The following is a 57671-nucleotide window of genomic DNA, read 5'->3' as shown; positions in this document are numbered from 1 at the left end:
ATACCGGTGAACTGCGTCCGCAGCTCCTCCCGGGCGTCCAGTTCCTCCTGGGTGACGGGTTGCAGGTAGCCGAGGATCTGTCCGGCGTGCGCGCCGTAGGGGTACTCGCGGACGGCGTGCGCCTGGGCGGTGACACCGGGGAAGTCGTCGGCGCTCTCCATGATCTGGAGGGCGATCGAGGGCTCCACGTCCTCGGCGAGCGTGACCGGCTGGTAGGGCGAGCCCGGCCAGCAGGGGCGCTCCACCTCGGGGCCGCACAGGCGCATGCGCTGCCGTAGCTCGTGCACCGGGACGTCGAGGACCCCGGACAGGTCGGTCAGGACCTTCTCGCCGGAGTCCTCCATGCCCATGAGCTCGTGGTAGTCGGCCGATACCACCAGCTCGGTCCGATTGTTGACCAGGGGCCTGCCGGTGGAGTCGAGGATCTGCCCCCGCGTCGCGGGGACGATCAGCTGCTGGTGGTGGTTGGCCACCGCGAGGTCGCGGTAGTGGTCGGACATGGGCACCTGGAGGTACCACAGGCGCGCGGTCAGCACGGCGAACAGGACCAGGACCAGGACCTGGGCGGTGATCAGACCGGCACGGCCGAGCCTGGGCCCCGGGAGCGTCGGGTCGAACGGCGGCTTGCGCACGGCTCACCACCCTCCCGGGGCCATGGGGCCCTGGACGGTGGCGAACTCGCTGTCCGCGAGTGTCTCGCGCACTCGCAGGACGGGGAGGGTGACCAGCGGTGCGACGAGCACCGTGAGGGCCGCGCCCACCCCGACGCCGGTCCCGACGGCCGCCGGGGTCATGTGCTGGTCGCCCATGAGGAGGCCGACTGCCGCGTACCCGGCCCCCACCCCCAGCGCGGTGGCGGCTGTGGCGCCGACGGCCGCCCAGCCGGAGGCGCGCGCGCCCACGGCGCCCGGGGCCCCGGTGTTGCGGCGCAGCAGGGCGATTAGGTAGGCGGCCAGGCACAGCACGAGGGCGTAGCGGCCGACGGCGTGCTCGGCGGGCGGCAGCAGGTCCATGGCCAGGCCCGCACCGAAACCGCACGCGGCCGCGGCGGCCGGGCTGGTGGTCAGGGCGACCGCGACGACGGCCGCGACCACCAGGTCGGGGCCGGGGCCCCACGCGAACGGGAGCCGGTTGACGATCGTGGCCTGGGCGAGGACGGCGGCGGCCACCATGACCAGGGTCGCTGCGGACCTCATCACTGCTCTCCCTCGGGCTTCTCGGACTTCTCGGGCTTCTTCGGCTTGGGCGGCAGCACCGAGTCCCGCGGGTCGTCGTCGGGACCCGCCACGACGACGCCCACCACGTCCAGGGACGCGAAGTCCACGGCCGGGGTGAGGCGGGCGATACGGCTGAGCGCTCCCGGCGCGACCTGCACCTCGTCGACGGTGCCGATGGGCACTCCGGGGACGAAGGGCGCGCCCTCGTGGGATCCGAGCGTCACGATCCGGTCGCCGGCCTCCACCGGCGCCTCCATGTCGAACAGCTCCAGGGTGAGGTCGGCCTCGGGACCGCCCGGGACGGAGCCGCCGTTGACCACGCCGATCTTGCGGGTGGACTCCAGGCGGGCCCCGACGGCCGACTTGACGTCGGTGGCGAGCATGACGGTGGCGGTGCGGGGGCCGGCCTCGACCACGCGCCCCACCAGGCCGGATCCGTTGACGACGGTCATGTCCGGGCGGACACCGGACTCCGTGCCGGTGTCGATGGTGACCGTGTGCGCGTAACCGCGTGCGGTGGACCGGGTCACCGCCTGGGCGGGAACCACCTCGTAGGCGCCGAGGCCGGACAGGTGCAGGAGGTCGTCGAGCTGGTCGGACCGGTTGTGGTCGAGGCGGGCGGCCTGGAGTTCGGCCTCCAGCGCGGCGTTGGCCTCCTCCAGCTCGGCGACGCGCGCGGCGGCCCGAGGCCCCTCGCGCAGGCCGTCGTAGAGGGTGACCGCGGGCGCGGCGGCCCAGCCGACCCCGGCCGCGGCGGGGGCGAACACGAGTTCGCCTCCCGCCCGGGCCACGGAGGTGACGGGGTCGGCGCCGGGCCGGGCGTCCAGGACGAGCAGGACCACGGCCGCCGCGACCAGCAGGGCGAGGACCAGCCGGGACCTCGGTGAGTCGCGGAGCATGTCATCGCCGCCGTTCCGGGACGAGGACCTGGTGCAGCCTCTCGTAGTTCTCGACGCAGGTGCCGGATCCGACCGCGACGGAGTCGAGCGCGTTCTCGGCGACGTGGATGGGCATGCCCGTCTCGTGCAGGAGCCGGTCGTCCAGGCCGCGCAGCAGTGCTCCGCCCCCGGTCACGGCCACGCCCCGGTCCATGATGTCGCCGGACAGCTCCGGGGGGCACTTGTCGAGGCTGGTGCGGACCGCGTCGACGATGGCGGTGACGGGTTCCTCGATGGCCTGGCGGACGTCGCCCTCGGAGAGCACGACGGTCTTGGGGAGCCCGCTGACGAGGTCGCGTCCGCGCACCTCGGCGTGGAGCTCCTCGGGTCCGGTCGGGTAGGCGGAGCCGATGGCGATCTTGAGCTCCTCGGCGGTGCGCTCCCCGATCATCAGGGAGTACTCCTTCTTGACGAAGGTCATGATCGCCTGGTCCAGCTCGTCCCCGCCGACGCGGATGGACTGCGAGGTGACGATGCCGCCCATGGAGATGACGGCCACCTCGGTGGTGCCGCCGCCGATGTCCACGATCATGTTGCCCGTGGGCTCGTGCACGGGGAGCCCGGCGCCGATGGCGGCGGCCATGGGCTCCTCGATGATGTAGACCCTGCGGGCGCCCGCCTGGTAGCCGGCCTCCTTGACGGCGCGGTGCTCGACCGAGGTGATGCCGCTGGGAACCGCGACGATGATGCGCGGTTTCGCGAAGTGGCGTCGCCGGTGGATCTTCTGGATGAAGTAGCGCAGCATCCGCTCGGTGATCTCGAAGTCGGCGATGACGCCGTCCTTGAGGGGGCGGATGGCGGTGATGTTGTTCGGCGTTCGGCCGATCATCTGCTTGGCCTCGATGCCGACCGCGACGATCTTTCCCGTGGACGTGTTGAGTGCGACCACCGATGGTTCGTTCAGAACGATGCCGCGTCCGCGCACGTACACGAGCGTGTTGGCGGTTCCCAGGTCGACGGCCATGTCCCGGCCGAGAAAAGCAAGGTTGTTCGGCATGTAACGTCCTCAGAGGCGCCGTGTCGGACGTGGTTGCACGGGGCGACCATACGTAGTCGTTCCGGCACGATAGGTATTCAGTCCCCCGCATCGTAACGGTCAGCACTTACTCCGTTACGCAAACACACCGAATTGATGCCTCGTCACCGGACGAACCATGAGAAGTCGACTACCGGGCCGCGGACCCCATGCCGTAGGGTCCGCGGCCGCCCGGCCCCTACAGGTCGGGGAAGAACAGCTTGATCTCGCGCTCCGCCGAGTAGGTGGAGTCCGAACCGTGCACGATGTTCTGCTGGACCTCCAGCGCGAAGTCGCCGCGGACGGTGCCGGGCGCGGCGGTCACCGGGTCGGTGGCGCCGGCCAGGGCCCGGAAGGCCTCCACGGCGCGCTCGCCCTCGACCACCAGGGCGACCAGGGGGCCGCCGGTGATGAACTCCACGAGAGAGCCGAAGAACGGGCGCTCCGCGTGCTCCTCGTAGTGCGTCCGGGCGGTCTCGGCGTCGAGCGTGCGCAGCTCCATCGCGGCGAGCTTCAGGCCCTTGCGCTCGATGCGCGAGATGACCTCGCCGACGATGCTGCGGCGGACGCCGTCCGGCTTGATGAGAACGAGAGTGCGCTCCACGTGCGTGTCAACTCCTCACTGGGACTCCGCGTGGCGCGTGGGCGATCGCCCACGGCGTAGGCCGCACGCGGAGGTTCGGGTGGTGGGTCACGGAAGCGGGGCCGCGAAGGGGGAGAACCCTCCCGAGGGGACCGGCCGCCTGTCCGGACGTGCGTCACACTATCGCGTTTGCCGCGGCGACGCGGTGGCCGCCGAACCCTCCCCGCCCCCGTCCCCGGAGGCGGCCGCCTCGGCCTCGGCGCGGGCCGCGTGCGCGGCCTTCATCTCGTCGGTGCGGCGGCCCATGACCACCCCGGTCACCCACAGGGACACGAACACGACCGCGATGAGCACCGCCCCGGACACCAGGAAGGAGGTGAACAGGAACGCGGCCTGCAGCGCCCAGGCGGCGTAGTGCGCCCACGTGCGCTTCTGGAGGCCGGAGAGCACCAGGGCGACGGCGGCCATGCCGCCCCACAGGCTCGCGGCGGCGGACGGCTCCATCCCCTCCAGGGAGATGGCGACGGGGATGAAGAGGCCGATCACGATGGCCTCGAACAGCAGGACGACGGCGCAGACTACGCGCACAGCGGGTTCCCTTCGTTGTGTGTCGCCCCGCCCGTCACTCGCCGGAACCGCGCAGCAGGTGGACGGTGTCACCGGCGGTGACGACCGACCCGGTGACCAGCACACCGGTGCCGCCGAGCTCTCCGCCCTCCTCGGCCAGGCCGACGGCCCGGTCGATGGCGTCGTCGAGTCGGGGAACCACGTGCACACGGTCGTCCCCGAAGACCTGTCGGGCGAGGGCGCCCAACTGCTCCGGTCCGAGGGAACGCGGTGAGGAGTTACGGGTGACGACGATCTCGTCAAGCAGTGGTTCGAGGGGGTCGAGGATCCCCTCGACGTCCTTGTCGGCCATGATCGCGACGACGCCCACCAGGCGGGAGAAGCTGAAGGCCTCCCCCACCGCGGCCGCGGTGGCGATCATCCCGGCGGGGTTGTGCGCCGCGTCGGCGATGACGGTCGGGCTGGTGCGCACGACCTCCATGCGCCCCGGGGAGTCCACTCCGGCCAGGGCCTCGGCGACCATCGCCGGATCGAGCCCCTCGGCGTCCTCCCCCGCGGACGCGAACGCCTCCACGGCGGCGACGGCCACGGCCGCGTTCCCCGCCTGGTGGGCGCCGAACAGGGGGAGGAACAGGTCCTCGTAGTCCCGGGTGAGGCCCTTGAGGGCGAGCTGCTGGCCGCCGACGGCCACCTCGCGGGAGGTGACGCCGAACTCCAGCCCCTCGCGGGCCACCTGGGCCCCCGCCTCGGCGGCGTTGCGGAGGAGGACCTCCGCCGCGGACACCGGCTGCTGGGCCAGGACCGCCACGGAGCCGGGCTTGATGATGCCGGACTTCTCCTCGGCGATGCCGTGCAGGGTGTCGGGCAGGTAGTCGGTGTGGTCGATGCCGATCGGGGTCACCACGGCCACGTCGCCGTCGACGACGTTGGTGGCGTCCCAGCGGCCGCCCATGCCCACCTCGACCACGGCGACGTCCACGGGGCTGTCCGCGAAGGCCGCGTAGGCCATCACGGTGAGGATCTCGAAGAACGACAGGGGCGCGTCGTTCATCTCGTCGGCCATGTCGATGTAGGGGCGGATGTCGTCGTAGGTCTCGACGAACCGCTCCTGGGAGACGGGCTCACCGTCGACGACGATGCGCTCGCGCACGGTGCGCAGGTGCGGGCTGGTGTAGCGGCCCACGCGCAGGCCCCTGGCGCGCATGAGCGCGTCGATCATGCGCGCGGTGGACGTCTTGCCGTTCGTCCCCGTGACGTGGATGACCCGGAAGTTGCGATGGGGGTCACCCAGCAGATCCAGCAGGGTGCGGACGCGGTCCAGGCGGGGATCGATGTCGGACTCGGGTGCGCGGGAGAGGATCTCGGCGGTCACCTCGGCGTAGCGCTGCTCGGCGCTCACGCCGCTCACGGTGTCTCAGTGGTCGGGGTGTACACCCGCGCCAGTGTACGCGCCCCCACCTGGGCCCGGACTCCGGGTGAGGGGTCCGGCGGCCGATGTCGCACAGACCATACTTGGGGTATGCCGAGCCCTGACCCCTTCTTCACCGAGTGGGCGGAACGCCGCCCCGGACAGACACGCAGCCTGGGACGCGCTTCGGCGCTCCTGGCCGCCCTCGGCCTGGACGCCGACCGCACCCCCGTGCTGGGGGTCGTCGGCTCCAAGGGCAAGGGCAGTACGGCGACGACGGCGGCGGCAGCCCTCTCGGCGGCCGGCCTGCGCACCGTCCTGGTGACGGGGCCGAGCTTCCGCTCCTACCGCGAACGCGTGCGGGTGGACGGGGCGTCGGTGGACGACGCGGTTCTGGACGCCCTGGGCGCGCGGATCGACGCCGCACGACGGGAGCTGCCGACGGTGGAGGAGTCGGGGGGCTACCTGGCGCCGAGCGGCCTCTTCCTGGTCGCCGGGCTCCTGCATGCGCGGGAGGCGGGCGCCGACGTGTGCGTCCTCGAGGCCGGGATGGGCGGGCGCCGCGACGAGCTGCGCCTGGCGGGCCCGGAGGTCGTCGCGCTCGGGAAGGTCTTCGCCGAGCACGTGGGCGTCCTCGGCGCCGACGTGGTCGAGATCGCCCGGGAGAAGACCCTGGTCGCCGGGGAGCGGACCCGGGCCCTGGTGCGCCTTCCGCAGACCCCCGAGGTGGCCGCCGAGGTCGACGCGGCGCTGGCCGACGCGACCGGTGGGAGGGTCGGGGCCGAGGTCGTCGATCCGGAGGCGGCGGGGACGGAGCCGCCGCCCGCGCTGCGGCCGCCGGGCCTGTCGGCGGCCTCCGGGGTCCTGGGCACGGCCGCCGCCGCGCGGATGCTGGAGCACCTCGGGATCCCGGCGCCGGACCGGCGGACCCTGCACGGCGTTCTGGCGACCGTCCGCCTCCCGGGGCGGCTGTCCCGGCACACGGTGCCGCTCCCGGCGGGGAGGGCGCCCGGCGGGGAGGCCCCGGACGCGGAGGTGGTGGTGGACTCGGCCATCGACCGCGTCGGCGTCGCGGCGGCCCTGGCCCACGCGCGCGGCCTGTGGGGCGGGGTGGACCACGTGCTGCTGTGCCTGCCGGACCACAAGGACGTCTCCGGCGCCGTGGAGGTCCTGGGCGGCCTTCCCGTGACGGCCGTGCGCCTGCCCGAGGCCCACTTGCGCTTCGAGCACGTCCTGCCCCCGCACTGGGGCCGCATGGACGCCGGGGACCTGACCGCGGCGGCCCTGGCGGCGCTCGGCCGCCGGGTCCTGGCCCTGGGCACGGTGTACTTCACCGGCCGCGTCCTGGAGGCGGTGGACGCCCCCACCGACCGGCTGTTCGGCTGACGCGTCCGGGGACCCCGCCGGGTCCCCGGACGCGGAGCGGGGGCGGCGCCGGGCACCGCCCCCGCCCGGGGAGCCTCCTCCCCGTCCGGGCCGGTCAGCCCCGCCCGGGCCTGTACTCGGGCTGGGACTGCGGGTTGAACTCGTCCATGCGCACGCGCTCGGCGGCCCGCAGGCGCGGGTCGTCCAGCTTCAGCACGTCGATGCCCCGCTCGATGTCGGAGGAGTAGACGTAGCCGTTGTAGTAGTACGCGGACCAGCTGTCGTTGTCCTGGACGCCGTCCTCGACACGGGAGTCGATGTCGAAGTAGCCGATCTCCTCGGGGTTCGCCGCGTCGTTGAAGTCGATGACCGAGACGCCGCCCGTGTACCAGGACTGCACGAAGAAGTCCTGCCCGGGCACCGGGATCAGCGAGCCGTTGTGGGCGACGCAGACCTCTCCGCCCTGGTGGCGGTCGATCTTGAAGTAGCTCTGGAACGACAGGTCGGCTTCGGCTCCGTCACCGTCGAGGGAGTAGACGGCGTCGGCGCCGCGCTCCGGGCCGATCTCCTCGGTGCAGGTGGGGGCCCCGCCTCCGCCGAGCTCGTCGGTGAAGACCACGTTCCTGCCGTCGTTGGTGAACGTCGCCGAGTGCCAGAACGCGAAGTTGGTGTCCTGCACGACCTCGGTCACGACCGGGGCGGCCGGGTCCGAGATGTCCATCAGGATGCCGTCGCCCATGCACGCGCCCGCGGCGATGTCCCTGCTCGGGAAGACCGTGATGTCGTGGCAGCCGGAGGTCCCGGTGTTGCCGCCGTCCGGGAACATGACCGGCGCGTCGACGAGCTCGGCCGAGGCCGGGTCGTCGACCGGCACCTCGATGATCGAGATCTTGTCGTGCGGCGGCTGGCAGTTGGGGAACTGCGAGGAGGGCGAGTACGACGACACGTAGATGTACTCGTGCTCGCCGTCCTTGCCGGGCACCAGCGTGTTGGTGTGCGAGCCGCAGTCGGTCGCCACGGCCGCCACGTACTGCGGGTTCGCCTTGTCCGAGATGTCGAAGATCCGGATGCCCTCGAACCCGTCCGGGTTCGTCGTGGGCACCGACGCCGCGCCGCACTCCGTACCGGCGCGCGGGTAGTCGACCGAGAAGTACAGCAGGTCACCGCTCACCGACACGTCGCCCTGCCCACCGGGGCAGAGCACCTCGGACACGATCTGCGGGTCCTCGGGCTCGGAGATGTCGTAGACGACGAACCCGTCGTAGTTGCCGCCGATGGCGTAGTCGCCGGTGAACGCCAGGTCCGAGTTGGTGCTGCGCACCGCGTCGGGCTTGGGCACGTGGGCGACATGGGTGACGTTGCTGCTGATCTCGTCGGCGGGCGCCTCGTCCGCGTACGCGGAGGCCGGGCTCAGCAGGCCGACGAGGAGCGTCCCCGCGGCGGCGGAGAGGGCGGCCGTACGCGCGAGGCGCCGGCCGGGGGTGGGTGGTGCGGGCATGGGGGTTCTCCTGTGCGCTAGGGGGTGGGCGGGGGCTTGTCCCGGGGCCGCGGCGCGCGCCGCGGCCCCGTCGTCCGTGCGCCGGACCCTCCCGGGGCCGGGAGGGTCGCGCGGCGCTGCCGGACCCGGGGGAGGGTCAGCGCCCCTCGCCCCGGCCGGGCCTGTACTCGGGCTGGGACTGCGGGTTGAACTCGTCCATGCGCACGCGCTCGGCGGCCCGCAGGCGCGGGTCGTCCAGCTTCAGCACGTCGAGTCCGCGGGAGATGTCGGAGGAGTAGACGTAGCCGTTGTAGTAGTACGCCGACCAGGAGCCGCCCAGGACGAGCCGGTCGTCGTCGATCGGGTCGCGGTCGAAGTGGCCGATCTCCCTCGGGTTCTCCGGGTCGTTGAAGTCGATGACCGAGACGCCGCCCTGGTACCAGGACTGCACGAAGAAGTCCTGCCCGGGCACCGGGATCAGCGAGCCGTTGTGGGCGACGCAGTTCTCGGTGGCGGTCTGGTGGCGGTCGATCTTGTAGTAGCTCTGGAATTCGAGCGCGTCGTCGCCGATGGCGTAGATGGCGTTCGCCCCCCGCTCGGGGCCGATGGCCTCGCTGCAGGTGGCCGCGCCCCCGCCGCCGAGCTCGTCGGTGAACGTGACCGTCTCGCCGTTGTTGGTGAACGTCGCCGAGTGCCAGAACGCGAAGTTGGTGTCGCGGACGACCTCGGTCACGACCGGGGCGGCCGGGTCCGAGATGTCCATCAGGATGCCGTCGCCCATGCACGCGCCGGCCGCGATGTCCTTGGACGGGTAGACGGTGATGTCGTGGCAGCCGGAGGTGTTGGTGTTGCCGCCGTCGGGGAAGAGCACGGGGGCGTCGACGAGCTCGGCCGAGGCCGGGTCGTCGACCGGCACCTCGATGATCGAGATCTTGTCGTGCGGCGGCTGGCAGTTGGGGAAGCGCTCGGAGGGCGAGTACGACGACACGTAGATGTACTCGTGCTCGCCGTCCTTGCCGGGGACGAGGGTGTTGGTGTGCGAGCCGCAGTCGGTGGGCACGGCCGCCACGTACTGCGGGTTCGCCTTGTCCGAGATGTCGAAGATCCGGATGCCCTCGAAACCCTCGGGGTCGGTCGTGGGCACCGACGCCGCGCCGCACTCCGTACCGGCACGGGGATAGTCCACCGAGAAGTACAGCAGGTCACCGCTCACCGACACGTCGCCCTGCCCGCCGGGGCAGAGCACCTCGGACACGATCTGCGGGTCCTCGGGCTCGGAGATGTCGTAGACGACGAAGCCGTTGTAGTTGCCGCCGATGGCGTAGTCGCCGGTGAACGCCAGGTCCGAGTTGAAGTCGCTCATCGACTCCGTCTTCGGGACGTTGGTCACATGAGTCACGTTGGAGCTGGTGTCGGCGTCGCTGACGAACGCGTCGTCGGCGGAGGCGGAGGCGGAGGCGGAGGCGGAGGCGGAGGCGGGACCGAGGAGTCCGGCCACGAGGGCGGCCGCTCCGGCCAGGGTGAGGCCGGTCAGCCCTCTTCGGGCCGAGGCGTATCTGGGGCGGGGGGTCGGGGGGGATGACGCCATACGAACTCCTGATTCTGATTGGAGCGAAACAGGAAGAACGTACACAGTTCAACATCAACATGTATAGGGGGATACAAAAGAAACATGGTTGTTAACACGGTGTCGGCCTGACCCGATCTGGCTGCACAACGCGACTAGCCGCAGGCGGCCGCGGGGCCCGCCAGGTGGACCCGGCGCGCCCCGCAGCCGTCCGTTCTGTCACCGCGGGGACGGAAAAGACGGTTGTGACTGCGGGTTGAACTCGTCCATCCGCACGTTCTCCGCCTCGGACAAACGCGGGTCCGTCAGTTTGAGCACGTCGAGGCCCCGTTGAATATCGGACGAGTAGACGTGGCCCCTGTAGTAGTACGCCGACCAGGAGCCGGCGGTGCTCAGCGTGTCCGGTTTCCAGGGGCCGCGGTCGAAGTGGCCGATCTCCACGGGCCGGTCGGGATCGGTCAGGTCGATGACCGAGACGCCGCCCTGGTACCAGGACTGCACGAAGAAGTCCTGCCCGGGCACGGGAATGAGCGAGCCGTTGTGCGCGACGCAGTTCTCGGTTTCGGTCTGATGGCGCGGCAATTTGTAGTAGCTCCTGAATCCGAGTTCGGGGGACGCGCCACCGAGGTCCAGCGAGTAGACGGCGTCGGCTCCCCTCTCGGGGCCGATCTCCTCCGTGCAGGTGGCCGCGCTTCCGCCGCCGAGCTCGTCGGCGAAGACCACGTTCCTGGCGTCGTTGGTGAACGTCGCCGAGTGCCAGAACGCGAAGTTCGGGTCCTGGACGCGGTCCACCACCCGCGGCTCGGCCGGGTCCGACGTGTCGAACAGCAGGCCGTCGCCCAGGCAGGCCGCCGCGGCGATGTCCCGTTCCGGGTAGACGGTGATGTCGTGGCAGCCCGTGGTCCTCCGGTGCCCGCCGTCCGGGAACAGTTCGGGCTCGCTGACCACCGCGGCAGCGGCGGGGTCGGCCAGCGGCACCTCGATGATCGAGATCTTGTCGTGCGGCTGCTGGCAGTTGGGGAAGCGCTCGGAGGGCGAGTAGGAGGAGACGTAGACGTACTCGTGTTCGCCGTCCTTGCCGGGGACGAGGGTGTTGGTGTGCGAGCCGCAGTCGGTGGGCACGGCCGCCACGTACTGCGGGTTCGCCTTGTCCGAGATGTCGAAGATCCGGATGCCCTCGAAACCCTCGGGGTCGGTCGTGGGCACCGACGCCGCGCCGCACTCCGTACCGGCGCGCGGGTAGTCGACCGAGAAGTACAGCAGGTCACCGCTCACCGACACGTCGCCCTGCCCGCCGGGGCACACGACGGTGGACACCCTCCGGGGCCGCTCCGGGACGGAGATGTCGTAGACGACGAACCCGTCGTAGTTGCCGCCGATGGCGTAGTCGCCGGTGAACGCCAGGTCCGAGTTGTAGGCGGCGTCGCTGTGCAGCCCTTCGGGCTTGGGCAGGTTGGCCAGGTGGACGACCCCGCCCCCCGTGCTCACGCCGTCGGCGGCGCGCGCCCCGGGGACGGCCAGCAGGCCGACGGCCACCAGGAACCCCGCCCCGGCCGCACCCCAGCGGACCCGGCCACCGCGTCCTCGTCCACGCACCACAGCCCACACCCCCACGAATTACACAAAGCTGCCAATTGACTACTTTGTGTTGTACTCCCCGAAGTCGCCACACTCCAGACGAAACGCCGAGGCCAGACATCTACTGACCGATCCACAGGAGGCCGCCACGGGTCCCGCCCGGCGCGAACTGGACGCGGACCACCCCGGACCGGACGCGTACCGAAGGAAACCCTGTCCCGTCGACACACCCTCAGGGCTGGACAAAGCACCCACCGAGTGAGTAGAAAACCCGCAGGACGTTGCCTCAGGGGCACCGGGCCCCACGACACCGCGGATCCGTCCGCACCACACCCCCATCGGAGGACACCTCGTGCGTCGCCTGGCACTCGCGACCGGAGCAGCTCTCGCGCTGCTCGGAGCCACAGCCTGTACCGGTGACGAGGACGGCCGGGAGTCGGCCAACGTCATCGCCCCCGGAGCGCCCGGCGAGTCCTCGTCGCCCGCGACCGCCGACCAGATCGCCGCCCTGGCCGAGGAGCAGGGGCACAACGAGGCCGACGTCACCTACCTGGTGATGATGATCGAGCACCACTCCCAGGCCCTGGAGATGACCGACCTGGTCCCGGAGCGCCACGAGCGCGACGGCATCGAGCGCATCGCCGACCGCATCTCCGCCGCCCAGGGGCCGGAGATCACCGCCATGGAGAGCTGGTTGGAGGAGAACGTCTTCGGCCCCGCCCGGGAGAACCCCGCGCACCAGAACTTCTGCGGCCTGGAGGGGGACGGCACCCACCACGGCGAGGACGCCGACGTGCCCGCGTGCGAGCTGGACGTCGACCACGCCGACATGCCGGGCATGGCCACGCCGGAGGAACTGGAGCAGCTGGCGGAGGCCGAGGGCGACGCTTTCGACCGGCTCTTCGTGGAACTGATGACCACCCACCACGAGGGCGCGGTCACCATGGCCGAGGACGCGATGGCCGAGGGCCGGGACCAGACCGTGCTCAGGATGGCCAACGACGTGATCGCGGAGCAGAACGCGGAGATCGGCCGCATGGCGGAGGTGCTGGAGGACGCGTGACGCGCACCCTCCGGGGCGGCTGTCCGGCGGCCCGTCCGAGGACGCGAGAGGGGCGCCCCCGGGCCGGGGGCGCCCCTCTCGCGTACCGCAGTCGGCCCCGGGGGCCGCACCGCGGCGGGATCAGGCGGACTTCTCCTGGTGGTCGGAGTCCAGCTGGGCCCGCGGCACGATCGTGGGGTTCACGTTGTCGATCACCGTCTCCCGACTGATGATCACCTGCCCCACATCCTCACGCGAAGGCACCTCGTACATCACCGACAACAACACCTCCTCGATGATCGCCCGCAACCCACGCGCACCCGTCCCCCGAATAATCCCCTGCTCAGCAATCGCCTCCAAAGCCTCCGGCGTGAACTCCAACCCCACACCGTCCAACTCGAACAACCGCTGATACTGCTTCACCAACGCATTACGCGGCTCCGTCAAAATCCGGATCAACGCCCCACGATCCAGATCATCCACACTCGTGATCACCGGCAACCGACCGATGAACTCCGGAATCATCCCGAACTTCAACAGGTCCTCCGGCATCACCTCACCGAACAACCCCGACTCCGCCACCTCACCCCGAGGCCGCAGAACCGCATTGAACCCCATCCCCTGCTGACCCGTCCGCGACTCGATGATCTTCTCCAGACCCGCGAACGCCCCACCACAGATGAACAACACATTCGTCGTATCGATCTGAATGAACTCCTGGTGCGGATGCTTGCGCCCACCCTGGGGCGGCACACTCGCCGTCGTCCCCTCCAAGATCTTCAACAACGCCTGCTGCACACCCTCACCCGACACATCACGCGTGATCGAGGGATTCTCACTCTTGCGCGCGACCTTGTCGACCTCATCGATATAGATGATCCCCGTCTCGGCCTTCTTCACATCGTAATCAGCCGCCTGGATCAACTTGAGCAGGATGTTCTCCACATCCTCCCCCACATACCCCGCCTCCGTCAGCGCCGTCGCGTCCGCGATCGCGAACGGCACATTCAGGATCCGCGCCAACGTCTGCGCCAACAGCGTCTTCCCCGACCCCGTCGGACCCAACAGCAAGATGTTGGACTTCGCGATCTCCACGCCCTCCGACCCCGGACGCTCACCCTCCGACCGCACACGCTTGTAGTGGTTGTACACCGCCACCGACAAGGCCTTCTTCGCCTGGTCCTGACCGATCACATACGAGTCCAGGAACTCGTAGATCTCCCGCGGCTTCGGCAACGAGTCCCACGACAGCTCGGTGGCGTCGGCGAGTTCCTCTTCGATGATCTCGTTGCACAGATCGATGCACTCATCGCAGATGTACACGCCGGGGCCGGCGATGAGCTTCTTCACCTGCTTCTGGCTCTTACCGCAGAATGAGCACTTCAGCAGGTCCCCGCCGTCGCCGATGCGTGCCACCCAGCCACTCCTCAAAACTAAGGCCGCCCCGCCGGTGCCGCTCTGACGCGAAACCGCACGGAAGTCGAATCTCCCGTACCCGTCCACGAAGGTCACGGACGGGGCGATCTGTGTGTCGCTCTCCGCCAGACTAAGCGAAAAACCGGACCGGCTTCACCACCGGGCTCCCCCAGGCGGGTCAAGGGCCGGTCCGGCCCACGCTTCACCACTGCCGAGAATCCCCGGCGGAACACCCCGTTCGCCGGGGGCCGCGGAAGGACTTTCGGCTCCGTCACACCCCTACTTGAGGGAGGCCTTGCGGTACGGCAGCACGAAGTCGATGATGCCGTACTCCTTGGCCTCCTCCGCCGTGAGGATCTTGTCCCGCTCGATGTCCTTGGAGACCTGCTCCGGCGTACGACCGGTGTGGCGGGCCAGGGTGGTCTCCAGCTGCGTACGGATACGGGTGATCTCGTTCGCCTGGATCTCGATGTCGCTGGCCTGGCCGTGCATGCCCTCGGTCGCGGGCTGGTGGATCAGGATCCGGGCGTTGGGGAGCGCGCCGCGCTTCCCGGCCGTGCCTCCCGCGAGCAGGATCGCGGCTGCCGACGCGGCCTGGCCGATGCACACCGTCTGGATGTCGGGGCGCACGAACTGCATCGTGTCGTAGATCGCCATGAGGGACGTGAAAGACCCTCCGGGCGAGTTGATGTACATCTGGATGTCCCGCTCGGAGTCGAGCTGCTCAAGGGTGATGAGCTGGGCCATCAGGTCGTTGGCCGACGTGTCGTCGATCTGCACGCCGACGAAGATGATCCGCTCCTCGAAGAGCTTGTTGTACGGATTCATCTCCTTGACGCCGTACGACGTCCGCTCCACGTAGGACGGCAGGACGTAGCGGCTCTGGGGAGCCATCGAGGCCGCGCCGCCGATGAGACTGGGGTTGTACTCGGTCATTTCACGCCTTCCACGCACTGCGCCGTTCCTGGGACCAGGTCCGACGGGTCAACTCTGGGTACGGTCACCTGGTCACGTCGAGGGTGCCCTCGAGCACCTCGTCGATGAAGCCGTACTCCTTGGCCGCCTGAGCGGTGAACCAGCGGTCGCGGTCGGCGTCCTTCTCGATCTGCTCGACCGTCTGCCCCGTGTGCTCGGAGATCTTCTCGATGAACATCTTCTTCACGTAGAGCAGCTGGTCTGCCAGGATCCGGATGTCGGAGGCGGTGCCCCCGATGCCACCGGACGGCTGGTGCATCATGACGCGGGTGTGCGGCAGCGCGTAGCGCTTGCCGGGGGCGCCGGCGCACAGGAGCATCTGGCCCATGGACGCGGCCATGCCGATGCCGACGGTACGGACATCGTTGGGGATGTACTGCATGACGTCGTAGATCGCCATGCCCGCGGTCACGGACCCACCCGGCGAGTTGATGTACAGGGTGATGTCCCGCTGGCGGTCCTCGGCGGACAGCAGCAGGAGCTCACCAACCAGGCGGTTGGCGATCTCGTCGTCGACCTGCTGGCCGAGGAAAACGATTCGCTGGCGCAACAGGCGCTGAGGCGTCTGCTCAATAAAAGGGGAAATCTGCGACTCGGACGTACGAGCGTCGAATCGCGGGGACTCATCAAAGGTCGGCGGCACTCTCGTCACCTGCTCCGGAATCGAAACGGTTGCGATACAGCGACACTAACGCCGACGGAAGCCGGGCTCGTCCGGATACCGTCCCTGTTCGCTTTGAGCGCAGGGTGGCGCAGGGCCCGTACAGCACTTTCCTCCACCAGCGAACACGTCGGGCCCCGACCGGCCCGAGGGGTCGGTCGGGGCCCGCGCACGCCGGGCGGGAAGCCTACTTGGCTTCCTCGGACTTGTCGTCGCCGGCCTCGTCGGCCGCGGCCGCGGGGGCCCCGGTCTCCTCTGCGTCGTCCTCGATGACCTCGAGGGACTCCTCGGCGGCGACCGCGGCGGCCTTGGCCGCGGTCTCCTCGGCGTTCTCCTGCTCGATGACGTTGCCGTCCTCGTCGGTGACCCGGGCGCCGGCCAGGACCAGGTCCATGGCCTTGCCGCGGACGACCTCGGTGAAGGCGACGCGGATCTGGTTGGACTCGACCAGGTGCTGGGCCAGCTGGTCCGGGCTCACGCCCATGCGCTGGGCCTGCTCGAACACGTACTGGCTGAGCTCGCCCTGGTCGGCGCTCAGGTCCTCCTGGATCGCCAGCTGGTCGAGGATGAACCCGGCCTTGACGGCCGAGCGGGCGCCCGTGGTGAGCTCTTCGTCGAACTCCTCCTCGGTCTTCTCCTGCGACTCCAGGTAGGCCTCCTTGGTGAGACCGCCCTGGGCGAGCTGCTGCTCCAGGCTCTGGCGACGGCGGGTGATCTCCTCGTCGACGACCGCGTCGGGCAGCGGCACGTCGACGGACTCGATCAGCTGCTCCAGGGCCTTGTCACGGGCCGCGGAGAGCTGCTGGAGGCGGCGGACCTCCGACATGCGCTTGCGCACGTCGTCGCGCAGCTCCTCGATCGTGTCGAACTCGGAGGCCAGCTGGGCGAACTCGTCGTCCAGCTCGGGCAGCTCCTTGACCTTCACACTGTGCACGGTGACGGTGACGTCCGCCTCCTTGCCCTCGTGCTCACCACCGACGAGGGTGGTCTTGAAGGTGGCCTCGCCGCCGGCCTCCATGCCCACGAGGGTCTCGTCGAGGCCCTCCAGCATGGCGTTGGTGCCGACCTCGTAGGAGTAGCCGCTGACCGCCACGTCGTCGAGCTTCTCGCCGTCGATCGCGGCGGAGAGGTCGATGGACAGGTGGTCACCGGTCTCGACGGGGCGGTCGGCCCCCACGAGGGTGGAGAAGCGCTCGCGCAGCGTGCCGATCTGCTCGTCGACCTGCTCGTCGGTGACCTCGGCGCTGTCGACGGTCACCTCGATGCCCTTGTAGTTCTCGACCTCGAACTTGGGGCGGACGTCGACCTCGGCGGTGAACGCGAGCTCCTCGTTGTCCTCCAGCTTGGTGACCTCCACGTCGGGCTGGCCGAGCGCGAAGAGCTCCTCCTTCTGGATGGCTTCGTTGTAGAGCTCCGGGACGGCGTGGTTGACCGCTTCGCTGATCACCGCGCCGCGGCCGACGTAGCGGTCGATCAGCCGCGCCGGCGCCTTGCCCGGGCGGAAGCCCTTGATCCGGACCTGCTTGGCGAGCGACTTGTACGTCACGTCGAAAGCGTGATCGAGCTCCTCGAAGGGCACCTCGATGGTCAGCTTGACCCGGGTGGGGCTCAGCTCCTCGACATCGGTCTTCACGGGGCGGTACTCCTAGGTTTGCCGGCTGGTGTCCGCGTCGGCCCGCAGGCGCACCACACACAACGGCGAAATGCACGAGCGCACCCCGGGGCCTTGACGACCACGTTCACACGGGGTGCCCTGCGACGGGCTGGGACTTACAGTTTCCTGCTGATCGCACCAAGTCTAGGGCAGATACACAGGGGGCCACGGCGTACGGCCGGAGGCCGATGCCACGGATGGTTTCGTCGGGGTGGCGGGATTCGAACCCGCGGCCTCATGCTCCCAAAGCATGCGCGCTAACCAAGCTGCGCTACACCCCGTACACCGCACCAAGGATCGCACTCCCGGGATGAGGGTGCGACCACGGCTCGGGAGACTGTACTCTTGTCTCCGTCGGCTCCACGAGTCTAGAGGAAACTCGAAGGCTCCGGCGCCACGCGGGCGTAGTTCAATGGTAGAACCCCAGCCTTCCAAGCTGGTCATGCGAGTTCGATTCTCGTCGCCCGCTCCACCGCTCCACCCCGGGCTGCGGCCCCTCCTGCCGGGGCCCTCGCACCGGGGCGCCCCGTCTCCACGGCACGGCGCACCCCCGCGCGAACGCCCCGGCCGCCCCACGGACCCGGCGGACCCCGGAGCCCGGTCCTGCTCCCCCGAGGCGGAATACCCGCCCCGAACGGGTACGTTGACCTTTCGGGCGAACCCGTCGGCGCGGATCGGACACGGGGGCCCTCGCTTCGTTGGGACGGGTGGCTGAATGACGGACACGGACGCGACGCACGGCGCCGACACTCCCCTCGGCGCCCACTGGTTCGAGCGGCCCGAACTCCTGGAGCGGCCCGCCGTCGTCACCGGGGCCTTCGACGTCCTGCACGTCGGACACGTCCGCTTCCTCCGGTCCATCGCCGAACGCGGCCTGCCCCTCGTCGTCGGCATCGAGTCCGACCGCAGGGTGGGCGCCTGGAAGGGGCCCGGACGCCCCGTGAACCCCGCCGAGGAGCGCGCCGAGACGGTGGCCGCGCTCGCCTGTGTCAGCGGCGCCTTCGTCATCGAGGGCCCGCCCGGGGTCGCCGACTGGTCCGCCTACGCCGAACTCCTGCGCCCGCTCGACCCCGCCGCCCTGGCCTACACCGCCGGGGACCGGTACACGCAGGCCAAGATCCGCGGAGCCGACGCCCTCGGCGCCCAGGCGTGGGAGCTGCCGTTCACCCCCGGCCGCTCCACCACGGCCGCGCTGGGCCGGCTCGCCCACTCCCTCTGACCCCCTGGGCCGCCGGAGGCCCCCGGCACGGCGGCGTCCGGGCGACCCCGCACGGGTCGCCGCACCGGCCGCCGGCCGGGCGGCGCGCCCTCCCCGGGAAGCCGTGCACGGGCGCGGGCGTTGACGCATGCGTGGCGAAGCAGCGAGAAGAACGGGGCCGCCCATGTCCATGATGTCGGGAAGACCTTCCTACAGGTCCCTGGTCAACGACGGGAGCGCGAAGGGCAAGCAACTGCCCCCCGGCCTCACCCGCCGGATCGTCTCCTACGCCCGCCCCCACTGGCGGGCGATCCTGTGGTTCCTCCTGGTGACCTCGGTCGGCTCCGCCATCGTGGTCGCCAATCCCCTCCTGCTCAGGGCCATCATCGACGAGGGCATCCTCCCGGGGGACGCCTCCCTCGTGGTGTGGCTGGCGGTCGCCGCGGCGGGGCTGGCCGTCCTGGAGGGCGGGCTGACGCTGCTCGGCCGGTGGCTGTCCGCGCGGATCGGCGAGGGCGTCATCTACCTCCTGCGCACCCAGGTCTTCACCCACGTGCAGCGGATGCCGCTGTCGTTCTTCACGCGCACCCAGACGGGTTCGCTGATCAGCAGGCTCAACACGGACGTGGTGGGCGCGCAGCGCGCGATCACCTCCGTGCTCCAGTCGGTGCTGTCCAACCTGATCAGCGCGGTGGCGGTGCTCGTCACGATGCTCGCCCTGTCGTGGCAGGTGACACTGCTCGCCCTCGTCCTGGTCCCGCTGTTCGTGGTCCCCGCGAAGCTCATCGGGCGCAGGCTCGCCCACATCTCCCGCGACGCGATGGACAACAACGCGGACATGAGCTCCCTCATGACCGAGCGGTTCAACGTCGGCGGCGCGATGCTGGTCAAGCTGTACGGCCGCCCGGACGAGGAGTCGGCGGGGTTCGCCGACCGGGCCGGCCGGGTCCGCGACCTGGGCGTCCGCCAGGCCGTCCTCGGCTCCCTGCTCTTCAGCATGCTGGGCCTGATCACGGCCCTGGCGATGGCGATGGTGTACGGGGTCGGCGGGGTGCTGGCGATCGGCGGGGCGTTCGAGGTGGGCACCCTGGTCGCGCTCACCACCCTGCTCACCCGGCTCTACGGGCCGGTGACGACGCTGTCCAACGTGCACGTGGAGATCATGACCGCGCTGGTCTCCTTCGACCGGGTCTTCGAGGTGCTGGACCTGGAACCGGGTATCAAGGAGGACCCGGACGCGCGGGACCTCCCCCCGGGGCCCCTGGGCATCGAGTTCGACCAGGTGTCCTTCCGCTACCCGGGGGCCCGCGAGTCCTCGGTCGCGTCGCTGGAGCTGGCCCCGCACGCCGAGGTCGACGACGACACCCAGGTGCTGAGCGGGGTGTCGTTCCGGGCCGCGGCGGGCACGATGGTGGCCCTCGTGGGGCCGTCCGGCGCCGGCAAGACGACGCTGACCCACCTGGTCTCCCGCCTGTACGACCCCACCGAGGGCGCGGTGCGCGTCGGCGGGCTGGACCTGCGCGGGGTGACCGGGGACTCGCTGCGCGAGGCGGTGGGCGTGGTCACGCAGGACGCCCAGCTGTTCCACGACACGGTGGGCGCGAACCTCCGCTACGCGCGCCCCGGGGCGACCGACGCCGAACTGGAGGAGGCGCTGCGCACGGCCCGCCTCGGGACGCTCCTGGACCAGCTGCCGAACGGCCTGGACACGATGGTCGGCGACCGGGGTTACCGGCTCTCCGGCGGTGAGAAGCAGAGGCTGGCGATCGCCCGCCTGTTGTTGAAGGCTCCGTCGGTGGTGGTGCTGGACGAGGCCACCGCGCACCTGGACTCGGAGTCCGAGGCCGCCGTGCAGGAGGCCCTGGCGGTCGCGCTGGAGGGGCGGACGTCCCTGGTGATCGCGCACCGGCTGGCCACCGTCCGCGAGGCCGACCAGATCCTGGTGCTGGAGGACGGGCGCGTCCTGGAGCGCGGCACGCACGACGAGCTGCTGGGACGCGAGGGGCTCTACACGGCCCTCTACCGGACCCAGTTCGCGCCGCAGTCGAGGACCTGAGGCCGGGGGCGGGGCCGCGCTCCCGGATCCCCTGCGGGTCCCGGCGGGAGCGCGGGCCCGCAACGGCCCGCGGGACACGCCCTAACCGCGTCCGGCCCCCTCGGCCTCCTTGCGGGCCTTCTTGCGGGCCTTCTTCTCGGCCTTCTTCGCCTTCTTCGCCTTCTTCTCGGCCTTCTTCTTCGCCTTGTCGGACTTCTCGGACCCCGCCCGGCCCTTGTCCGCCCCCTTCTCCGGCCGGGACGCCCCCTCGGGCCCCTTCCCCCCGGAACCCTTCCCGGCCTTCCTGCGCTCCTTCTTGGCGGCCTTGGAGTGCTTGGGCTTCTTGCCCTTCTTCGGCTTCTTGGCGTCCTTGGAGGTGACGTGGCCGGCCAGGACCGCGGGCAGCGGCGCGAGGCCGGGACCGCCGTCGAAGATCCAGTCGTCGACGGCCTCGAGCAGCTCGTCCTCGGTGACCCGCCCCAGCCAGACGGGACGGCCCCCGGCGGCGCGCCCCTCCCCGGACGGCTGCACGACCACCACGTCGGCCTCGAAGCAGATGCCCAGGCACTTGCTGGTGCGGACGGGGACGGTACGGCCGGAGTGGTCCTCGATGGCGCCGAGGCGGGCGAGCTGGGCCTTGTGGTCCACGCCGGGGACCTTCTTCCGGGTCCCGCAGCAGCACCCCCGGCAGACCGTCAACTGACAGGGCCGCCCCTCCGCAGCGCTCACACCCACCCCTCTCACCGGTTTCGTGAGGTTCGCCTTACCTCACCAGCGTAATCGTCTCCCCCGGCCTCCTGACCAGCGGGTACCTCCTCGACCCCGGGGCCCTCGACCACGACGGGCCGCCAGGTCTCCGGCAGCCCCGCCCCGTCGTCCCAGCCGTTCCAGCCCGGGGCCCACACGATCGGCAGGCCCGCCGCGAACAGGGGGCGCCTGTGGTCCATGAGCTGCACGCGCACCTGCGGTTCGGTGCACGCCCCCGAGTTCCCGCACCTGGTCACCACCTGGCCCGCCCGCACCCTGTCCCCGCGGCCGACCGTCAGGGAGCCCCGCGCCAGGTGGCCGAGGAGCAGGTGGTCACCTCCCCCGACGTCGATCACCAGGTGGTTGCCGAGCACCCCCGAGGGGCCGCGCAGCTCCCGCAGGGCGTTCTCCACCACCGCCCCGAAGAGCCACGGCCAGGAATTGCGGCTGCGGTGGTCGCGCCGCCCGTCGTGCGCGGTGACCACCGTGCCGTCGGCGGGGGCGTACACGGACCTGCCGAACGCCGGGAAGTCCTCCGGCGGGCGGCTGAGCGGACGCCAGGCGATGTCGGGCCGGGCCCCTCCCCCCGGCTCGGCGACCAGGCCGAGCGCATAGGTCTGCCCGTAGGCGTGGCTGCCCTGGCTCGGGATCCCGTCAACGGGGCTCGTGAGCGCCATCCACCTGCCGCGCACCGGTGGCAGCACCGTCCTGGGCTCGCGCCGCACCGTGCCGAGCCGCAGGTACACGGCCAGGGCCGCGACGAGCAGCCCGGCGCCCGCCCACCACGGCACGCCGGCGTAGGCCGCGAGCAGGAGGAGGGTGGCGGCCCACATCAGCGGCATGCGGACCCTGGCGGCCAGGACCGGCAGGCGTCCGCCTCCCCGTCCCGCCCCGGCCCCGCCCGGGCGCCGGGGGCCGCCGGGACCCCTCGGGCCCCCTCCGCGCACCGGTGTGTTCGAGGCGTCCGAAACCACGGTGGGCGCACGGCTGCCAACGGGGTCCTGCACAGTCTCCCGGTCCGTCGCGCCGGGTACGGCGGGGAGGTCCGCCGGGGGCCGCGGCACGGCCGGCGCCCCCCGCGGGGCGGTCGGCCCGTCCGGGCCGGGGGAAGGGAACGGGGCGGGTGAGGGCATCCTCCATTGTGGACGCACCCCGCCCGCCCCGCTCACGCACGGCGGCCGGCGCTACTTCCTGTCCTCCCGTGCACGCTTGCGCAGGTACTCCGTCGCGGCTCCGGCCCCCTTGTCGATCCTGTCGTCGTGGGCACCTCCCGTAGCCCTCTTCGCGGCGTCGGCTGCCTTGCCGACCAGCCCCTGGGCCTTCTCGGCGTTGTCGTCGACGGCCTTCTTCAGCCGCTTGAACGCATCTCCGGTACCGGACATGGAATCCCCCCTAGATCCGTCCTGCTCCTGACGCGATACCCGGTTCACACCCTCTTCATGCGGATTGTGCAGACCGGGCGGTCGGTCCGGGCGGATCAGATGCCCAGGACGAGGCGGGCGATGGAGAAGTAGATGATCAGGCCGGTGGCGTCCACGAGGGTCGCCACCATCGGTGAGGACACCACGGCGGGGTCCACGCCGACCTTGCGCGCGAGCAGCGGCATGGCCGATCCGATGACGGCCGCCCACGTGCACACCGCGATCACCGAGCACGCCACCACCGCGGCGACGGCGAACCCGACGAGCAGGGAGCCGATGGCCAGGGCGAGGCCCGCGAGCATGATGCCCAGGAGCAGCCCGACCCGCGCCTCCTTCCAGATGACCCGGGGGAGGTCGCGCACCCGCACCTCGCCCACGGCCAGGGCGCGCACGATGGCGGTGGCCGACTGGGCGCCGACGTTCCCGCCGGTGCCGATGAGCATCGGCACGAACATCGCCAGGGCCGTGACCTCCTCCAGCGTGGCCTCGAACGCCTGCATGACGTTGACTGTCAACGTGGCCGCGACGATGAGCAGCATCAGCCAGACCGACCTCGCGCCCACGAGCCGCAGCACGCTGACGGAGACGTAGTGGTCGCCGACGGGGCTGGCGCCGGACTGCCGGGCCATGTCCTCGGAGTCGGCGGCCTCGATGACCTCCAGGGCGTCGTCGAAGGTCAGCAGGCCCACGAACCGGTCCTCGGAGTCCACCACGGCCAGGGAGACCAGGTTGGCCTCCTGCATCAGGCGTGCGGCGTCCTCCGCGGGCTCCGAGGCGCCGACGCGGGGGGCGAACACGTCGACGATGTCCTTGAGCAGCCGGTCGTCGTCGCTGACGACCAGGTCCCCCAGGGTCACCGTGCCGACGAGGCGGCGGCCGTCGCTCACCACCGGCAGGGTGTAGATGGTCTCGGCGTCCGCCCCCCGGGCGCGCACGACCTCCAGGGCGCGGTGCACCGTCAGGTCGCGGTGCAGGATGACGGTCTCCGGGGTCATGAACCGGCCGACGGCGTCCTCGGGGTACCCCAGGAGGGCGGCGGTCATCTTGCGCTCGGCGGGACTGAGGCCGGCCAGGGCTCGGGTGGCGATCTTCGCCGGCGCCTCCCCGATGAGGCGGGCCCGGTCGTCCGGGTCCATCTCCTCCAGGATCTCGTGGAAGGCGCTGTCGCGGAGGCCGAGCAGGATGGCCTGCTGCTGGCTGGGGTCGAGTTCCTCGAAGACCTCCAGCTCGCGGTCCTTGTCCAGGAGCCGGAACGGGATGATCGCCTCGCCTCCGGCCATACGTGAGAGTTCGTCGGCGATCTCGTGGGGCCTGTGCTCGGCCAACCAGAGCCGGATGCCGGTCAGGTCGTTGTTCTCGACCAGATCGGTCAGTTCTTCAGCGCGCTCGCCTTCTGACATGCGAAGCACCCCCTCGCGTCTCCTACGCCCTGCGGGAGGACCCGCGGGCGGCACCAGTCTTCGGATAGCGGTGGGCCTGTGGAGCGGCCCCGCTCCGGTCCCGTCGTCACTGGTGTGGTGGGCCGTGGGAGTTGGCGCCCGGGGGCTGCGGGGGCGCGCACGGCGATCCGGGGACGTGTACGGACTGACCGCCGTACGCGGGGACGGGGAGCATTCCGACCCTACCCCCAGGCCGGCTCGGACGCCGCACCGCACACCCCGGCGGCGCGGCACGCGGGGGCCGGGCGGCTCAGTCGCGCCAGAGGACGACGAGGGCGCAGTCGTCGTTCTTGTCCTTGGACAGGGTGTCGACGAGCTCCCCGGCCCCGGTGGCGAACCCGTGGGGGACGAGCCGCTCGGCCTCGCCGAGGAGCCGGTCGATCCCCGCGTCGAGGTCTTCACCAGGGGTTTCGATGAGGCCGTCGGTGCAGAGCATGATGGCGTCACCGGGGCGGAGCTTGCCCTGGACGGACGTGTAGGTCATCTCGGGGATGACCCCGAGGACCACGCCCTTGGCCTCGGTGGTGCTCCAGAGACCGCCGCCGCTGTCGTAGTGCAGCGCGGGCGGGTGACCCGCGGAGGCGATCTGGTACTCGCCTGTGTCGAGGTCCACACTGAGGTGCACGGCGGTCACGAAGCCCTCGCCTCCGCTGTTCCGCATCAGGTAGTCGTTGCAGTGGGAGAGGAAGTCTCCCGTGGGCACCGCGCCGATGAGTCCGCTGAAGGCCCCGGAGAGCATGAGCGCCCGGGTCCCCGCGTCCACGCCCTTGCCGGAGACGTCCACCACGGCCACGTCCAGCCGGTCCTCCCTGCGGATGGAGACGACGAAGTCCCCTCCGAAGGAGGAGCCGCCGGCCTGGCGGAGGACGGCGGTCCGCCCCCACCCCTCGGGGAGCCGGGGCATGCGGCCCTGGTGCCGGATCCGGTCGCGCAGGTCCAGCAGCATCATCTCGCCGCTGAGGCCCTGCACCCCCAGGCGTTCGCGCACGCCCGACAGCAGGTAGGAGAGGACCGCGGTGACGCCGATCGTGACCAGCAGGCCGGGGCCGACCTGGCCGAAGTCGAGCATGTAGGCGACGAAGACCAGGACGGCGGCGACCACGCCGAGCAGGAAGGCCAGGCTCTTGCGCTTGAGGAGGAGACCGCCCGCGAGGACGGTGAGGATCGTGGAACTGGGCGGGAACCACCCGGAGGGGCCCCACACGGCGCCGACGCCGATCCCCACGGCCAGGGTGACGAGGGTGATGAGGACGAGCCTGTAGCGGAACAGCACCTTGCGCCGGAGCACCGCGACGAGCCTCTGCGCGGAGGAGCGCAGGAGCCGGGTGGTCTTGGCGGTCGGTGTGGGCTTCATGGATCCTCATCATCGGCGCACCCGCTCACCAGCGGGGTCGCCCTCTCGGGCGGCGCGGTCGGACGGCACGGTCGGACGGCCGCGGGGGCCGCGTCGCCACCGGGCACCTGTTCGGCGGGCCGGGGCGGTGTGGGGCACTCCCCGGTCGTGGTGGCTGGAGACGCCGATCGACGGGCACCACCGTGCCGCGGACAACGAGGGCCCGCCACTGTGCACGAACTGTAGCGCGCGGCATGTCGCCCTGGCACGTGCAACCAGCGGTGTTCTCCCCCAAACCGAGGGTTTGGGTTCAGCCGATAACCGAGCGTACGGAGTCGGGCACTTCCCCGGTCCCGGGGAACGGCTCTGTTTTCCGGGGATGTACACCCTTCTCGGACACTGCGCCGTGACCGGACCCGCCCGCGTCCGGGTGGCGGGGCGCGGCGCGCGTCCCGGGGGCGCGGCCGGACCCCAGGGTCTCACAGCGCCTCGTGCCCCACCAGGGCCGTGCGGCCCGCGGGCGGGCAGGCGGGCGGGGCCTGTGCTGGCGCGGCCCGGACGGCGGAACGCCCCCGCGCGGGACCGTGGCGGCCGGGCGGGGGCGTGGGACGGGGTTACGGGAGGGGCGGCAGTTCGCCGGTCTGCTCGTAGCCGGTCAGCATCGCGATGCGGCGGGTGTGCCGCTCCTCGTCGCTGTACGGGGTGGCGAGGAAGACCTCCACGAAGCGGGTCGCCTCCTCCGGGGAGTGCATCCGCCCGCCGATGCCGAGCACGTTGGCGTCGTTGTGCTCGCGCGCCAGGCGGGCGGTCTGCTCGCTCCAGGCCAGGGCGGCGCGGACGCCCCTGACCTTGTTGGCGGCGATCTGCTCGCCGTTCCCGGAGCCGCCGATGACGACTCCCAGCGAACCGGGGTCCGCGGCGACGCCCTCGGCGGCGCGCAGGACGAAGGGCGGGTAGTCGTCGACCGCGTCGTAGACGCGGGGTCCCGCGTCGACCACGTCGTGGCCCCGCTCCTTCAGCCAGGAGACGAGGTGTTCTTTGAGCTCGAAGCCCGCATGATCTGATCCAAGGTAAACACGCACGTGTCCAGTCTGGCAGGTCACGGGGGTGACGGGCACGGCGCCCCGCCCCGCGTCCGGGGACGCGGGCGGGGCGCCGTCGTGCACGGGTCCGCTCAGACCGCGCCGGAGGCGGCGGCGGCCACGCTCAGGCCCAGGACGGCGAAGAGCGCCATCGAGATGACGGCGACGGCGTTGTAGACGATCATCGACTTGATGTCCTTGCCGATGGGGCCTGCCTTGGAGACCGCGGGCTTGCTGCTCAACTCACACCTCATTGGGTTCGACCAGGGATGACCAGACGGAATTTTTCCACACCCCACAACGCGGCCGTCACCGGGGCCGATTCCTCGGAAGGGCCGCCGGGGGCCGTGAGACCGCGCACACCGGACGCGGTCCCGGCCCCCCGTGGGTCACATCTGGACGGCCTTGACCTCGCAGAACTCCTCCAGGCCCGCCAGTCCCCACTCACGGCCGTTCCCCGAGCGCTTGTAGCCGCCGAAGGGCGCCCGGGGGTTGAGCGCGCCGCCGTTGAGCTCGACCTGTCCCGCCCTCAGCCTGCGGGCGACGGCCAGCCCGCTCTCGCGGTCGGCGGACCACACGGCGGCGTTGAGCCCGTACACGGTGTCGTTGGCGACGGCGACGGCCTCCTCCACCGTGTCGTAGGGGATCATGACGAGCACCGGGCCGAAGATCTCCTCCTGGGCGATGCGCATGTCGTTGCGCACGTCCGCGAAGACGGTGGGCTTGGCGTAGTAGCCCCGGTCCCGGCCCTCGACGGGCTCGGGACCCCCCGTGACCAGGCGGGCGCCCTCCTCCACGCCGAGCCGGACGTAGCCGCGGACCTTCTCCAGCTGGGCGGCGGAGACGAGCGGGCCCAGGCGGGTGGCCTCGTCCTCCGGGTCGCCGGGCACGTACTTGGCGGCGGACCCGGCCGCGAGGGAGACCGCCTCCTCGTAGCTGTCGCGGTGGACCAGCATGCGGGTGAGCGCGTTGCAGCTCTGGCCCGTGTTGCGCATGACGTCGGCGACGCCGCGCTTGACCGCCTTGGCGAGGTCGGCGCCGGGCAGGATGACGTTGGGCGACTTGCCGCCCAGTTCGAGCGCGACCCTCTTGACGGTCTCGGCGGCCACCTGGCTGACCCGGGTCCCCGCGCGGGTCGAGCCGGTGAAGGACACCATGTCCACGCGCGGGTGGGCGGCGACGGCCTCCCCCACGACCGGTCCGGTGCCGGACACGAGGTTGAACACCCCGGCGGGCAGCCCGGCGTCGTGGAACACCTCGGCGAGGGCGTAGGCGCTGAGCGGGGCGATCTCGCTGGGCTTGAGGACGACGGTGTTGCCCGCCAGGAGGGCGGGGACGACCTTGAGGACGATCTGGTGGAGCGGGTAGTTCCACGGCGTGATGGCGCCGACGACGCCGACGGGCTCGCGCACCACCAGGGAGTTGCCGACGGTCTCACCGCCGAAGTAGCGCTCCCCGGCCTCCTCGACCAGGTCGATGTAGGTCCGGAACATGAGCTCGGGCAGGCCCGCCTGCACCCTGCGCGAGAACACCGCGGGCGCGCCCATGTCCCGGGTGAGCCCGGCGGCGATGTCGTCGATGCGGGCGCCGAACAGCTCGTGGGCCTTGGCCAGGTGGGTGACGCGCTGCCCCGGTGTCAGCGCGGACCAGGCCGGGAAGGCGGCGGCCGCGGCCTCGACCGCGGCCTCGACGTCCTCGGCGGTTCCGGCCGGAACGGTGTCGATGACCTGCTCTGTCGCCGGGTTCACCACGTCCAGGGCCTCGTCGGAGGCGGAGTCGCGCCAGGCGCCGTCGATGTAGAGGGATCGCATGGCCCCACTGTGGCAGAACGTGATTCGGGTTGGCCAGGGCGGGACGGGGGCGGGGCCGCGCACCCGTGGTTCCACGGATGGCCCCGGCCCCGGGTCAGCCCCAGTGCGGGGGGCGGTCGGCGATGAGCCGCGCGGTGGAGTCCTCCTCGGAGTCCTCGCCCCAGCCCACTCCGCGTTCGTCGCTGGTGGTGTCGGGCAGGATGTCGAGGTCGTCGAGGAACTCGACCCTGCGGTCGTCGTCGGGTCCGGGCATGTGCGGTCCTTCGCTCTGCGGTGGGTCCGGGCCCCGGCGTCCGGGGTCCGGCGGCGCGGACGGGCGTCCGGAGCCGGGCCGGCCCCCGCCGGGCCCGCTTCCAGTGTGCCGTGTCGCCCCGGCCCCCGGGACCGCTCCCCGCCGCTCCGGGCTCCGGCCCCGGTGCGCCCCGGCCCACCGGGGCCGGAGCGCTCAGCCGAAGACGGGGTTGCGGGTGCGGGTGCGCTTGAGCTCGAAGAACCCGTCGGTCCCGGCGACCAGGCGGACGCCGTCCCACAGCTTCCCGGCCTCCTCGCCGCGGGGCGCGGGCGTGACGACCGGGCCGAAGAAGGCCACGCCCTCCACCTGGACGACGGGGGTGCCGACGTCCTCGCCGACCAGCTTCATGGCCTCCGCGTGCGAGGCGCGCAGGGCCTCGTCGTACGCGGTGCCCTCCGCGGCCTCCGCCAGGTCCTCGGGCAGGCCCGCGTCCGCGAGCGCGGCGCGGATCGTGTCGGCGGTCCGAGGTTCGGCGCCGTTGTGGAACCGGGTGCCCAGCGCGGTGTACAGGCTTCCGAGGACCTCGGGGCCGAAGCGCTGCTCGGCCGCGACGCACACGCGCACGGCGGCCCACGCCCCGTCCAAGGACTTCCTGTAGTCCTCCGGCAGGTCCCTGCCCTCGTTGAGGACGCTGAGGCTCATCACGTGCCAGCGGACCCTCACCGGGCGGACGCGCTCCACCTCGAGCAGCCAGCGGGACGTGATCCACGCCCACGGGCACGCGGGGTCGAACCACATGTCGGCGTACACGGTCTCGGACCCGCTGCTCGGGTCGGCGGTCTGCGTCATCACTGCTCCTCGGATCGGACGGGGGTACGGAACTTCACGTCGTAGGTAGGCAACCCCGGCCATCGGTTGCGCATTCCGACCGTGCGCGTGGCAGGATCGATGCCGAGTGAAGACGACCCCCGGCCCGACGACGCTCCACCCACGCGGCGGACTCGCCGTGGTCGGCAACGATCCGGCCGGCGGGGACGGCGGCCGTGGAGGGAGCGTGGCGTGGCAGGGAACCTGACACGGGACGAGGCTCAGGAGCGGGCGCGGATTCTCAGCGTCGACTCCTACGCCGTGGAGCTCGACCTGACCACCGGTGACGAGACCTTCCGGTCCACCACCGTGGTCCGCTTCTCCAGCTCGGAGCCGGGTGCTCGGACGTTCGTCGAGCTGGCCGCCCCGAAGGTGCTCACGGCGACGCTGAACGGCGCCGAGCTCGACCCGGCCGAACTGTTCGACGGCGAGCGCCTCGTGCTTCCCGAGGTGGCGGCCGAGAACGAGCTGACCGTCGTCGCCGACGCGGCGTACATGCGCACGGGCGAGGGCCTGCACCGCTTCGTCGACCCCGTGGACGACTCGGTGTACCTGTACACCCAGTTCGAGACGGCGGACGCGCACCGCATGTTCACGTGCTTCGACCAGCCCGACCTGAAGGCCACCTTCGAGCTGACGGTGTTCGCGCCCCCGTCGTGGGAGGTCGTGTCGAACAGCGCCCCCGACGTGGTGCGCGAGGCGGCCGGCGGGGAGCGGGTGCGCTGGCACTTCCCCGCCACGCCGGTGGTGTCCACCTACATCACCGCGCTCATCGCGGGCCCGTACCACGTGGTGCGCGACGAGCACGACGGCATCCCGCTGGGGCTGTACTGCCGCGCCTCGCTCGCCGAGCACCTGGACTCCGAGGCCCTGTTCGAGGTCACCAAGCAGGGGTTCGACTTCTTCCACGGCCTGTTCGACCTGCGGTACCCGTTCGGCAAGTACGACCAGCTGTTCGTCCCGGAGTTCAACGCGGGCGCCATGGAGAACGCGGGCGCGGTCACCTTCCTGGAGGACTACGTCTTCCGGTCCCGGGTCACCGACGCGCGCTACGAGCGCCGCGCGGAGACGATCCTGCACGAGATGGCGCACATGTGGTTCGGCGACCTGGTCACCATGCGCTGGTGGGACGACCTGTGGCTGAACGAGTCGTTCGCGACCTACGCCAGCGTGTACTGCCAGGCCAACGCCACCAGGTGGACCGACGCCTGGACGACGTTCGCGAACGTGGAGAAGTCCTGGGCGCTGCGCCAGGACCAGCTGCCCTCCACGCACCCGATCGCCGCCGACATGGTCGACATCCAGGCGGTCGAGGTCAACTTCGACGGCATCACGTACGCCAAGGGCGCCTCGGTGCTCAAGCAGCTCGCCGCGTACGTGGGCGTGGACGCGTTCTTCGCCGGCGTGCGCGCCTACTTCAAGGAGAACGCGTTCGGCAACACCGAGCTGAAGGACCTCCTCAAGCACCTGGAGGCCGCCTCCGGGCGGGACCTGTCCGGCTGGTCGCGCGAGTGGCTGGAGACCACGGGCGTCAACACGATGCGCCCGGAGTTCGAGGTGGACGCCGACGGGGCCTTCACGTCGTTCGCCGTGCTGCAGGAGGCCGACCCCGGGCACCCGACGCTGCGCTCGCACCGCCTCGCGATCGGGCTGTACGACCGCACCCCCGAGGGCATCGTGCGGCGCGAACGCGTGGAGCTGGACGTCAGCGGCGCGCGCACCGAGGTCCCCGAGCTGATCGGCACGGCCCAGCCGGACCTGGTGCTGATCAACGACGACGACCTCACCTTCACCAAGCTGCGCCTCGACGAGCGCTCCCTGCGCACGGTGGTGGAGGGCGCCGGCGAGATCCGCGAGTCGCTGCCGCGGGCCCTGGCCTTCGGCGCCGCCTGGGACATGACCCGTGACGGCGAGATGGCCGCCCGCGACTACGTGGCCCTGGTGATCTCCGGGATCAGCGGCGTCGACGACGTGATGGTGGCCCAGACCCTGCTGCGCCAGGCGGCCTCCGCCCTGCACATGTACGCCGACCCCGCGTGGCGCCCGTTCGGCTTCGAGCAGCTCTCCGACCGGCTGCGCGAGCTGCTGACCTCGGCCGAGCCCGGAGGGGACCTCCAGCTCGCCTACGCCAACGCGCTGGCGGGCACGGCCGCGAGCGACGCCCACCTGTCCCTGGTCCGGGGCCTGCTGGACGGCGCGATCACCGTGGACGGGCTGACCGTGGACACGGACCTGCGGTGGACTCTGCTGCGCCGCCTGGTCGCCGCCGGGGAGGCCGGCGAGGCGGAGATCGCCGCCGAGCTGGAGTCCGACCCGACCGCGGCGGGCCAGCGGCACGCCGCCGGGGCCCGCGCCGCGATCCCCACGGCCGCGGCCAAGGCCGCCGCGTGGGAGCGGATCGTGGGCGAGGAGCTGGCCAACGCCGAGTTCCGCGCGGTCCTGATGGGCTTCACCGAGCCCGGCCAGGCCGAGCTGTACCGGCCCTACATGGAGAAGTACTTCGCGCAGCTGGCCCCGGCGTGGGAGAAGTGGACGGGCGAGTTCGCCCAGACCTTCGCCGAGGTGATGTACCCGAGCGGGCTGGTGGAGGAGGCGACCCTGGAGCGCACGGACGCCTACATCGCGGAGTCCTCCCCCGCGCCGGCGCTCCGCCGCCTGCTGATCGAGGGCCGCGCGGGCGTGGAGCGCGCGCTGCGCGCCCGCGCCGTCGACATCGCCGCGGGCCGGGCCCGGGCCTAGCAGCGGACACGACGGCGGCCCCGGGGGTTCCCCCGGGGCCGCCTCCCGTGTCCGGTCCGCCTACAGCGCGCGGCCGTGCCCTCCCCCGACCGGTCCGAGGGTGCGCCGTATGCGCGCCACCATGCGGGGGTCGGCCAGCAGCTCGTCCACGAGCACCGGCTCCCCCTCGGCGCTGGTGAGCGGGATACGCCAGTTCGGGTACTCGGTGGTGGTGCCGGGCTGGTTCTGCATCCGCCGCTCCCCCACCACGTCGGTCAGCGCCACCCCGATCATGCGGGCCGGGGTCGCCACCAGGTAGGCGTGCATGGCCGCCACCACCGCTGCCGGGTCGGCCACGGGGTCCACGTCCTCGTCGAGCAGGCCCAGGTCCACCAGCAGCCGCCGCCAGCGCTCGACCCGGGCCTCCGCGTCGGCCCGCTCCTCCTCCACCGGCCGCCCGAGGAGGCCCAGCCGGTCGCGCAGTTCCACGTGCTCGGCGGAGAGGAACGACGCCACCGGCGGCAGGTCGTGCGTGGCCACCGTGGCGAGGCAGTCGGCGCGCCAGTCCCCGGGCCGGCGCGGCTCCCCGTCGCCGTCCTGCTCGAACCACAGGACGGACGTGCCCAGCACGCCGCGGTCGGCGAGGTGGTCGCGCACCCACGGTTCGACGGTGCCCAGGTCCTCCCCGACGACGACGGCGTCCGCCAGGTGCGCGGCCAGGACGAGCGTTCCCACCATGCCCTCGTGGTCGAACCTGAGGTAGGTGCCCTGGTCGGCGGAGGCGCCCTCGGGCACGCACCACAGCCGGAACATGCCCATGACGTGGTCCATCCGGACCCCGCCCGCGTGGCGCAGGGCCTGGTCGAGGATCTGCCGGAACGGCCCGTAGCCGCGTTCGGCGAGCCGCACCGGGTTCCAGGGCGGCTGGCCCCAGTCCTGGCCCAGCCGGTTGAACTCGTCCGGTGGCGCACCGACGCGCAGCCCGGGGACCAGGGCGTCGCCGTACATCCACGCGTCCGCTCCGCCCGCCTGCACGCCGATGGCGAGGTCGTGCACGATGCCGACGCCCATCCCGCCGGCCCTGGCCGTGGCCTGGGCCTGGGCGAGCTGCTCGTCGAGGACCCACTGGAGCCAGCGGTGGAACTCCACGGCCGGCCAGCGGCGCAGGGCCTCCGCGCCCACGGCGCGGGAGCCCGCGTCGCGCAGGTCCTCGGGCCAGGCCCGGTAGTCGCTCCCGTACTCCTCCGCCAGCGCCGACCAGGTCGCGAACTCGACGAGGGGGCGTCCCTCGCGTTCGAGGTAGGCGCGCAGGGCCGCCTCCCGCCCGGGGGCGCGGGGGACCTCGAAGAGCACCTCCAGGGCGGTGCGCTTGGCCTTCCAGACCTCGTCGCGGTCGAGCAGGTCCGCGGTCCGGCCCCGCTCGCGCAGGGGGCGGGCCAGGCGCTGGACCCCCTCCCTCCGGGCCGGGTCGAGCCGGGCGTACTCGGGGACGTCCTCCACCCGGATGTAGAGGGGGCTGGCGTAGCGGCGGCTGACCGGCAGGTAGGGCGAGGGCTCGACCGGCGGCAGCGGCTCGGTGGCGTGCACCGGGTTGACCATGGTGAAGTCGGCGCCCAGGTCGCGGGCGCTCCAGTCGGCGAGCTCGGCCAGGTCGCGCAGGTCCCCGGTACCCCAGGAGGCGCGGGACCTGACGCTGTAGACCTGTGCCATGACCCCCCACAGCCGGGGGTGGTCCCTCAGCGCGCCGGGGTCGAGCCGGTCGGGGACGACGAGCAGGGGCGCGTCGTGCTCGACGCCGCCGTCCGTGACGCGGAGCACGTGGGAGCCGAGCGGAAGGCCGGGGTCGAAGGGCAGCAGGGAGCCGTCGGCGGTCTCGACGACGCCGCGCGCGCTGCCCGGGAGCACCAGGTCGGGCGCCTTCCCCTCGCGGACGACGACCGCCGGGGGCAGCAGCCCGCGGGGCGCGGCGGCGTCGGGCGCCTCCGGGTCCACCCCCAGGGCCCGCAGTACATGGCGGATGGTGTCGGGGCCGACCGGGACCTGCCGTCCCCGCCAGTCCTCGTAGCTCGTCGCGACCCCGTACTGCTCGGCCACGCGGGCCAGCTGAACGTCCCTCACAGAACCCGATCATGCCCTACCCGGCGCTTCGTACACCGGAGGCCGTCCCGGCGTGGGGCCAGAACGTGTCCGCGGCCCGGGTCGGCGGACACGGCGCGACGAGACTCCGCGCAACGTGACGGCATCGGCCCTGAGCAGGGCGCTTATCGAATGGCCCAAAGGGCGATACGTCTGCATAATCGTGGTGTGCTCGCTAACTACCGGCGGCTCTTCGCCGTGCCCCACGTCCTGTCTCTCCTCTCCTGGTCCCTGGCCGCCCGCTTCTACACCCCGGGCCTGATGATCGCGGTCACGTTCCTGGTCGAGGACTGGACGGGCTCCTACACCCTCGCGGGGCTGGTGGCGGGCGCCTTCACGCTCGGCATGGCCCTCGTGGGGCCGCTGCGCGGGCGCATGGCGGACCGGGGAGGGACCGACCGGCTGGTGCTGGTGTGCGGCCTGGTGTTCAGCGTGGGACTCGTGGCGCTGGCCCTGCTCCCGGGGTCCCTGTGGTGGCTGTCGCTCCCTCTGGCCCTGGTGACGGGGTTGTTCGGCACGCCCGCCAACCAGATCGTGCGGGCCCTGTGGCCGCGCCTGACGCGCGGGCCCGAGAGGCAGGCCGTCTACGCGGCCGAGGCGACCACCCAGGAGCTGCTCTTCATCTTCTCCCCCGTGCTCATCGCCGGCGTGGTGGCGGCGGCCGGCCCGCGCTGGGCGCTGTTCCTCCTCGCCGCGCTGGGCCTCCTCGGCTCCGTGGGCTTCGCGTGGTCGCTGCGCAGGGCCGGGGTGACCGGACCCGCCCCCGCCGGGGCGGACGGGGGCGGGGCGGCGGAGGACACGCGCTCCCGCAGGAGCCTGCTGTTCCACCCCGCCCTGTGCGCGGTCTTCGCGATGTGCCTGCTCATGGTCTCCGGCGTCATCGGCATGGACCTGGTCATCGTGGCCTGGGCCAACGAGCTGGACGCCCCCCAGTACGTGATGGTGATGGCCTCGGTCTGGGCGGCGGGGTCGCTCGTGGGCGGCGTGGTCGCGGGTGCCCTGCGCGGGCGTCCCCGCCTGGCGCTGCGCAGCTTCGCGGCGGCCTTCGGCCTGGCGATCCTGATCCCCTTCGTGCCGCCGGTCACGCACCTGCCCAGCCCGCTGTTCATCACGCCGCTGCTCTTCGTGTCCGGGCTGGCCCTCGCGCCGACCCTGGCGGCGGTGATGGGGCGCGTCGGGGACATGGCGCCGTCCCACCGCAGGGCGGAGGCCTTCGGCTGGACGGCCACGGCGATGGGGACCGGCGGCGCGGTCGCCGGTCCGCTCACCGGTGCGCTGATCGACGGCAACGGCATCGTCGGCGGCGTGGTCGGCGCGGCGGGCCTGGTCATGGTCGCCGCGGTGCTGAGCCTGTTCCTGCCCCGGCCCGTCCCCGGGTCGGACGAGGGCCCCTCGGCGGACGAGGTCGCCCCCCTCCTGGACGCGCCCCCGGTCCACGGGGCGGCCCCGGGCGCCGGGGCCGCGGCCGCCCCGCACGACGGGCGCGGCTGACGCCGCGTCGCCCGCTCAGCCGTTCCGGTCACGTCCCACGCCGATGGCCACGGCGACCTGTGCACCGCGTCGCCCGCTCAGCCGTTCCAGCCCGGCGGGACCCGGTGGGCCCAGGGCCTGGCCCGCTCGAGCTGGGCCGACAGCGCCAGCAGAACGCCCTCGCCGCCCATCCGGCCGGTGAGCATGGAACCGATCGGCAGACCGTCCGCCGTCCGGTGCAGGGGGACGCTCACCGAGGGCTGGCCCGAGACGTTGTACACCGACGTGAACGGGGTGAAGGCGGTCATCCTCCCGAACTCCTCCTCCGGCCCGTCCGCGGAGAAGTGGCCCAGCGGGACCGGGGGCAGCGCCAGGGTGGGCGTGAGCACCGCGTCGTAGGGAGCGGTCGCCGCGGCCAGGGAGCGGACCCCGCGCTGGAGCCGGGCGCAGGCCGCGATGTAGGCGGGGACCGGCGTGGACCGGGCCCGCTCGCGCAGCCAGCGGTTGAGGGGGCCGAGCTCCCCCTCCCGTTCGGGGGGCACCGGGGAGGCCGAGGCCATGGCGGCCCACACCACCTGGAAGTCGTCGGCGAAGGCGCCCCCGAAGTGGGCGTCGCCGGGCTCGGGGACCTCCTCGACGTCGTGGCCGAGGTCCTCCAGCAGGCGGACCGCCTCCCCGTGGGCGGCCAGGACCTCCGGGTGGACGGGGATGCCCGAGGACCCCGTGGAGGCGTGGGCGCCGATGCGCAGGCGGCCCGGATCGCGGTCCACGTGGTCGGTGAACGGCCCGTCCGCCGGCGGGGCGGGGTAGAGGTCCCCCGGCCGGGAGAACGCCATGGCGTCCAGGAGGAGCGCGGCGTCCCTGACGCAGCGGGTGAGGGGGCCCGCGGTGGACAGGCCGAGGAGGTCGGGTTTGAACGGCGCCCCCGAGATCCGTCCCCTGGTGGGCTTGAGCCCGAAGAGCCCGCAGGCCGAGGCCGGGATGCGGATCGAGCCGCCGCCGTCGCTGCCCTGCGCGGCCGGGGCCAGACCCGCGGCGACGGCCGCGGCGGCGCCGCCGCTGGAGCCTCCGGGCGAGAGGTCGGTGTTCCACGGGTTGCGGGCGGGCGGAGCGACGTCGTTCTCCGTGTAGCAGCTGGAGCCGAACTCGGGGGTGTTGGTCTTCCCCACCATGACGGTGCCGGCCGCGCGGAGCCTCGCGACCAGGTCCGAGTCGGCGGGCGCCACGGTGTCGCGGTGGACGGCGGAGCCCTGCGTGAAGCGGACCCCGGCGACGGGGTCGAGGTCCTTGACGGGGAGGGGGACGCCGAGGAGCGGCGGAAGGGTGTCCGGCGTGTCGCCCATCTGACGCTTCTCCGCGTACCGGGCTTGTTCTAGCGCCATTTCTGATGCGACCGTAATGTACGCACCATAGTGCGGTTCGTACCGTTCGATCCGGTGCAGATAGTGCTCAGTTATCTCAGGAGGGGACAGTTCGCGACTGCGGACCATCGCCGCGAGCCGGTGCGCCGGAAGGTCGTGGATCTGGGTCATGCCGACCCAGATTAGTGGGCACTACACCGGGCACCACGAAGGAGGACGACAGTTCTCCAGAGAGATCGACGAACCCCTGACCATTCCCTGGTCCGGTGTATTCGACACCTGTCGACACCGAACCGTAAGGGAACAAAAGTGTGAGAAGTAATGCACTAGGACTCGGATATGGATCCAACTAACCTGTCCGACGTGGAATCGGCAACCAGAGCGAACGACCAGGGCCAAGCCCCCCGGGAAGCGGCGAAGGAGGGGCCCGAGACCCTCTTCTTCCCCAATCAGCGCAAGACCAAGGAAGCCTCCGGCACCAGAGCCGTCTACGGCGCCCTCAAGGAGAACCAGTCCGCGCGCAAGTGGATCGTCCGCGGGGGAGCCGCGACCGCGGTCACCGTGGTCTTCGGGCTCCTCACCTCCGACTGGCGCCTCGGCGCCACGCTCGGACTCATGACCCTGGTCGGCACGATGGTGTACTACTCCCGGCGCGAGTCGGAGATCCCCCATTGGCGCAAGCCCTCGGCCGCCCAGCGGCGCACCGAGGTCCAGCTCAAGGTCATGAAGCAGCTCGGCTACCGGGTGCTCCACGCCCGCGCCGTACCGGGCGGCAACGGCCAGATCGACCACTTCATCGTGGGCCGGCGCGGAGCCTTCGCGATCGACTCCGAGTCGTGGGACAAGCGCCTCCCGCTGCGCAACAAGCTGGAGAAGCTCTACCACGGCAGGTTCAGCAAGAACGAGCGCATCGACGAGGCGCTGGAGGAGGCCAAGCGGGCGGAGGAGCTGATCAGCACCGAGCTCGGGCGCGAGATCAAGGTACGCGCCTCGCTGGCCATCTACGGCCCCGGCATGCCCTGGGACAGCCACCGACTGCGGGGCGTGGACATCATCACCGGAACGAAGGTCCGCAAGTGGCTGCGCAGCGGCCGGGACCGACTGACGGAGACCGAGATCGAGGAGATCTACAGGGCCGCGGAGAAGGCCCTGCCCCCCCGGTACTGAGCGGGGGCGCCTCCCCCGGCGCCCCGACACCCCCTGACGCCGTGCGGGCCCGGGACCGACCACGAAGCCGTGGCGCCCGGGCCTTCCGTGTGCCCGGACCGGCGCCCGCGGAGCCGCTCCCCCTGCTCCGGGCCCGACCGTTCCGGCCTCCCTCCCGACCGCGGGACCAGGGTCGTCTCACGATCCGGAATACGAGTCTTCCACTCCGAGACCGCAGCCGCTCTCACGAGGGACTACCATCGAGGGGAAACACCCGTAACGATGGGAGCCCACCCCATGCCAGTCCTACGCTCACGCACGGTCACTCACGGCAGGAACATGGCGGGCGCGCGTGCACTCATGCGCGCGACCGGCGTCGAGCGCGAGGACTTCGGCAAGCCCATCGTGGCCGTGGCCAACAGCTTCACCGAGTTCGTGCCCGGCCACGTCCACCTGCGCGAGGTCGCGGACGTGGTCGCCAAGGCGATCCGCGAGGCGGGCGGCGTGCCCCGCGAGTTCAACTCCATCGCCGTGGACGACGGCATCGCCATGGGCCACGGCGGCATGCTGTACTCGCTGCCCAGCCGCGAGCTGATCGCCGACTCCCTCGAGTACATGGTCAACGCCCACTGCGCCGACGCCCTGGTGTGCGTGTCCAACTGCGACAAGATCACCCCCGGCATGCTGCTGGCCGCACTGCGCCTCAACATCCCGACGGTGTTCGTCTCCGGCGGTCCCATGGAGGCCGGCAAGGTCACGGTCGTCAACGGCACCGCCACGACCGTCCGCAAGCTCGACCTGATCAACCCCATGATCGCCGCCGCCGATGAGAGCGTCTCCCAGGAGGAGCTGGACGAGCTGGAGGAGGCCGCCTGCCCCACCTGCGGCTCCTGCTCCGGCATGTTCACCGCCAACTCGATGAACTGCCTCACCGAGGCGATGGGCCTGGCCCTGCCCGGCAACGGCACCGTGCTCGCCACCCACACCGCGCGCCGCGCCCTGTACGAGGACGCCGGACGGCTGGTCGTGGAGGCCGCCAAGCGCTACTACGAGGACGACGACGAGTCCGTCCTGCCCCTGTCCATCGCCACCCCCGCGGCGTTCGGCAACGCGATGGCCCTGGACGTGGCCATGGGCGGCTCCACCAACACGATCCTGCACCTGCTGGCCGCCGCCACCGAGGCCGGCGTCGCGTTCGGCCTGGACGAGATCGACGCGGTCTCCCGGCGGGTCCCGTGCCTGTGCAAGGTCGCGCCCAACACCGAGAAGTACCACATCGAGGACGTCCACCGGGCGGGCGGCATCCCCTCCATCCTGGGCGAACTCGCCCGCGGCGGACTGCTCGACACCTCCCTGCCCACGGTGCACGGCAAGACCGTCGGCGAGTTCATCGCCGAGTGGGACATCACCTCCGACACCGTCCTGCCGGAGGCGGTGGAGCTGTTCCACGCCGCCCCCGGGGGCCGGCGCACCACCAAGGCGTACTCCCAGGACACCCGGTGGGACACCCTGGACACCGACCGGGAGAACGGCTGCATCCGCTCCGTCGAGCACGCCTACACCAAGGACGGCGGCCTGGCCGTGCTGTTCGGCAACCTCGCCCCGGACGGCGCCATCGTCAAGACGGCGGGCGTGGAGGAGGAGCTGTGGACCTTCTCCGGCCCCGCCAAGGTGTTCGAGTCCCAGGAGGACGCCGTCGACGGCATCCTCAACAAGCGGATCGTGCCCGGTGACGTGGTGGTCATCCGCTACGAGGGCCCCAAGGGCGGCCCCGGCATGCAGGAGATGCTGTACCCGACGAGCTTCCTCAAGGGACGCGGCCTGGGCAAGGCCTGCGCCCTGATCACGGACGGCCGCTTCTCCGGCGGCACGTCGGGCCTGTCCATCGGCCACGCCTCCCCCGAGGCTGCCGCGGGCGGGGACATCGCCCTGGTCGAGGACGGCGACACCGTGACGATCGACATCCCCAACCGGGGCATCACCCTGGAGGTCTCCGACGAGGAGCTCGCCACCCGGCGCGAGCGCCTGCTCAAGGAGCTGGGCCGGTTCCAGCCGCGTGACCGTCAGCGGCCGGTGACGGCCGCGCTGCGCGCCTACGCGGCGATGGCCACCTCGGCCTCGACCGGCGCGGCGCGCGACGTGTCCCAGATCGAGGGGTAGGGGCCGGACCCGGTCCGGGAGCAGTGCGCAGGGGCGGTCCCGTCGGGGCCGCCCCTGCTCGCGCGGCCCTGTCCGCGTCGTCGCGGCGGGCGGCCCGGTCGCCGCCGGCCCCGCGGGCGCGGGGCCGGCGCGTGCGGGCTCAGGAGCAGCAACCGCCCCCGCAGCAGCCCCCGCCCCCGGACGGCGCGGGGGCTGAGGCGCGTCCGCCCACCGCCACGGTGGACAGCAGCCGCACGGTGTCGCCGTGCCCCAGGGGGCAGGGGGCCGGGTCGCCCGCCTCTGCCATCGGACGGGAGAGCTCGAAGGTGTCACCGCACTCGCGGCAGCGGAAGTCGTATCTCGGCATGCCGCCAGAATACGGCCGCCGCGCCCTCACGTCACCGCCCGCCCCTGCGCCGGGCGGGCGCCTTCGGGGACCGCCGCGGGACGGGCCCCCACCGCGCGGGACCGGTGGGGGCGCACCCGGAGGCGTCCCGGGGACGCACGGCCGCCCCCCGGCCGCCCCTGGGGGCCGCGCCGGAGGGCGGGAGGACGGCGGGGGCCGGGTGGGACGCCCGGTTCCGGCCCCGCCGGACCGCTGGAGCACGTTGGCCGGCCCGTGCGTCCGGCCGGGCGCCTACGCCGCGAGGTGGGCCATGTACGGCTCCCACTGGGGGTCGCCGTGCAGGTCACCGTTGATCAGCCGCCAGTGGGGCCCCTTGGGCACCTTGGGGGTGATGTGCAGCTCCCAGCCGAGCTCGTCCAAGAACTTGTCCGCCTTGCGGTGGTTGCACGGCTTGCAGGCCGCGACCACGTTCTCCCACACGTGCGCGCCGCCGCGGCTGCGCGGGATGACGTGGTCGATGGTCTCGGCCTTCTTCCCGCAGTAGCCGCACACGTGCCGGTCCCGTCTCATCAGCGCCACCCGGGTGAGGGGCACCCTGCGACTGTACGGAACGCTGATGTAGCGCCTGAGCCTGATGACCGACGGCACGTCGTAGGAGCGCGTCGCCGAGTGCAGCACCGTCCCCGTGTCGTCCTGGTGGACGACTTCGGCCTTCTCCCGCAGGACGAGGAGAATCGCCCTGCGCAGGGGCAGTGTCGTCAGTGGTTCGAAGCTGGCGTTGAGCAGCAGCACGTGGCGGCGGGCGGTCCCTGTGCCACCCTCCCGGCTGCTTGGGGCGCTCATCGCGTCGCCCCGGTCGCGGTGAACGACCGTGTCTCTTCCCCGGCCAGCCGTTCGGCCAGCCAGGAGACCTCCCTGTGCACCGATCCGAGGATCGGTGTTTCCGTACGCCTTGCCACACGGACCTCCCGGTGGTCCCGCCGAGTTGCGTCCCGCATTCAGTTTGCGTGTTCGGACCGCCCCGGCGCCACCCCAATTTACGCCGGGCCGCACAGAAACCGCGTGTCGACGCTTTTCGTGGTCCTATTGTGCGCCCGACAAACCACGTTTCATCCTGACGCCGCGCCGAACACCCGGTGGTTGATAGCGGTGGATAGAGTGCGAAGTATGCGTGAACTCCGCTACCCCCCGGCCGAACGGCTCGACGTCACAGAGAACCTGCACGGCCACGAGGTCGGCGACCCCTACCGGTGGTTGGAGGACGCCGGATCCACCGCCACGAAGGCGTGGGCGGCGGCCCAGGACGCCCTGTACACCGAGGCCTCCGAGCGCTACACCGCTCGCGACCGGTTCGCCGACCGGATCCGGTCCCTCCTCGGCGCGGGAGCCGTCGGGGCCCCCGTCTGGCGCGGCGACCGCAGCTTCTTCGTCCGCCGGACCGCCGAGCAGGAGCACGCGGTGCTCTACGTCCGCGACGGCGACGGCCCCGAGCGCGTCCTGGTCGACCCCGGCGCACTCGACCCCGGGGGCCTGACCACCCTGGACGCCTGGAAGCCCGGCCCCGACGGGCGCCTGCTCGCCTACCAGCTCTCCGAGGGCGGGGACGAGGAGTCCGTCCTGCGGGTCGTGGACGTCGACAGCGGCGACCTGGTGGACGGCCCCGTGGACCGGGCCCGCTACAGCCCGATCGCGTGGCTGCCGGACTCCTCCGCCTTCTACTACGTGCGGCGGCTGCCCCCGGAGGAGGTCCCCGACGGCGAGGAGGCCTACCACCGGCGCGTCTACCTGCACCGGCTGGGGCGCCCGGCCGAGGAGGACGTCCTCGTCTTCGGCTCCGGCAGGGACAAGACGGAGTACTTCAGCCCCTCCGTGAGCCGGGACGGCCGCTGGCTGATCCTCCAGGCGGTCCGGGGGACCTCCTCGGCCACCGACATGTGGATCGCCGACCTGTCCGACGGGGACCTGGAGCGGCCCCGCCTGGTACCCGTCCAGGAGGGCGTCGACGCCGACCTGGAGGGGCACGTGGGCCGGGACGGGCGCCTGTACCTGCGGACGGACCGGGACGCCCCGCGCGGGCGCGTGTGCGTGACCGATCCGGCCGACCCCCGCTACGAGAACTGGACCACCCTGGTCCCCGAGGAGCCCGAGGCGGTGCTGGAGGACTACGCCGTCCTGGACGGCCCCGCCCTCGAACGCCCCGAGCTCCTGGTCTCCCACAGCCGCCACGCGATCAGCGAGGTCACCCAGCGCGACCTGCTCACCGGGGAGCTCCTCGGCGTCGTGGACATGCCCGGGCTGGGCACGGTCGGCGGCCTCTCCGAACGCCCCGAGGGAGGCCACGAGGCCTGGTTCGGCTACACCGACAACACCCACCCGTCCTCGGTGTACCGCTACGACGCGCTCGCGGGGCGGGTGTCCGTGTGGGCCGACGCCCCGGGGGACATCGACCTGCCGGACGTGACCGTCGAACAGGTCACCTACACGTCCGGCGACGGCACCCCCGTGCGCATGCTCGTCGTGTCGCCCTCGGCCCCCGCCGAGGGCCCGCGGCCCACCATCCTCTACGGGTACGGGGGCTTCCGGATCTCCCTCACCCCCGCCTACTCCGCGGTGGCCCTGGCCTGGGCCCGCGCGGGCGGCGTGTACGCCGTCGCCAACCTGCGCGGCGGCCTGGAGGAGGGCGAGGAGTGGCACCGCTCGGGGATGCTGGCCCGCAAGCAGAACGTCTTCGACGACTGCGCGGCCGCGGCCGAGCACCTGATCGCCACCGGGGTCACCGCCCCGGACCGGCTGGCCGTGATGGGCGGCAGCAACGGCGGGCTGCTGGTCGGCGCCATGGTCACCCAGCGGCCGGACCTGTTCGCGGCCGCGGTCTGCTCCGCGCCCCTCCTGGACATGGTCCGCTACGAGAGGTTCGGCCTCGGCCAGCTGTGGAGCGTCGAGTACGGCACCGCGGACGACCCCGAGCAGCTCGGATGGCTCCTGGGCTACTCGCCCTACCACAACGTCCGCGAAGGCACCCGCTACCCGGCCACCCTGTTCACCGTGTTCGACAACGACACGCGCGTGGACCCCCTGCACGCCCGCAAACTGTGCGCGGCGATGCAGGACGCCACGTCCGCCCCTGCGGAGCAACGGCCCGTCCTGCTGCGCAGGGAGGCCGAGGTCGGCCACAGCTCGCGGTCGGTGAGCCGCAGTGTGTCACTGAACTCCGAACAGCTGGCCTTCCTCGCCCACCACCTGGGCCTCGCCGCGGACTGACGCCGTCCTCCCGCGGGTCCGGGAGAGCAACGACACAGGAATCGGACACCCGGGAAGGGGTCCCGCCCCGGGGGGCGTTGAGACAATCGGAGGAGTCGTACGCCCCCCGGGGAGAGCTGCACGAGAGGACCCAGACGTGACACAGATCGACGCCGGAGCCGTCGGCACCGGGTCGGCCCCCGCGCGGCACGTGCACCTCGCACAGGTCCGCTACGCCGACCTCGACCCGCAGCACCACGTGAACAACGTCCGGATGCTCACCTACCTGGAGGACGCCCGGGTCTCGTTCCTGCGCTACGGCGGCGCGGTCGAGGGCGACGAGGTGTTCGGGGCCATGGTCGTGGCCCGCCAGGAGGCGGACTACGTGGCCCCCCTGCTCCCCCGGACCGACCCGGTGCGCGTGGAGCTGTGGGTGACCGAGGTGCGCAACGCCAGTTTCACCCTCGCCTACGAGATCCTGGACGACGACCGCGTGTACCTGCGCGCGAAGACCGTGCTGGTGGGCTTCGACGTGGCCACGCAGAGCGCCCGCCGGCTCGACGCCACCGAGCGCGCCTTCCTCGCCGCCTACGCCTAGGCCTCCCGCCGGTCCCACCGGGCTCGCGTCCGCCTGGCTGCTCCTCGCCGCGCCTCTGCGCTCGTGAAGCACAACCAGGCCGAACCTCGCACATCGGCTTGCGAGAGATGGCCCGGACGGCCGCTCCCGGCGATCGGCGCGAGCGCCGAGCCCACCGAGCACCCGCGGACCACGCCCTAGAAGCGGTCCGCGGCGCCGTCGGCGATGCGGTACAGCACGTTCGGGCGCAGGGGCCCCTCGGGCGCCCGCGGGTCGTCGAAGTCGCCCTCCGGGTCCCGGGTCATGCCGATCCTGCGCATCACCGCCTGTGAGCGGATGTTCGTGGCCGTGGCCACGGCCAGGATCTCGGGGAGGGCGAGGGTGTCGAAGCCGTAGGCCAGTACCGCCAGCGCGGCCTCGGTGGCATAGCCGCGCCCCCAGGCCGGCCGGGCGAGCCTCCAGCCGATCTCCGTCCCGCCGAAGGGCAGGCCGTCCTCCACCCGGTCCAGGCCCGCGGACCCGACGAAGTCGCCCGTGTCCCGCTCCTCGACCGCCCACCAGCCGTAGCCCCGCAGGTCGAACCCGTCCCGGAAGCGGGCGACGGAGGCATCGCTCTGATCGCGGGTCAGCGGCTCGCCCAGGTGCTCCCGGACCTCGGGGTCGGCGTTCACCGCCGCCCAGGGTTCGAGGTCGCGCTCCTGCCAGCGCCGCAGGACCAGGCGGTCGGTACGCAGTTCGCTCCGGCTGACCCACGCGGTCCCTGGCCTCAAGGCAGCACCCTCTTCTCCGGTCCGACTCCGTCGGGCGGGGAGTCCTCACGGCCCGCGCACGGGCCGGACGCGCCGGCGCCGGGCCCGTGCGTCCGGGCTCCGTCCGACGGGTTCCCGGCCGGTGCGTCCGGGGCTCCCCCTACTTCAGGGAGATGGTAACGGCATCGCCGTCGTCACCCTCGTCATCCGAGGCCACCGACACGCGTGTCGGACGGGGGACCTCCGGGGGGACGGCGTCCTCTTGGACGTTGACCATGCTGTGCGCGGCCATGACCATGTACTCCCACAGCTGGCGCTCCAGCGCCTCGTGGAGGTCGAGGGAGTCCACGGCGGCGCGCATGTGCTTGAGCCACAGGTCGCGCTCGGCGGCGCCGATGCGGAACGGCACGTGCCGCATCCGCAGGCGGGGGTGGCCGCGCTGCTCGTTGTAGGTGCGCGGGCCGCCCCAGTACTGGATGAGGAACAGGCGCAGGCGCTCCTCGGCCGGGCCGAGGTCCTCCTCCGGATACATGGGGCGGAGCACAGGGTCGTCGGCCACGCCCTCGTAGAAGCGGCGAACCAGGCGGGTGAAGGTCTCCTCACCGCCCACGGCCTCGTAGAACGTCATTCGCACGGGCTGCTCGCCCACGCTCTGCTGGTCATCACGCGCGGAAGTCATCGGGTCCAGGGTACGCGACGTTCCACGGCCCCCTCATGGGTCCCGGCGCCGGGGAACATCCGCGCGTGCGCCGCCGCGGGAACGCCCGCGGGGGCACCGGTCCTCCGGTGCCCCCGCGGGCGCGTGCCAGGTTCCGCGAGGCTAGTCGCGGGTGAGCTTGCGGTGGGTCACCGCGTGCGGACGCGCGGCGTCCGGGCCCAGGCGCTCGATCTTGTTCTTCTCGTAGGACTCGAAGTTGCCCTCGAACCAGAACCAGTTGGCGTCGCCCTCCCACGCGAGGATGTGCGTGGCGACGCGGTCGAGGAACCAGCGGTCGTGGGACGTGATCACGGCGCAGCCGGGGAAGTCCAGCAGCGCGTTCTCCAGGGAGCCGAGGGTCTCCACGTCCAGGTCGTTCGTGGGCTCGTCCAGGAGCAGCAGGTTGCCGCCCTGCTTGAGGGTGAGCGCCAGGTTGACCCGGTTGCGCTCGCCGCCCGAGAGCACCCCGGACTGCTTCTGCTGGTCGGAGCCCTTGAAGCCGAAGGCGGCGACGTAGGCGCGGCTCGGGATCTCGACCTTGCCGACCGTGATGAACGTTTCGCCGTCGGAGATCGTCTCCCAGACGTTCTTGCTGTCGTCGATGCGGCCCCGGTACTGGTCGACGTAGGAGATCTCCACCGTGTCGCCGACGGTGATCTTGCCCTGGTCGGGGGTCTCCTCGCCGACGATCATCTTGAACAGGGTCGTCTTGCCGACACCGTTGGGGCCGATGACGCCGACGATGCCGTTGGGCGGCAGGGAGAAGCTGAGGTTCTCGATGAGGACGCGGTCGTCGAAGCCCTTGGTGAGGTTCTTGACCTCGACCACGGTGTTGCCCAGGCGCGGACCCGGCGGGATCTGGATCTCCTCGAAGTCCAGCTTGCGGGTCTTGTCGGCCTCCGCCGCCATCTCCTCGTAGCGGGCCAGACGGGACTTGCTCTTGGTCTGGCGGGCCTTGGCGTTGGAGCGGACCCACTCCAGCTCGTCCTTGAGGCGCTTGGCCTTCTTGGCGTCCTTCTGCCCCTCGACCTTCAGGCGGGCCTGCTTGGTCTCCAAGTAGGTGGAGTAGTTGCCCTCGTAGGGGTAGAACTGGCCGCGGTCCAGCTCCAGGATCCACGTGGCGACGTGGTCGAGGAAGTACCTGTCGTGTGTGATCGCGATGATGGTGCCGGGGTACTTGGCCAGGTGCTGCTCCAACCAGTTCACGCTCTCGGCGTCGAGGTGGTTGGTGGGCTCGTCGAGCAGGAGGAGGTCGGGCTGTTCGAGGAGGAGCTTGCACAGGGCGACCCGGCGCTTCTCACCACCCGAGAGCTGGGTGACGGAGGCGTCCCCGGGCGGGCAGCGCAGGGCGTCCATCGCCTGCTCCAGCTGGCTGTCCAGGTCCCAGGCGTTGCGGTGGTCGAGCTGCTCCTGGAGCTTGCCCATCTCCTCGAGCAGTTCGTCGGAGTAGTCCGTCGCCATCTGCTCGGCGATCTCGTTGAAGCGGGTCAGCATCGCCTTGGTCTCGGCGACACCGTCCTCGACGTTCTCCAGGACCGTCTTGTCCGCGTCGAGCCGGGGCTCCTGCGCGAGCAGCCCGACGCTGAACCCGGGCATGAGACGCGCCTCGCCGTTGGACGGCTGTTCGATGCCGGCCATGATCTTCAGAAGCGTCGACTTACCCGAACCGTTGGGGCCCACGACGCCGATCTTGGCTCCGGGCAGGAACGACCCCGAAACGTTGTCAAGGACGACCTTGTCGCCGTGCGCTTTGCGCACGTTGTTCATGGTGAAAATGTACTCCGGCATGCCTCCAAGCCTAGGGCGTCGCAGCCCATGCCCCCGCCATCGGAGCGCACCCGGGGGCCCGGCGGGGACGGAGCCCGGCGCCGGCCCCGGCCCGCCTCCCCACCGGACCCGCGCGGCGACCGTGGCGCTCCGCGCCGGGCCTCCCCCGGGCGCGCCGCCGGCCCCCGCGGTCAGTCCTGCGCCGGGTCCCTCCCCCTGCTCAACCAGCGGGGCGTGAACTCCCGCCAGCGCTCCACCGGCAGCCCCCAGGCCAGGGCCCGGCTCATGAGCACCGCCATGGAGTAGCCGGGATCGGCGGTGAGGGCGACGTCCAGCGCCACCGCCGCGAGCGCCTCGTCACCGCGCTGCCACGCGGCGACGGCGAGCAGGGAGGCGGGGGCGGCCCTGAGCTCCGAGGGCAGGCAGCGGGTGGCCCGGCTCCACAGCGCCTGGTGGACGGGGGCCGCCTCGGCGGTGATCCTCGCCCACACCTCGTCCCGCACGCCGGTCCCGGTCAGGTGCACGCCCAGCCGGGCCAGCCCGTCCGGGTCGGTGACCGCCCGCCCCTCGTGCTCGGCCCGGACCGCCGCCAGGACCTCGGTGAGGCCGCGATCGGGGGAACCGCCGCCCTCCGCGCGCGCGGCGCGGGTCCGCGCACGGTCCGCGGCGGCCTCCATGGCGGCCCGCTCCTCCCCGCGGACGGGGGCGAGGAGCGCGCGTATCCGGGCGATGTCGGCCATGGTCGCGTGGAACGGCGGCGCGGGGACGATCCCGTGCAGGACCGCGCTCGCCGGGACGGTGGATCCGTCGACGTTGACGACCGTGCCCTCGGCCGGGCAGCACCCGGCCGAGCCGCAGGTGTAGGACCAGTACCGGCCGCCGGTGACCCGGATGGCGTCGACGACGGCGAGGCCGTGCGTCCGGGCGGCGGCGAGGAGGGCGTCGACGTAGGGGGTCACCCGCCCGGGCGGCCCGTACGCGACGACGGCCAGGGCCGTGCAGCCCTCGGAGGCCGCCGCGGCGGCGGGGGCCGCGGCCCGCCCCGCCGGGTCGGGGGCGCCGTCCATCCTGTCCAGGTCGCCGCAGTACACGGAGTGCACGCCGCGGTCCCTGATGGCGAGGACCACGATCCCGGGGTCGGGCGGCTCCCCCACCAGGTACGGGAGGGTGGCGATGATGTCGGTCGGGTTGGTCAGCGTGAGGGCGCCGGGGGAGGCGCCCGGTGTGGAGGATCCGCCGGGCGGTCGCGGCCGGGGCGCCGGGTCCGTCGGGCCCGGCCCCCCGCGGGGGGAGCCGGGGGCGGCCGGGGAACCGGGGTGCCCCGGCCTCTCCGTCCGGTCGGGCGGACGGGCGGGGTCCCGGGGGTCCTGGGGGTCGCTCGGGTGGTGCGGCTGGTCGGGGTGCATATCTTCACGGTGCGTGATCGTCCGGTTCCGGACAAGGGGCTTCCGGAACCTGTGGACGACCGCGCGTTCTCCGTGGGACCGCGGTTCAGGTGACCTCTCTGGGATCGGTGGGTTCCGCGGGCCCGCCGCGGTCGGTCAGCTCCGCCTCGCGCGGGCCGGGGATCGTGCCGCCGACGCCGGGGCGCCCCGCCGGCAGGCACACGCGGTTGCGGCCGGTCTCCTTGGCCCGGTAGAGCGCGAGATCGGCCGCGGTGAGCAGTTCGACCAGGTCGTTGCCGTGGTCGCCGATGACCGCCACCCCGATCGAGATGGTGATGCGCACCGGGACGCCGTCGACCGCGATCTCCATGCCCCCGACCTGCGTGCGCAGGCGTTCGGCCGCGCGCCAGGCCTCGGTGGTGTCGGACCCGGGCAGCAGCACCACGAACTCCTCGCCGCCGAACCTCCCGAGCAGGTCGGACTGGCGCAGCTGCTGGGCGATGGTGGTGGCCACCCCCAGGAGGACCTGGTCCCCGAACAGGTGGCCGTGGCTGTCGTTGACCCGCTTGAAGTGGTCGATGTCGACGATGAGCACGGCGGCGCGCCCCCGGGAGGAGCGGGCCCTGGCGATCTCGATCGACGCCTCCTGCTCCCAGGTGGGCGCGTTGAGGAGCCCCGTCTTGGGGTCGGTCCGCGCGGCCATCTGCAACTGCTGGTAGAGGAGGCTGCGCTGGAGGAGGAGGACCGGCGGGACCGCGATGACCAGGAGGAAGAGGGACAGCTGGGCGAGGATGGCGACCGTGACGCCGACACATAATTCGACGGCGTCCACGATGAGCGCCTCGCGGTCCCACATGGGGCGCAGGCTGTTGCCCGGGCCGCTGCTGATCCTCGCGGCCAGGGCGACGAGGAGGGTGTTGAGGACGGTGAACCCCGCGCAGCACAGTACCGCCACGAGCACGCCGGGCCCCGTGGTGAGGGGCTCGCCGGACTCGACGACGCCGCCCAGGCCGCCGACGAGGTCGTCCCCCCACACGCCGTGCCAGACCACCGACACCAGGAACCCCGAGAGCCCCACCGAGGTCGCGTTGAACACCCGGCGGTGCACCAGGGTGCGCCTCGTGCGCTGCTGGACCATCAGGTACACGGGGATGGGGATGAGCAGGGAGTACACCGGCGGGAGGAGGAGCACGACCGGGAACCACCAGGCCCCCAGCAGGTCGCGGTTGAACCCGGCCGGCGTTGGCGTGCCCAGCCGGCGGCTCCCCTCGACCGAGATCGCCGCGCCGGCGACCAGCGCGGTGAAGGTGACCAGGTCCTTCAGTGAGAACACGGTCAGGGCGAACGCCACCCCGAACAGGAACAGCGCGGCGACCAGGAGCAGGCACATGTAGACGATCAGGCCCTGGGGCTCCTGGAGGACCGGCCACGAGGACCGGCCCCCGGGGGCACGGCCGACCGGCGCCGCCGGTTTCTCCGAGATGCTCACGACTCCCGCCTCCCTTCTGTGTCACGCTCTGCCATTCATCCCCCACACCCGACTCTGATGGGTCCGCCGCCTCCTGCGGTTCTCCGTTCGACGGGATGGATTCGCCCCGCGTTCCCCTACCATGCCACTCGGTGACGACGGCCGGGTAGCCGAACGCCCGAAGTCCGCTCGCCGGACGGGCCCACTCGACACCCCAACACTTTACATCACTTTGGGTAATAACTTAATCGCTTATTGTATCGAGAGTCGCGAGACCCCCCGTTCCGGGGTGTGCGGAGACCCAGGGGGGTTGGTCGTGCACCGGTTCTGGGGCATTCTTCTGTGGGGCGCGGCGTCAGCCGCTCCGGCACGGACCGCCGACCTCCCGGGGGCCCGGCCGATTCCGCCTCGGCAGCACTCGACACGAAGGAGCACTCACCATGGCGATCGACGGCGCGAGCTGGGTCTGATACCCACGCCTACGCAACACACCCGGGGGCGGGCGGCATGATGCCGCCCGCCCCCGGGCCCGTGGTCCGGCGGACGGACGCGGTCGCGCGCCGACCGCGCCGTCGCCGGCCTTCCGCTCAGGTCCCGGCCGCCGCCACGGCCACCTCGTAGGCGGAGCGGAACGCCCTGTACCTCGCCAGCTCGGCCTCCATCGGCTCCACCACCCGCAGCGCGGTGATCTCCCGGACCCGGCCCAGGGCCTTGCGCTCCACGTCCTCGCGGCGCTGCACCGCCGCCACCTCGACGAGGTTGCCGCAGCCCACCCCGGTCAGCCAGCCGACCAGCAGCGCCGCGACCACCAGCGCGCCCGAGTAGGCGGCGAAGACCGGGTCGTCGAACATCGCCAGGCCGGTGATGCCGCCGCCGAGCCGGCTGAGCACGGAGACGACCGTCCAGGCCAGACCGATGCCGACCGCCGTGAGCAGGGCGAACTGCGCGGTGCGGGCGAGCTTCCACCACCCGGGGCTCAGCTCCGGGTCGCCGACGGCCGCCGAGACGGCCTCCCCCAGCTCGGCCGGGAGTTCGGGCACCGCACTGCGCGCGGCGGTGCGCATCCGGCGCCGCCAGGGCGCGGGCATGCCCTCGGAGACGGTGTCGGCCGCCTCCCCGAGGACGGTCTCCAGCTCGGCCACGTGCGCGTCGACGGGGCCCCGGACGCCGTTCTCGCTGTCGCGGCGCAGAAAGTCGAGCTGCACGGCGGCCAGGGGGTCCTTGCGGAGCCTGGCCGCGCGGCGTGCCACGGGCCAACCGACCTTGCGCTTGCCGCGCCTGACGTCGTTGGTCTCGGTGACGTCGGCGACGGCGGTCACCCCCGCGGCGCCGGCCAGCCCCTCCTGGATCCGGGTCCGCACGTCGGCGGGGACCGTCTCGGGGACGTCCCCCTCGCCGTGGAATTCGGCGAAGGGCTCGACGACCTGGTCGAGGTCGGCGACCAGGCGGTCCACCAGCGCGCGGCGCTCGCGCACCGTCTCCGCGAGGAACTCGCGCACGTCGCGGATGCCCTGGCCGGTGAGCGTGGACGTGGTGATGACGCGCGGGTGCACGCCGGACTCCGACTCCAGCAGGCGGCGCAGGTCGGTGAGCAGCTCCTCCAGCTCGTCGGGCTCCACCTTGTCCACCTGGTTGAGGACGGCGACGGTGACCGCCCCGTGGCCGGCCATCCTGGCCAGGTAGCGGTGGTGGACGGCGGCGTCGGCGTACTTCTGCGGGTCCAGGACCCACACCAGCAGGTCGACCGAGCCGATCAGCCGGTCGGCCTCGGCGGTGTGCATGCTGCGCACGGAGTCGTGGTCGGGCAGGTCGAGCAGGACCAGTCCGGTCAGCTCGGAGTTGCCGGCGTCCAGGACGCTGGAGCGCGAGTGCCGGTAGCGGTTGGGGACGCCCAGCCAGCTCAGGAGGGCGTCGGCCCCCTCGTGCCCCCACACGCAGGCGTGCGCCTTGGAGGTGGTGGGCCGGGTGACCCCGGTCTGTGAGAGTTCGAGTCCGCACAGGGCGTTGAACAGGGAGGACTTGCCGCTGCCGGTGCCGCCGGCGAGCGCGACGACGGTGTGCTCGGCGGACAGCCTCAGCCGGGCCCCGGCGTGGTCGAGCAGCTGGGCGGCCCGGGCGGTGATCTCCTGGGGCAGGTCGCCCTGGCCCAGATCGGTCAGCGTGGACAGAGCGTCCAGGCGCTCGATGAGCTCGGCCCTGCTCGTGGACGGGGTGGTCTCCCACTCGTCGTGGGTGGTGGGGCGGTACTCCTCCTCGTCCTCCTCCACGGCGCCGCCGTCCGTCGGCCCGGACACGGTGTCGGGGCCGATCGCGCGGAAGGCGCCGGAGACCGCCGAGGGCCCGGGGACGCGGCGGGGCAGCGGTTCGGGCTCCTCCGGCCCAGGTGCGCCGGACACGTCCGCGGAGGGCGGGCCGCCGTCCTCCGCGGTGTCGTCCTCCCGGTCGGCGGGCGTCCCGGCGCCGGGGGGCTCCTGCGGCTCCGCGCCGCGGCGGGCGCGGGCGGGTTCGCCGGTCCCGCCGCCGGAGCCCGCGCGCTGTCCCACGATCGGGAAGGCCCCGGTGGTGCGCCCGGCGATACGGGTGTCGTCGGCGGCCTCCGCGAGGCTCCCCACCCACCCGGCGAGCCCGTCGGGGTCCTCCGGGGTGATGTCGTCCGGGTCGGCGGCGGGGACCTCCCCCGCCGGCCGGGCGCTCCTGTCGGACCGGGGGGGGCCGTCCCCCCCGGGCGCGGCGGAGTGCCTGGCGTGCCGCCCCGAGCGCCGCGGAGGCGCCTCCTGGGGGCCGGGCCCGGCCTGGGCCCCGCCTCCCTCGTCCGGCGCGCTCCCGGCGCGCTCGGGGGCCTCCCTCGGCGCGGCGGCGCCGGACGGGTCCGGGTAGCCGGTGATGCCGTCGTAGGAGGGTTCCTCGGTGCCGTCCTCCGAGGGGTCGGCGTGCTCGGGGTGCTCGGGAACGGGCATGGTGTACCCGCGCCACGGCCCGCCTCCGGACCGCACCGGTTCGTCCTGCGGGGCGTGCCCGCGGGCGCCGGGGCCGGGGTGCCCGCTCTCGCGGTCCTCGGCCTCGGCGCGGCCGTCGGCCGCGCCGTAGTCCCCTTGCGCCTGCGCGGGGTTCCACTGAGTCGTCATCGTGCTATCTCAAGGTTGTACGTGGCCTGATAGAGCTGGACGGCGCTGTCCTCGGACGGGATCCCGGCCGACGCGAGCGCGCTGTCGAAGGGCACTCGCTCGCGATCGAGCAGCCCGAGGACGCGCCTGCGCAGGTTGTCCCGTGCGGTTTCGCCAATGCTTCGCAGTGACTGGGCGCCGAACAGCCCCTTGAGCAGGCGCTGCGGAGAGGGGCCGGAGGTGTCGGCCGCGTGTGCGCCGCCTCCGGATCGGGACCGCTCGTAGCCGAGCAGGTCGATGATCAGGACCAGGGCGACGATGTCGCGGTCGAAGGTGACGAACCGGGCCACGGAGCGCTTGGTGGCCCCGCTGACCGTGGTCATCTCGGCCACGTCGTCCTGCCACTCGGCGATCTCCTGGCGGATCTGCTGTGACAGCAGGCCGGTGCCGGGCCGGTCCAGGGCCTTGCCCGCGAGGTCCCCGCCGCCGGGCACCTCGCGCCACTTCTGTTCGATCTCGTCGGAGGCGTGCCCGCAGGCGGAGACCACCATGGCCTCCAGCGCGTCGCGGAGCGCGCGCTCCAGGGCGCTCACCCGCTGGCCGCGCTCGGCCTGCTCGGCGCGGCCGCTCCGGCGGGTGCGCCTGCCGCGCATGCGCAGGCTCTTGGCCAGCTCGCCGCTCGCGGCGACCTCCTGCCAGCGGGCGAGCAGCGACCCGCGCAGGAGGGAGCCGTCGACCAGGCTCGTGTCCACACGGCGGTGGGCGCCCGCGTAGGCGTCGTCCACCACCGTGGAGAGCGTGCGCCCGGTCTCGATCTGGGCCTCCACCTGGCGCGCGAGTTCGGGCACGCGCGTGCGGAAGCTGTCGATGACGCCGATGAACGTGCGCCGGGAGACCCGGTCCCGCTGCTCGGCCTCCCCCGCCACCTCCGCGAGGTAGTCGCGGATGTGGTCGGCGACGTTGGCGGTGAAGCGCTCCCCCTTCACCTGGTCGGTCTCGGGGATCGCGAACCTGGCGGCGTTGCCCAGCCCGTTGGCCTCCAGCATCGCCCCGAAGTGGTCCAGGAGCCGGCGGCGGCCGCGGCGCGGCACCCGGGAGAGCACGACGGCCAGCGAGGTGTCGCGGTCGCGCGCCACCTGGAGGAACTCCCACACACGGGCGTCCGCGTAGCGGGTGCTCGTGGTGACGAACACCCACAGGTCCGCGGCGTCCAGGAACTTGGCGGCGAACTCGTGGTGGGCGGCGACGGCGGAGTCGACGTCGGGGGTGTCCAGCAGGGCCACGCCCGGGGGCATGGCCTCGGTGGCGGCGAGCACCAGCATGCCGTCCTTGCCCGGCATCGCCAGGCCCTGCTGGCGCACACGCGGCAGGGACGGGATGAACGAGGCCTCGCTGAACCAGTCGACGTCGGCGGGGTTGCAGGCCAGGACCGGGCTGTTGGTGGTCGGGCGGCGCACGCCGGTGGTGGTGACCTGTTCGCCGACGAGGCTGTTGACCAGGGTCGACTTGCCCGCACCGGTGGACCCCGCGACCGCGATCAGCAGGGGGATGTCGGGGCGGCGGACCCGGGGCAGGACGTAGTCGGACAGCTGGGCGAGGACGTCGGCCTGGAGGGTGCGGCCCTCCTCGGCGTTGGGCAGCCCCTCGGCGAACTCCAGGTCGCGGATCTGCTTGCGCAGCTCTTCCAGGACCTGGTCGAAACGGTTGTCGTCGGGTGCGGGGGCCCGGTGCTTGGCCGGGCCCGCGGAAACGGGGACCGTGGGGCCTCTGCGTGCCTCGGCGATGCCCTGGGGGTCTGCCCCGGGCACGGCCGCGGAACCCTCGGCGGTCTGGTCTGAGGTGGCGGCCGGTCCGGTTCCGAACCGGTCCGAGGCACCGTCACCCGTGGTGTCCGGTGCGGCCGACGGCCGGGTCATGATCGGTATGCCCTCCTCATCGGTAGTGGCGGTCCCCCACCGGGCGGGCGACGAACGCCGTCGGCGAGGGCCTCACTGGGGATCGCGCCCGGTCGCCAGCCGATGGGACTCGAGCTGGGTTCCCGTGTGCAGTATGTCAAGATCCCGCGCTGTTTTGACCACTTCTCCGATGATCACCACCGCGGGCGGCCGCACTTCGGCCGAACGGACCGCGGCGGCGATGGTGGCCAGCGTACCCGTCACCGTTCGCTGCCCCGGCAGCGTGGCCTCCTGTACGACGGCGACGGGCGTGTCGGCGGGGCGGCCGTGGGCGACGAGGGCCTCGGCGATCGCCCGGATGCGCTCGACCCCCATGAGGACGATGACGGTGCCGCCCGCCGCGGCCAGGCCCTTCCAGTCGACCGTCGACCGGCTGTCGCCCGGGGCGACGTGCGCGGAGACGATGTGCACGTCCTGCGCGACGCCGCGGTGGGTGGCGGGGATCCCGGCGCTCGCGGGGGCGGCCAGGGCGCTGGTGACCCCGGGGACGGCGATGACGGGGATCCCGGCCGCCGCGCAGGCGGCGGCCTCCTCGCCTCCCCGCCCGAACAGGAAGGAGTCGCCGCCCTTGAGCCGGACCACGAACTTCCCCTGCGCGGCACGGGTGACCAGGACCTCGTTGATGTCCTCCTGGGTCATGGACCGGCCGTAGGGGATCTTGGCGGCGTCGACGATCTCCACGTCGGCCGGCAGCCGGTCCAGGAGGGAGGTCGGGGCGAGCCGGTCGACGACCACGACGTCGGCCTGGGAGAGCAGCTGACGGCCCCGGACCGTGATCAGGCCGGGGTCGCCGGGGCCCCCTCCGACCAGCGCGACGCCGCGCAGGGGCTCGCGTCCGCGCCGGGCGTCGAGGGTGCCGTCGGCGAGGCCCTCCGTGATCGCGTCGCGCAGCCCGGCCGACCTGCGGGGGTCCCCCGAGGCGACGACGCCGACGGTGATGCCGTTCACCGTGCCGCTGGCGGGGGTCCAGGCCGAGGACTCGTGGCGGTCGTCGGCGCGCACGCACCACACCCGGGCGCCCTCCGCCTCCTCCGCGACGGCGGCGTTGACCGCCGGGTCGTCCGTGGCGGCGTGGACGAGCCAGTACGGGGTCGCCTCCGGGCCGGCGACGTCGCCCGGGGCGTAGGCCCTGCGGAGCCAGGTGAGGCGCCCGGCGGCGGCCAGGTCCTCCAGCGCCGCGGACACCTCGGGCGCCACCATGGTCACCCGGGCGCCCGCCTCGAGCAGCACCGGGATCCGGCGCTGGGCGACCCTGCCGCCGCCGACGACGAGCACGTCACGGCCTCGTATGCGCAAACCAAGGAGATAGGTCACGGATCGCGCCCCTTCGGTCGTCCGTACCGGCCCCCGGCGACGACGGCGGGGTGCTGGCGGGAAGCTGCGCCAGCCGCCGGCGATGTGCGGCGATTGCTCCGGCTCACCTTGTCAAAGCGGTATTACGCATTGGTAAACCCTCGCGCTCCGGGGGTGTGAGCCGCCACGCACCGCGCGGTGCGCCCCGCTCCGTCCGGTGCTCAGGCGAGGGGCGCGCCCATGGCGTGGTAACCGCCGTCGACGTGCATGACCGTCCCCGTGATGGCCCGCGCGGCCGGGGACATGAGGAACAGGGCGGGACCGGCGACCACGGAGGCGTCCTTGGTGTCCCAGCCCAGCGGGGCGTTGTCGCCCCAGGAGTCGGCGATCTGGGAGAACCCGGGGATGGAGCCCCCGGCCAGGGACTTGATCGGACCCGCCGAGATGGCGTTGACCCGGATGCCGTCGCCGCCGAGGTCGCGGGCCAGGTAC

Annotated in this window: 47 protein-coding genes and 2 tRNA genes (2 of these 49 cut by a window edge); 11 read left to right on the top strand and 38 right to left on the bottom strand. The window is 72.3% G+C overall.

Going from position 1 to position 57671, the window contains the following annotated elements; all coding sequences use genetic code 11:
• The 7 genes from mrdA to ACQPYD_RS06730 form a co-directional block, all read right to left on the bottom strand.
• On the bottom strand, positions 1-632 hold the 5' end (the start) of the coding sequence (gene mrdA / locus ACQPYD_RS06760; RefSeq protein ID WP_433700233.1) for a penicillin-binding protein 2. It extends 1498 nt beyond the left edge of the window; the window shows 632 of its 2130 coding nt (coding positions 1-632); its start codon is at positions 630-632; its stop codon lies off the left edge, out of view.
• 3 nt (positions 633-635) lie between these two features.
• Positions 636-1196 carry a rod shape-determining protein MreD gene (gene mreD, locus ACQPYD_RS06755; protein WP_433700232.1) on the bottom strand — a complete coding sequence of 187 codons (561 nt, stop codon included), beginning with the start codon at positions 1194-1196 and terminating at the stop codon, positions 636-638.
• The gene (gene mreC / locus ACQPYD_RS06750; protein ID WP_433700231.1) at positions 1196-2116 is read right to left on the bottom strand and encodes a rod shape-determining protein MreC; all 921 of its coding nucleotides are present in this window, start codon (positions 2114-2116) and stop codon (positions 1196-1198) included. Before mreC ends, mreD begins: the two co-directional genes overlap by 1 nt.
• A gap of 1 nt (position 2117) precedes the next feature.
• Positions 2118-3152 carry a rod shape-determining protein gene (locus ACQPYD_RS06745; RefSeq protein ID WP_433700230.1) on the bottom strand — a complete coding sequence of 345 codons (1035 nt, stop codon included), beginning with the start codon at positions 3150-3152 and terminating at the stop codon, positions 2118-2120.
• 217 nt (positions 3153-3369) lie between these two features.
• Positions 3370-3774 carry a nucleoside-diphosphate kinase gene (gene ndk / locus ACQPYD_RS06740; RefSeq protein ID WP_267948599.1) on the bottom strand — a complete coding sequence of 135 codons (405 nt, stop codon included), beginning with the start codon at positions 3772-3774 and terminating at the stop codon, positions 3370-3372.
• Between the two features lie 159 nt (positions 3775-3933).
• Positions 3934-4341, bottom strand: a complete 408-nt coding sequence (locus tag ACQPYD_RS06735) for a DUF4233 domain-containing protein (protein ID WP_433700229.1) — start codon at positions 4339-4341, stop codon at positions 3934-3936.
• 34 nt (positions 4342-4375) lie between these two features.
• Entirely contained in the window at positions 4376-5728 is a 1353-nt protein-coding gene (locus tag ACQPYD_RS06730; RefSeq protein WP_433700228.1) for a bifunctional folylpolyglutamate synthase/dihydrofolate synthase, read from the bottom strand.
• A gap of 111 nt (positions 5729-5839) precedes the next feature.
• Between ACQPYD_RS06730 and ACQPYD_RS06725 the strand changes: the two genes are divergently transcribed.
• Entirely contained in the window at positions 5840-7114 is a 1275-nt protein-coding gene (locus tag ACQPYD_RS06725; RefSeq protein WP_433700227.1) for a hypothetical protein, read from the top strand.
• Between the two features lie 94 nt (positions 7115-7208).
• On the opposite strand, the gene ACQPYD_RS06720 is transcribed toward ACQPYD_RS06725, so the two are convergent.
• The 3 genes from ACQPYD_RS06720 to ACQPYD_RS06710 form a co-directional block, all read right to left on the bottom strand.
• Positions 7209-8591 carry an LVIVD repeat-containing protein gene (locus ACQPYD_RS06720; RefSeq protein WP_433700226.1) on the bottom strand — a complete coding sequence of 461 codons (1383 nt, stop codon included), beginning with the start codon at positions 8589-8591 and terminating at the stop codon, positions 7209-7211.
• A 136-nt stretch (positions 8592-8727) separates the two neighbouring features.
• A complete protein-coding gene (locus ACQPYD_RS06715; RefSeq protein ID WP_433700225.1) occupies positions 8728-10158 on the bottom strand; it encodes an LVIVD repeat-containing protein in 1431 nt (476 codons plus the stop codon).
• A 198-nt stretch (positions 10159-10356) separates the two neighbouring features.
• The gene (locus ACQPYD_RS06710) at positions 10357-11736 is read right to left on the bottom strand and encodes an LVIVD repeat-containing protein (protein ID WP_433700224.1); all 1380 of its coding nucleotides are present in this window, start codon (positions 11734-11736) and stop codon (positions 10357-10359) included.
• Between the two features lie 331 nt (positions 11737-12067).
• On the opposite strand from ACQPYD_RS06710, the gene ACQPYD_RS06705 reads away from it, so the two are divergent.
• Complete coding sequence (locus ACQPYD_RS06705; RefSeq protein WP_433700223.1) at positions 12068-12778, top strand: DUF305 domain-containing protein; 711 nt, start codon at positions 12068-12070, stop codon at positions 12776-12778.
• Positions 12779-12898: 120 nt separating this feature from the next.
• On the opposite strand, the gene clpX is transcribed toward ACQPYD_RS06705, so the two are convergent.
• The 5 genes from clpX to ACQPYD_RS06680 form a co-directional block, all read right to left on the bottom strand.
• Positions 12899-14173, bottom strand: coding sequence for an ATP-dependent Clp protease ATP-binding subunit ClpX (gene clpX / locus ACQPYD_RS06700; RefSeq protein ID WP_267948592.1), 1275 nt, complete (start codon positions 14171-14173; stop codon positions 12899-12901).
• A 279-nt stretch (positions 14174-14452) separates the two neighbouring features.
• Entirely contained in the window at positions 14453-15109 is a 657-nt protein-coding gene (locus ACQPYD_RS06695) for an ATP-dependent Clp protease proteolytic subunit (protein ID WP_267948591.1), read from the bottom strand.
• A 64-nt stretch (positions 15110-15173) separates the two neighbouring features.
• Positions 15174-15698 carry a ClpP family protease gene (locus ACQPYD_RS06690; protein WP_267948590.1) on the bottom strand — a complete coding sequence of 175 codons (525 nt, stop codon included), beginning with the start codon at positions 15696-15698 and terminating at the stop codon, positions 15174-15176.
• Between the two features lie 298 nt (positions 15699-15996).
• Entirely contained in the window at positions 15997-17442 is a 1446-nt protein-coding gene (gene tig, locus ACQPYD_RS06685; RefSeq protein ID WP_344184639.1) for a trigger factor, read from the bottom strand.
• A gap of 227 nt (positions 17443-17669) precedes the next feature.
• A tRNA-Pro gene (locus tag ACQPYD_RS06680) sits at positions 17670-17744 on the bottom strand.
• A 117-nt stretch (positions 17745-17861) separates the two neighbouring features.
• Here ACQPYD_RS06680 and ACQPYD_RS06675 point away from each other — a divergent pair.
• From ACQPYD_RS06675 to ACQPYD_RS06665, 3 genes are all read left to right on the top strand, one after another.
• A tRNA-Gly gene (locus tag ACQPYD_RS06675) sits at positions 17862-17935 on the top strand.
• Between the two features lie 243 nt (positions 17936-18178).
• Positions 18179-18682: an adenylyltransferase/cytidyltransferase family protein gene (locus tag ACQPYD_RS06670; protein WP_267948588.1), complete on the top strand. Its 504-nt coding sequence runs from the start codon at positions 18179-18181 to the stop codon at positions 18680-18682.
• 169 nt (positions 18683-18851) lie between these two features.
• Positions 18852-20717, top strand: a complete 1866-nt coding sequence (locus tag ACQPYD_RS06665) for an ABC transporter ATP-binding protein (protein WP_433701975.1) — start codon at positions 18852-18854, stop codon at positions 20715-20717.
• 81 nt (positions 20718-20798) lie between these two features.
• Here ACQPYD_RS06665 and ACQPYD_RS06660 read toward each other — a convergent pair whose 3' ends face one another.
• The 10 genes from ACQPYD_RS06660 to ACQPYD_RS06615 all read right to left on the bottom strand — a co-directional run bounded on the left by ACQPYD_RS06660 (position 20799) and on the right by ACQPYD_RS06615 (position 29610).
• Positions 20799-21344: a (2Fe-2S) ferredoxin domain-containing protein gene (locus tag ACQPYD_RS06660; protein ID WP_433700222.1), complete on the bottom strand. Its 546-nt coding sequence runs from the start codon at positions 21342-21344 to the stop codon at positions 20799-20801.
• A gap of 92 nt (positions 21345-21436) precedes the next feature.
• A complete protein-coding gene (locus ACQPYD_RS06655) occupies positions 21437-22285 on the bottom strand; it encodes a peptidoglycan DD-metalloendopeptidase family protein (RefSeq protein WP_433700221.1) in 849 nt (282 codons plus the stop codon).
• 342 nt (positions 22286-22627) lie between these two features.
• The gene (locus ACQPYD_RS06650; protein WP_267948585.1) at positions 22628-22825 is read right to left on the bottom strand and encodes an antitoxin; all 198 of its coding nucleotides are present in this window, start codon (positions 22823-22825) and stop codon (positions 22628-22630) included.
• Positions 22826-22920: 95 nt separating this feature from the next.
• Positions 22921-24264: a magnesium transporter gene (mgtE, locus tag ACQPYD_RS06645; protein ID WP_433700220.1), complete on the bottom strand. Its 1344-nt coding sequence runs from the start codon at positions 24262-24264 to the stop codon at positions 22921-22923.
• Between the two features lie 289 nt (positions 24265-24553).
• Entirely contained in the window at positions 24554-25657 is a 1104-nt protein-coding gene (locus tag ACQPYD_RS06640) for a PP2C family protein-serine/threonine phosphatase (RefSeq protein ID WP_267948583.1), read from the bottom strand.
• A gap of 593 nt (positions 25658-26250) precedes the next feature.
• Positions 26251-26718 carry a ribose-5-phosphate isomerase gene (locus tag ACQPYD_RS06635; protein ID WP_267948582.1) on the bottom strand — a complete coding sequence of 156 codons (468 nt, stop codon included), beginning with the start codon at positions 26716-26718 and terminating at the stop codon, positions 26251-26253.
• A 92-nt stretch (positions 26719-26810) separates the two neighbouring features.
• Positions 26811-26960, bottom strand: a complete 150-nt coding sequence (locus ACQPYD_RS06630; protein ID WP_267948581.1) for a hypothetical protein — start codon at positions 26958-26960, stop codon at positions 26811-26813.
• Between the two features lie 147 nt (positions 26961-27107).
• On the bottom strand, positions 27108-28529 hold the full coding sequence (locus ACQPYD_RS06625; protein ID WP_433700219.1) for an aldehyde dehydrogenase family protein: 1422 nt from the start codon (positions 28527-28529) through the stop codon (positions 27108-27110).
• Between the two features lie 94 nt (positions 28530-28623).
• Positions 28624-28782 carry a hypothetical protein gene (locus ACQPYD_RS06620; protein ID WP_267948579.1) on the bottom strand — a complete coding sequence of 53 codons (159 nt, stop codon included), beginning with the start codon at positions 28780-28782 and terminating at the stop codon, positions 28624-28626.
• Between the two features lie 192 nt (positions 28783-28974).
• Positions 28975-29610 carry a mycothiol-dependent nitroreductase Rv2466c family protein gene (locus tag ACQPYD_RS06615; RefSeq protein ID WP_433700218.1) on the bottom strand — a complete coding sequence of 212 codons (636 nt, stop codon included), beginning with the start codon at positions 29608-29610 and terminating at the stop codon, positions 28975-28977.
• Between the two features lie 210 nt (positions 29611-29820).
• Between ACQPYD_RS06615 and pepN the strand changes: the two genes are divergently transcribed.
• Positions 29821-32367 carry an aminopeptidase N gene (gene pepN / locus ACQPYD_RS06610; protein WP_433700217.1) on the top strand — a complete coding sequence of 849 codons (2547 nt, stop codon included), beginning with the start codon at positions 29821-29823 and terminating at the stop codon, positions 32365-32367.
• Between the two features lie 60 nt (positions 32368-32427).
• Here the strand turns inward: pepN and malQ are convergent, their stop codons facing one another.
• Complete coding sequence (gene malQ, locus ACQPYD_RS06605; RefSeq protein WP_433700216.1) at positions 32428-34464, bottom strand: 4-alpha-glucanotransferase; 2037 nt, start codon at positions 34462-34464, stop codon at positions 32428-32430.
• Positions 34465-34650: 186 nt separating this feature from the next.
• Between malQ and ACQPYD_RS06600 the strand changes: the two genes are divergently transcribed.
• The gene (locus ACQPYD_RS06600) at positions 34651-35973 is read left to right on the top strand and encodes an MFS transporter (protein ID WP_433700215.1); all 1323 of its coding nucleotides are present in this window, start codon (positions 34651-34653) and stop codon (positions 35971-35973) included.
• Between the two features lie 77 nt (positions 35974-36050).
• Here ACQPYD_RS06600 and ACQPYD_RS06595 read toward each other — a convergent pair whose 3' ends face one another.
• Positions 36051-37484, bottom strand: coding sequence for an amidase (locus ACQPYD_RS06595; protein WP_433700214.1), 1434 nt, complete (start codon positions 37482-37484; stop codon positions 36051-36053).
• Between the two features lie 168 nt (positions 37485-37652).
• Here ACQPYD_RS06595 and ACQPYD_RS06590 point away from each other — a divergent pair, with 168 nt between their 5' ends.
• Positions 37653-38480, top strand: a complete 828-nt coding sequence (locus tag ACQPYD_RS06590; protein WP_433700213.1) for a nuclease-related domain-containing protein — start codon at positions 37653-37655, stop codon at positions 38478-38480.
• A gap of 318 nt (positions 38481-38798) precedes the next feature.
• Positions 38799-40619 carry a dihydroxy-acid dehydratase gene (gene ilvD, locus ACQPYD_RS06585; RefSeq protein ID WP_433700212.1) on the top strand — a complete coding sequence of 607 codons (1821 nt, stop codon included), beginning with the start codon at positions 38799-38801 and terminating at the stop codon, positions 40617-40619.
• Positions 40620-40758: 139 nt separating this feature from the next.
• On the opposite strand, the gene ACQPYD_RS06580 is transcribed toward ilvD, so the two are convergent.
• Positions 40759-40965: an FmdB family zinc ribbon protein gene (locus tag ACQPYD_RS06580; RefSeq protein WP_330161055.1), complete on the bottom strand. Its 207-nt coding sequence runs from the start codon at positions 40963-40965 to the stop codon at positions 40759-40761.
• 270 nt (positions 40966-41235) lie between these two features.
• On the bottom strand, positions 41236-41736 hold the full coding sequence (locus tag ACQPYD_RS06575) for an HNH endonuclease (RefSeq protein ID WP_267950275.1): 501 nt from the start codon (positions 41734-41736) through the stop codon (positions 41236-41238).
• A 375-nt stretch (positions 41737-42111) separates the two neighbouring features.
• Here ACQPYD_RS06575 and ACQPYD_RS06570 point away from each other — a divergent pair, with 375 nt between their 5' ends.
• Both ACQPYD_RS06570 and ACQPYD_RS06565 read left to right on the top strand, forming a co-directional pair.
• Positions 42112-44205 (top strand): prolyl oligopeptidase family serine peptidase, encoded by a 2094-nt coding sequence (locus ACQPYD_RS06570; RefSeq protein ID WP_433700211.1) that lies wholly within the window; start codon positions 42112-42114, stop codon positions 44203-44205.
• A gap of 136 nt (positions 44206-44341) precedes the next feature.
• Entirely contained in the window at positions 44342-44782 is a 441-nt protein-coding gene (locus ACQPYD_RS06565) for an acyl-CoA thioesterase (protein WP_267948569.1), read from the top strand.
• A gap of 176 nt (positions 44783-44958) precedes the next feature.
• Here the strand turns inward: ACQPYD_RS06565 and ACQPYD_RS06560 are convergent, their stop codons facing one another.
• From ACQPYD_RS06560 to fabI, 9 genes are all read right to left on the bottom strand, one after another.
• Positions 44959-45531 carry a GNAT family N-acetyltransferase gene (locus ACQPYD_RS06560; RefSeq protein WP_433700210.1) on the bottom strand — a complete coding sequence of 191 codons (573 nt, stop codon included), beginning with the start codon at positions 45529-45531 and terminating at the stop codon, positions 44959-44961.
• A gap of 139 nt (positions 45532-45670) precedes the next feature.
• Entirely contained in the window at positions 45671-46189 is a 519-nt protein-coding gene (locus ACQPYD_RS06555; RefSeq protein WP_267948567.1) for a globin, read from the bottom strand.
• Positions 46190-46330: 141 nt separating this feature from the next.
• A complete protein-coding gene (gene ettA, locus ACQPYD_RS06550) occupies positions 46331-47995 on the bottom strand; it encodes an energy-dependent translational throttle protein EttA (protein ID WP_267948566.1) in 1665 nt (554 codons plus the stop codon).
• Between the two features lie 170 nt (positions 47996-48165).
• Positions 48166-49380, bottom strand: coding sequence for a DUF4192 family protein (locus ACQPYD_RS06545; RefSeq protein WP_433700209.1), 1215 nt, complete (start codon positions 49378-49380; stop codon positions 48166-48168).
• Between the two features lie 85 nt (positions 49381-49465).
• Positions 49466-50848, bottom strand: coding sequence for a GGDEF domain-containing protein (locus ACQPYD_RS06540; protein WP_402914687.1), 1383 nt, complete (start codon positions 50846-50848; stop codon positions 49466-49468).
• 566 nt (positions 50849-51414) lie between these two features.
• On the bottom strand, positions 51415-53952 hold the full coding sequence (locus ACQPYD_RS06535) for a GTPase (RefSeq protein ID WP_433700208.1): 2538 nt from the start codon (positions 53950-53952) through the stop codon (positions 51415-51417).
• A complete protein-coding gene (locus tag ACQPYD_RS06530) occupies positions 53949-55847 on the bottom strand; it encodes a dynamin family protein (protein WP_433700207.1) in 1899 nt (632 codons plus the stop codon). Before ACQPYD_RS06530 ends, ACQPYD_RS06535 begins: the two co-directional genes overlap by 4 nt.
• A gap of 72 nt (positions 55848-55919) precedes the next feature.
• Entirely contained in the window at positions 55920-57200 is a 1281-nt protein-coding gene (gene cobA, locus ACQPYD_RS06525; RefSeq protein ID WP_433700206.1) for a uroporphyrinogen-III C-methyltransferase, read from the bottom strand.
• A 200-nt stretch (positions 57201-57400) separates the two neighbouring features.
• A protein-coding gene (fabI, locus tag ACQPYD_RS06520) for an enoyl-ACP reductase FabI (protein WP_267948560.1) crosses the window boundary here: on the bottom strand, positions 57401-57671 show its 3' portion. Its footprint extends 503 nt past the window's final position; only the last 271 of its 774 coding nucleotides appear in the window; its start codon lies off the right edge, out of view; it ends in the stop codon at positions 57401-57403.

Origin of the sequence: Nocardiopsis sp. CA-288880 (assembly GCF_050955985.1) — a bacterium.
Classification (GTDB): domain Bacteria; phylum Actinomycetota; class Actinomycetes; order Streptosporangiales; family Streptosporangiaceae; genus Nocardiopsis; species Nocardiopsis tropica.
The sequence above is the reverse complement of the archived record's forward strand: the minus strand, read 5'-3'. Positions and strand labels throughout refer to the sequence as shown.

Bases quoted from the DNA above. Each gene is read 5' to 3' on its own strand.
- ACQPYD_RS06620 (WP_267948579.1), bottom strand. From the start codon at position 28,782: ATGCCCGGACCCGACGACGACCGCAGGGTCGAGTTCCTCGACGACCTC.
- ACQPYD_RS06555 (WP_267948567.1), bottom strand. From the start codon at position 46,189: ATGACTTCCGCGCGTGATGACCAGCAGAGCGTGGGCGAGCAGCCCGTG.
- ACQPYD_RS06695 (WP_267948591.1), bottom strand. From the start codon at position 15,109: ATGACCGAGTACAACCCCAGTCTCATCGGCGGCGCGGCCTCGATGGCT.
- ACQPYD_RS06570 (WP_433700211.1), top strand. From the start codon at position 42,112: ATGCGTGAACTCCGCTACCCCCCGGCCGAACGGCTCGACGTCACAGAG.
- ACQPYD_RS06530 (WP_433700207.1), bottom strand. From the start codon at position 55,847: ATGACCCGGCCGTCGGCCGCACCGGACACCACGGGTGACGGTGCCTCG.
- ettA (WP_267948566.1), bottom strand. From the start codon at position 47,995: ATGCCGGAGTACATTTTCACCATGAACAACGTGCGCAAAGCGCACGGC.
- ACQPYD_RS06720 (WP_433700226.1), bottom strand. From the start codon at position 8,591: ATGCCCGCACCACCCACCCCCGGCCGGCGCCTCGCGCGTACGGCCGCC.
- mgtE (WP_433700220.1), bottom strand. From the start codon at position 24,264: ATGTCAGAAGGCGAGCGCGCTGAAGAACTGACCGATCTGGTCGAGAAC.
- ACQPYD_RS06655 (WP_433700221.1), bottom strand. From the start codon at position 22,285: ATGCCGCTGATGTGGGCCGCCACCCTCCTCCTGCTCGCGGCCTACGCC.
- mreC (WP_433700231.1), bottom strand. From the start codon at position 2,116: ATGCTCCGCGACTCACCGAGGTCCCGGCTGGTCCTCGCCCTGCTGGTC.
- ACQPYD_RS06545 (WP_433700209.1), bottom strand. From the start codon at position 49,380: ATGCACCCCGACCAGCCGCACCACCCGAGCGACCCCCAGGACCCCCGG.
- ACQPYD_RS06535 (WP_433700208.1), bottom strand. From the start codon at position 53,952: ATGACGACTCAGTGGAACCCCGCGCAGGCGCAAGGGGACTACGGCGCG.
- ilvD (WP_433700212.1), top strand. From the start codon at position 38,799: ATGGCGGGCGCGCGTGCACTCATGCGCGCGACCGGCGTCGAGCGCGAG.
- ACQPYD_RS06625 (WP_433700219.1), bottom strand. From the start codon at position 28,529: ATGCGATCCCTCTACATCGACGGCGCCTGGCGCGACTCCGCCTCCGAC.
- ACQPYD_RS06665 (WP_433701975.1), top strand. From the start codon at position 18,852: ATGATGTCGGGAAGACCTTCCTACAGGTCCCTGGTCAACGACGGGAGC.
- ACQPYD_RS06590 (WP_433700213.1), top strand. From the start codon at position 37,653: ATGGATCCAACTAACCTGTCCGACGTGGAATCGGCAACCAGAGCGAAC.
- ACQPYD_RS06715 (WP_433700225.1), bottom strand. From the start codon at position 10,158: ATGGCGTCATCCCCCCCGACCCCCCGCCCCAGATACGCCTCGGCCCGA.
- ACQPYD_RS06580 (WP_330161055.1), bottom strand. From the start codon at position 40,965: ATGCCGAGATACGACTTCCGCTGCCGCGAGTGCGGTGACACCTTCGAG.
- mreD (WP_433700232.1), bottom strand. From the start codon at position 1,196: ATGAGGTCCGCAGCGACCCTGGTCATGGTGGCCGCCGCCGTCCTCGCC.
- ACQPYD_RS06595 (WP_433700214.1), bottom strand. From the start codon at position 37,484: ATGACCCAGATCCACGACCTTCCGGCGCACCGGCTCGCGGCGATGGTC.
- ACQPYD_RS06670 (WP_267948588.1), top strand. From the start codon at position 18,179: ATGACGGACACGGACGCGACGCACGGCGCCGACACTCCCCTCGGCGCC.
- ACQPYD_RS06640 (WP_267948583.1), bottom strand. From the start codon at position 25,657: ATGAAGCCCACACCGACCGCCAAGACCACCCGGCTCCTGCGCTCCTCC.
- ACQPYD_RS06745 (WP_433700230.1), bottom strand. From the start codon at position 3,152: ATGCCGAACAACCTTGCTTTTCTCGGCCGGGACATGGCCGTCGACCTG.
- ACQPYD_RS06615 (WP_433700218.1), bottom strand. From the start codon at position 29,610: ATGACGCAGACCGCCGACCCGAGCAGCGGGTCCGAGACCGTGTACGCC.
- ACQPYD_RS06725 (WP_433700227.1), top strand. From the start codon at position 5,840: ATGCCGAGCCCTGACCCCTTCTTCACCGAGTGGGCGGAACGCCGCCCC.
- ACQPYD_RS06650 (WP_267948585.1), bottom strand. From the start codon at position 22,825: ATGTCCGGTACCGGAGATGCGTTCAAGCGGCTGAAGAAGGCCGTCGAC.